The following is a 42208-nucleotide window of genomic DNA, read 5'->3' as shown; positions in this document are numbered from 1 at the left end:
TACCACAACCGCCATTGTCGAAGGCCGCCCGGTCCAGACTTATCTTGGCATCGTAACCGGCGAAGTTATCGTCGGGGCCAACCTGTTTCGCGATCTGTTCGCTTCGGTTCGTGACATAGTCGGCGGTCGGTCGGGCAGCTATGAGGACGTGTTGGCCCGGGCGCGCAAGCAGGCGCTGGGCGAAATGGAAGCAAAAGCAGCCGAACTGGGCGGCAATGCGGTCATCGGGGTCGATATCGACTATGAGGTGCTGGGCGCCAATGGATCGATGTTGATGGTCAGCACGTCCGGCACGGCCGTCGTTCTTTAGGACCCGATCGAGCCTGAAGCCAAAGCCAGGCCGATGCTGCAGGCATTGGCCGCGACATGGGTTAGAATTGCCTGCGCCAGCCCCAGCCGCTGGCGCAAGTAGCCCAGCACCAGCGCGGCCCAAAGTTGCGGCAGGACCAGCGGCACCATCAACAGGCTGAAACGCGGGTAATTGGACAGGTGGAACAAGGCAAAGCCTGCCGCCACCGCATAAAAAATCCACGGAAAAATCCGGGCGAACCACGGCATTGGCGCAGGCCTCTTGCGCAGCAGGACCCAGCCCGCGATGCCGGCGATCAGCAGCGCAAGCAGGACTCCCGCGGCGATCAAAGCCTGGCTGGCATCAGTCATCACGCCCACGGTTACGCCGGCCAGGATCGCGCATAACATCAGCCACAGCGATGAAGCGCTGCCGCGCTGCCATCCGCGGAACAGCAGTTCTTCTGCAATCGGCGCGAAAATGACGGTTACCGGCACCAGCCAGCGCTTGTCGAAATTGTCGAAAGCAGTAGGCGAGGGCAGGCTGAACAGCTTTTGCCAGGCACCCAGGAACGGCAGCAGCACGCCGATCAGGCCAACGATGAGCAAGGCCGTCAACACAGCCCAGTGTTTGCCGCCGCCCGCTGACCACCCTTGCGGGTCGAGCACGGCCGGACGGCGCAGAAAGTCACGAAAATCGCACAGCACGGTGCGCAGGGTCAGGCGAGGGGACAGTTCGGTCATGTCCGCGCTGATATCCTGCAAAGCTTACCCCCTGATTGCCAGCCTACCATTGCCCAACCGGCCTTGCCCGGTGTAAGGGCGCCCGCACACTTCTTCCAGTCGAAAACAGGACGCCATGGCAGGCCATTCCAAATTCAAGAACATCATGCACCGCAAGGGCGCGCAGGACAAAAAGCGCGCGGGGCTGTTTTCCAAGCTCAGCCGTGAAATCACCGTCGCAGCCAAGATGGGCATGCCCGATCCTGATTTTAATCCACGGCTGCGCGCCGCGGTCAACGCCGCCAAGGCGCAATCGGTGCCCAAGGACAACATCCAGCGCGCGATCGACAAGGCCAGCAAGGGCGATGGCGAGAACTACGAGGAGATCCGCTATGAAGGCTACGGTCCGGGCGGGGTTGCCCTGATTGTCGAGGCGCTGACCGATAACCGCAACCGCACCGCCACCAACGTGCGCACGGCCTTTGCCAAAAATGGCGGAAACCTTGGCGCGAGCGGCGCGGTCAGCCACGGTTTTGAACGGCTTGGCCTGATCGAATACGGCGCGGCCGCCGGGGACGAGGACACCGTACTTGAAGCCGCAATCGAAGCCGGCGCCGATGATGTCGAAAGTGACGAGGACGGCCACGCCATCTGGGTCGCGATGGAAAACCTGCATCCTGTTGCCCGTGAACTGGAAAAGACGCTGGGCGAAGCTGAAGGCGTCAAGCTGGCATGGAAGCCCAGCCTGAAGGCCGAAGTGGGCGAGGCGGACGCCGCCACCCTGCTAAAGCTGATCGACGTGCTGGACGATGACGACGATGTCCAGACCGTATGGGGCAATTATGAAATCCCTGACGCGGTGATGGAGAAGCTGGGCTGATCATTATCGGCCTGGACCCCAGCCTGACCTGCACCGGCTGGGGAATTGTCGCCAAAAGCGGCAGTCGGCTGACCCACGTTGCCAACGGCCAGGTCAAGACCGATGCCAAGGCTTCGCTCCCCGAGCGGCTGGTCACGCTCGACCGCGAACTTTCCGACGTGATTGCGCGCTACCAACCCAGCGACAGCGCGGTGGAGGAAGTGTTCGTCAACAAGAACCCGCAGTCCACGCTCAAGCTGGGCCAGGCGCGCGGGGTGTGCCTTTTGGCCTTGGCGCGCGCCGGATTGCCGGTCAGCGAATACGCCGCGCGGCTAATCAAGAAGGCCATAGTCGGCACCGGGACGGCCGAAAAGGCGCAGATTCAGGCTATGCTCCGTGTGCTGCTGCCCGGTGTACAACTGGCGGGGGCCGATGCCGCCGATGCACTGGCCGTGGCGATTGCTCATGCCAACCTGTCGGGAACGCGCAGCATCTTCATCCGTTGATCAGCGGATGGACATGCACAACCCAACCGATGACGAATGGATCGCGCGCGCAATCGCGCTGGCCGTGGCTGAAAAAGGTACCGATCCGGCCAACACGCCGATCGCCGCTCTGATAGTGCGCGATGGAAAACTGATCGCACAGGGCGTCAACCGCACGACTGAACAGTGCGACGCGACTGCCCATGCCGAGGTTGAGGCCCTGCGCGCTGCCGGAAAGGCCGTGGGGGACATGCAGATCAAGGACGCAACGCTGTATTCCACGCTCCAGCCCTGCGGCATGTGCACCATGGCTTCGATCTGGGCGGGCGTTGGCAGGATCGTCTTCGGTGCGGGGCGCGATGACGTCCACAAGATGTATTTCGAAGACCGCCATCTCGATACTGTCGACTTCATCCGTGATGCTTTCAAGGACGACCTTTCGCTTGAAGGCGGGGTCAAGGCGCATGACTGTGCCCAGCTTTACTATGGCCCCGATGACAACGTCCCGCAGGACAAGCAGGCCAACACCTGATCCTCGCCTTGCTGCAGCCTTAACCCGGGGTCCATTCGGCATTCACACGCCGGCAGTTAGTCGCGCCGCTCCAGTTTGATACGGGAGCAACCCATGCGTTTTGCCAAGTCCCTTACCCTTGCCGCGCTGGCCGGCCTGTCCGTGTCTGCCTGCACGGCCAGCCGCTACCAGATCTCCGATGCGCTGATGCGCTATGGGATGAGCGAGAACAAGGCGAGCTGCGCGGCTGAGTTCCTGCGCGGTCATCTGTCGACCGGTCAGGTGGACCGGCTGGCCAAGGCTGCCCGGTATTACAACACTGACGGGCCGATGACCTTCGGCGATCTTGTCCGCGTTGCGGGCACCATGCGCGACGGCGAAACCACGATGCAGGTTGCCGGGGCGGCACTGGCCTGCGGACTAGCCGCGGACATCAAGCTGCCGCGTATCTGACCGATTGCGGCCCGGGGACGCTGGTTTCCGGGCCGCATCAACGCCTACTTCAACTTATAAACCAGCCGCGCGCCCAGGAAATCCATCCCGGGGTTCTGGCCGCCCAGCAAGGTGGCGTGGCTGATGTGGACCCAGCTCAGCTCGGCCGCCACGGTGTCATTCAGCCGCGCGCCCAAGGCCAGTTCCGGCTCAAACGTAATGCGTGATCCCAGGTCTATCCGCAGGTTGCCGCGATAATCCGGCATCCGGTCAGAGTTGACCGCCAGCCCGATCCCCGGACGCAGGTAGACCTTGCCGCCCAGCTTCCAGCTTATCCCCGCCGCGGCGATGCTGGTGGTGCGGTCCAGCGCCACCTGCCCGTGGACATAGACAGACGGCTTGCCAATGAAGGCCAGACCCTCCACGGGCGCGGTGCGAAAGCCGAACTGCACATCGCGTCCGCCTTCCTCTCCGTTTTCCAGGCTGGTGGGCAGATCGACCGCGTGGAAACTGGCGCCCAGATAGACTTCCTGCGCCGCAGCCGGGGCGGCAGACAGGGCAAAGGCAAGCGGAACAATCAGGCGGCGAACGGGCATCGTAAAGTTCCCTTTGTGCGGTATTTCTGCGCGCCCTAGCTTTTCACGCTTGCGCGGTGCTGAACAGAAAAATGTTCGCGCCTTGTTCCCGACCCTTGCCCCGGGAAGGCGGGCGCGATAACCACGGGCCATGATTGCCCGTCTATCCGGCCTGCTTGACGATTTCGGTCCCGACTGGGCTGTAATCGACGTGAACGGCGTCGGTTACCTCGTCCATTGCAGCGCCAAGACGCTTGATGCGCTGGGCGGGCGCGGGGATCGGGTGACACTCCACACCGAACTGCAGGTATCGGAAAACGACATGCGCCTGATCGGCTTTGCCAGCGGCGAAGAACGCGCCTGGTTCCGCCTGCTGACCGGCGTGCAAGGGGTCGGTAGCAAAATGGCGCTGGCCGTGCTCTCTGCGCTTAGCATCGATGACCTGCAACGCGCCTGTTCCGCAGGCGACGCGGCGATGGTCGCCCGCGCCCAGGGTGTCGGTCCCAAGCTGGCGGGGCGGATCGTCAACGAACTCAAGGACAAGGCTGGCGGCCTGCCTGGCGGACCCGGCGCGGCAATGGCGGCGCTGCCAGCCGGATCGGCCAGCGCCGATGCGGTTTCGGCGCTCCAAAACCTGGGTTTCAAGCCCAACATCGCGACGATAGCAGTTTCGCGGGCGCTTGAGGAACTGGGCGAAGGAGCAGCGCTCAATGACCTCATCCGCGTCGGTTTGAAGAGGGCAGCGGGGTGACCGATAACCCCCTCCTCACGCCGGCATCTCAGCCAGATGACGCCGATGCGGCGCTGCGGCCCAAGACGCTGGCGGAGTTTGTCGGGCAGGCCGGGGCCAAGGACAATCTCAAAGTGTTCATCGACAGCGCGCGTTCGCGGCGCGAGGCGATGGACCATGTCCTGTTCTTTGGCCCGCCGGGGCTGGGCAAGACCACGCTGGCGCAGATCGTTGCGCGCGAACTGGGCGTGGGCTTCCGTGCTACTTCTGGCCCGGTCATCGCAAAGTCGGGTGATCTGGCGGCGCTTCTGACCAACCTGGAAGCCGGCGATGTCCTGTTTATCGATGAAATACATCGGCTTAACCCGGTTGTGGAAGAGGTACTCTATCCCGCGATGGAGGACCGGGCGCTGGATCTTATCATCGGCGAGGGCCCCTCGGCCCGCTCGGTGCGGATTGATCTGCCGCCCTTCACTCTGATCGGGGCGACGACGCGGCAGGGCCTGCTAACCACGCCGCTGCGCGACCGGTTCGGCATTCCGGTGCGGCTCAACTTCTATTCCGTGCCTGAACTGGAACGCGTGGTGACGCGCGGCGCCGGGCTGCTGGGGATTGGCATCGATCCGGGCGGGGCGCAGGAGATTGCGCGGCGGGCGCGCGGCACGCCGCGGGTGGCCGGGCGGCTGCTGCGCCGGGTGCGGGATTTTGCGCATGTCGGCGGCGATGCGGCGATAACGCAGCGCCTTGCCGATGCATCCCTGACCAGGCTTGAAGTTGATGCCTTGGGACTAGATGCCCAGGACCGGCGTTATCTTCTCATGATTGCCGATATTTACAAAGGCGGACCGGTAGGGGTCGAAACACTTGCCGCGGGGCTGAGCGAGCCGCGCGACACGGTTGAGGATGTGATTGAACCGTACCTGATCCAGCTTGGCCTTGTTGCCCGCACCGCGCGCGGGCGCTGTCTTAATGATCGCGGCTGGCAGCACTTGGGACTTGCCCCGCCCAGCGGGGTGCAGACCGGACTGTTTGATTCGGGTGATCCCGACGCGAAGCAGCCGGGCGCGTAACTAACGGGTCAGCTAACGGTTTCAGAATGGGACACAACTGTTTGAGCCCGTCAAATCCAGAGCTTTTTTACCCATCAGGGCAGGCAAAAGACGGTTAATCCCATTGCCCGCTTAACCTCTCTCTGTCCTTTTGCCGCTACAGGGGCATGACGGCTACGCAGTTGGCCGGTCCATTTCCGCCTCGTGGGACAAAGAGAGCAAAGCGTATGTCGGTAAGGATGGCCATTGCGAAACTTGCGGTGTTTGCCGCTGGCGGTGCGGTAATTGGCGGCGGTGCCGTTCATGTTGCCGAAGCTCCGGCCAAGCGCGTGCAATACGTCAAGCACGCCAAAGCGGCGCCGACCAAAGCCAAGCGCAAGATTGTTCGCCAGGCCAAAGCCGAACCACGCAAGATGAAGCGCATCCGCCGCGTGGTAACCCGTAATTACACCTGCGCCGCGCCCGATCCTGCACCGCAGGTGGCCATGGCCATGCCCTATCTTCCCCCGCTTCCCCCCCAGCCCATGCCGGAAGGTGGCGGCGGCGGCAGCACAGTCGTTATTGGTGGTTCGGGCGGTCTGGGCTTTGGCGGCGGCTTCTTCGGCGGCTTCTTCGGCGGTAGCGGCGGATCAGGCGGCAGCGTTGTGATCACCTCGACCACCACTGGATCAACTTCAAGCTCAAGCTCGGGCGGCTCGACATCGGGTGGCTCGACCTCGACCTCGGGCGGGTCAACCTCGACCAGCAGCGGCGGAATCACCAGTTCGACCACAACCGGCGGGGTAACCTCCAGCTCGACCACATCGACCGGCGGCGTTTCGACGTCTACGGGCGGCGTGTCGACTTCGACCGGCGGCGTAACCAGCAGCACTTCGACCTCTACGTCTACGTCTTCTGGCAATGTGACATCCAGCACGTCAACGTCGTCCTCGACCTCGACCAGCTCGTCCAGCTCAACCAGCTCTTCGACTTCGACCAGCTCGGGCGGGACCACCAGCGGGGATGTTACGCCTCCGCCCCCGCCGACGTCGAGCGGCGACAATCCTCCGCCCCCGCCGACCTCAAGCGGCGACAATCCCCCGCCGCCTCCGACATCAAGCGGTGACAATCCTCCGCCTCCGCCGCCGACCAGCAGCGGAACCGAGGTTCCGGAGCCCCCGATGATGCTGCTGTTCGGTGCTGCTACCGCAACGGTGCTGGGACGGCGGCTGCGCCGCAAGAAGGCCAAAGCGGCCTGAAGTTGCCCGCATCGCGCTAACAATGCGGCCCGCGGTGACGCGGGCCGTTTTTTTATAAACAGCTCAGGTGTTGAGCAGACGCCAGGGCCCCAGCCGGTACCACTTGGTTATTACGTGCTTTACCCCGCCGATTACCGGCTTGGCGGCATGGAGCGTTTTCATGTTCGGCGTTCCATCGAGCGCCATGTTGTTCCATACTACCAGGGTGCCGGTACGCGGGCGGATCGCAACGTCAAGCAGCGGAAACTCGGTTTCTCCGCCTTCCTTGGGCTCGTTCAGGTAAACCATCGCGGTCCAGGTGCGCTGCCCGCCGCGTGGTGCCTCGCGCAGCCAGTAATCATGGCCGGCGTGGAAGAAATCGTGGTGGGCTTTGTACTGTTCGCCGGGACGATAGCGCTGGCCCTGCGCGGTTTCGGCATAAGCGTTGTGAATGCCCAGCAGATCGCTGATGTATTCTTCAAGACTTTCGACGAGCGGCTCGGTCGATGGCAGATGACAGGTCCAGCTGGTGCGGAAATCAGGCCGCTCGGTCCCCTTGAACAGGGTCGATGGCTGCGCGCCGGCATCAATCAGGCGCGCCAGGTCCCGGCAATCGCGCTTGTCGAGAAAGCCTGGCGCCAGGAACATGTCCGCGTGCGACGTATCGATGCGCTCCACCCCCGGAATCGAGCCAAGACGCTGGCGCACCTGCGCGCCAAGCCAGGCCAGCTTGGCCGGATCGTGATAGGCCTTGTCGGGGGCCGGCAGTATCTTGGCAGCGCTGTCCATCGGCGCAGCCCTAACAAATCCGGTTTAAGATACTTTGAAAATGGCAATGCCCGGCAGCGCAGAGGCACACCGCCGGGAAACCAGGCCGATCAGCTCGCCAGTTTGCGCAGCACGTAGTGCAGGATGCCGCCGTTATTGAAGTATTCAACCTCGTTGGCGGTATCAATGCGACACAGCGCGGTAAACGTGAAGGTCGATCCGTCCTTGCGGGTCACTTCCACGTCAACGTCCTGGCGCGGGGCAAGGCTGGCGACGCCGTGGATGGTGAAGGTGCAATCGCCGTCCAGGCCAAGGCTCTGTCGGGTCTGCCCATCCTTGAACTGCAGCGGCAGCACGCCCATGCCCACCAAGTTTGAGCGGTGGATGCGTTCAAAGCTTTCGACGATCACTGCGCGCACGCCCAGCAGGTTGGTGCCCTTGGCTGCCCAGTCACGACTTGAACCGGTGCCGTATTCCTTGCCGGCAATCACGACCATCGGCACGCCGGCGGCCTTGTTCTTCATAGCCGCGTCATAAACCGGCATGACCTCTCCGTTAAAGCGGCTCATCCCGCCTTCAATGCCGGGGACCATCTCGTTCTTGATGCGGATATTGGCAAAGGTGCCGCGCATCATCACTTCGTGGTGGCCGCGCCGCGCGCCGTAAGAGTTGAAGTCGGCCTTGGCGACCTGGTGTTCCATCAGCCATTGGCCTGCCGGGCTGTCAGCCTTGATGTTGCCGGCCGGGCTGATGTGATCGGTTGTGATCGAATCGCCAAGGATCAGCAGGGGTTTGGCATCAACGATGTCCAGCACCGGGGCCGGGGTCATGGTCATGCCTTCGAAGTACGGCGGGTTGGCGACATAGGTGCTGCCTGCGCGCCATTGATAGGTTTCGCTGCCGGTGACATCGATTGCCTGCCAATGGCGATCACCCTTGTAGACATCGGCATAGCGGGCCTGGAACATGTCGCGCGTAACGCAGGCGGCCATGGTGCTGGCGACTTCCTGATTGGTCGGCCAGATATCACGCAGGAAAACGTCCCGGCCGTCCTTACCCTGCCCGATCGGGGTGGCGATGAAATCGTCTACCACCGTGCCCTTCAGCGCATAGGCCACCACCAGCGGCGGGCTGGCGAGGAAGTTGGCGCGCACATCTGGAGAAACCCGGCCTTCAAAATTGCGGTTCCCGCTGATAACCGCAGCGGCGACCAGGCCGTTGTCGTTGATCGCCTTGCTGATCGGTTCGGCCAAGGGGCCCGAATTGCCGATGCAGGTGGTACAGCCATAGCCGACCAGGTTGAAGCCGATGTTGTCGAGATGGCTCTGCAGCCCGGCCTTGACCAGATAGTCAGTGACAACCTGCGATCCCGGGGCCAGGCTGGTCTTGACCCAAGGCTTGGGCTTCAGGCCCAATTCGTCGGCCTTCTTGGCAACCAGGCCGGCAGCGACAAGTACGCTGGGGTTTGACGTGTTGGTGCAGCTGGTGATCGCGGCGATCATCACGTCGCCGTCGCCCAGGTCAAAGTCCCTTCCTTCAACCGGCACGCGCTGGTTGGTCTTCTTGTAAACCTCGGCCATGTCCTTGGCAAAAACATCATCCACTGCCGTCAGATCGACCCGGTCCTGCGGGCGTTTGGGCCCGGCGAGCGATGGCACGACGGTGCCCATGTCGAGTGACAGGGTCGAGGAGAACACCGGTTCGATTGCCGGATCGATCCAGAAACCCTGTTCCCTGGCATAGGCTTCGACCAGCGCGATCTGCGCTTCCTCGCGTCCGGTCAGGCGCAGATAATCCAGCGTCTTGTCGTCGATCCCGAAGAAGCCGCAGGTCGCGCCGTATTCGGGTGCCATGTTCGCCAGGGTCGCACGGTCAGCCAGGCTAAGCGAGGCAAGCCCCGGTCCGTAATATTCGACAAAGCGGCCAACTACGCCGTGCGAACGCAGCATATTGGTGCAGGTCAGCACCAGATCGGTGGCCGTGACGCCTTCCATCAGTTCGCCGGTCAGCTTGAAGCCGACAACTTCCGGGATCAGCATCGATATTGGCTGGCCCAGCATCGCGGCCTCGGCCTCAATCCCGCCGACGCCCCAGCCCAGCACACCCAGGCCGTTGATCATGGTGGTGTGACTGTCGGTACCGACGCAGGTGTCGGGATAGGCCACGGTGACGCCGTTCTGGTCCGTCGAAGTCCAAACTGTCCGAGCGATATTTTCCAGATTGACCTGATGGCAGATGCCGGTGCCCGGCGGCACGGCATAGAAGTTGTCGAGCGACTTCGAGCCCCACTTGAGAAAATCGTACCGCTCCATGTTGCGGTGGTATTCAATCTCGACGTTTTCTTCGAAAGCCTTGGGATGGCCGAATTCGTCCACCATGACCGAATGGTCAATCACCAGGTTGACCGGCACCAGCGGGTTGATCCGGCTGGTATCGCCGCCAAGCGTGGCAATGGCATCGCGCATCGCGGCCAGATCGACCACGCAGGGCACGCCGGTGAAATCCTGCAGCAGCACGCGGGCCGGCCTGTACTGGATCTCCTCACTCGATTCGGTGGGGTTGTTCTGCCAGTCGATCACCGCTTTGACATGGTCGGTCGATACGGTGAACCCGCCATCCTCAAAGCGCAGCAGGTTTTCCAGCAGGACTTTCATCGAGAAAGGCAGACGGCTTATGTCACCCAGCTTGGCCGCGGCCTTGTTGAGCGAATAATACGCGAAGTCCTTACCACCGACGGTAAGCGTGCTGCGCGTGCCGAGTGTATCCTGTCCGACCTGGGTCATCCCGCGTGATCTCCTGTAAGTGTGGAACCTGCGCGCCGCGCGCCCTGTTTCGCGCATTTAGCAGGGCCGGTTTGTCGGCGCAGCCGTTGCGCGGGATTGCAGCTCCAGTCAAGGGCAGCGGGCCAAGTTTTTGGCTAGAGTGCGGTCTGTTCGGTGTGTCCGCGTGCCGCGATCCAGCAGCCGATGACGATCAGAACCGCCCCGATCACGGTCGCGCCGCTGACGCGTTCGCCGAACATGATCCAGCCCATCAGTGCGGCCCAGATGAAGGCCGTATATTCCAGCGGCAGAAGAACCTGGGTTTCAGCGCGGGCATAGCCCCAGGCGATGACCATCAACGATAGCATGGCGAGTGCGGCCGACAGGGCTACCGCCAGCCATTGTGGCGAGGGTAACCAGGTGGCAAACCAGGGCGCGAACAGGACCAGGGTCAATCCGGTGAACACGGCCTGAAACAGGGCGATTTCAATGGGATCGGCGATCTGTGCCTGGCGCCGCTGCAAGATTAGGTTCCAGGCATAAAGCACGGCCGAAAACAGGATTGCGGCAATTCCCAACGCCGCCGCACGCTCATAACCGCCATCGCCGAGGCGGGCGGCACAAATTACAACGACACCCGTCAGGCCCAGCAGCGACGCTGCAATGGCCTTTCGGCTGATCCGCTCGCCCAGCATGATCGCAGCAAGATACAGCGCAATTAGCGGAGCGATGAAGGAAATGGCGATGCCTTCCGCCAACGGCAACTTGGTGATGCCATAAAAAAAACTGACGGCCATGCCCGCCGTGTTGGCTCCGCGCAGCGCGTGAAGGCGCAGCAAGGCGGCAGGCGGGATGGTCCCGCCGCGCAGTTTCCAGATGGGCGTCATCAACACCACCCCGGCGCCCGATCGCCACAGCATCGCGCTATAGGCGCCGACCGCCAGGCTGACGCCTTTCATCAGGCCGTCCATAACGGAAAAGCTGGCGATCCCGGCGGCGACCGCCAGGAAAGGCATCAGGTGATGGTGCGACTGCTGACCCCCGGACACGGCGCGTCTCCCTTGACGCGGCGGTAGGGGAGCGGTGTGTTCAGGGCAAGGTCACAGCGTGTTGATGATGCCTGAGAAGTCAGTGCCGCCATGGTCAGCCGCGCAGAATGCTTGGTACAGTTCCTCAGCCCGCGCGCCCATCGGCACTTTGGCCCCAACGCTCTGCGCTGCTTCCATCGCCAGCTTAAGGTCCTTAAGCATCAGCGCTGCCGCGAACCCGCCTTGATAGCCGTTATCCGCCGGGCTTTGCGGGCCGACGCCGGGGACCGGGCAGTAGCTGGTCATCGACCACGACTGGCCGGAAGCCTTGGACGAAATGTCATAGAAGGTCTGTAGGTCGAGCCCAAGCTTTTCGGCCATAGCAAAGGCCTCGCAGGTTGCGATCATCGTCGCGCCAAGGATCATGTTGTTGCAGATCTTGGCTGCCTGCCCGGCGCCTGATCCGCCGGCATGGATCACCGCTTTGCCCATTGTCGAAAGGATGGGTTCGGCCTTGGCAAATGCAGCGTCTGACCCGCCGACCATGAAAGTCAGTGTGCCGCCGTTGGCTGCCGCGATCCCGCCTGAAACCGGTGCATCAACCATTTCGTAGCCCGCCGATCTTGCCGTGCTTTCGACACTGCGCGCTGTGTCGACATCGATGGTCGAGCAATCAAGCAGCAGTGCCGATTGCGGCGCATGACCGACTACGTCGGCGGCAAATACGTCTTGCACGATCGCGCCGTTGGGCAGCATCGAGACGACCGCGTCGGCTCCGCTCACTGCTTCGCGGACCGAGGTGTAGGTAGCGCAGCCGTTTTCTGCTGCGCGGGCCAGCGCCTCTTCGTTGAGGTCGAACGCGTGGACCGCATGCCCGGCCTTGACCAGATTGGCAGCCATCCCGCCGCCCATGTTGCCAAGACCGATGAACGCTACTTTCATGTTACTGGCCCTTCCATACCCCGGGCCGCTTTTCGATGAAGGCGGCCATGCCTTCGGCCTTGTCTTGAGTTGCGGTGAGGACCTGGAAGATCCGGCGCTCCATCAGCAGACCCTGGTCGAGTGTTGTTTCGAACGCGGCATTGACCGCTTCCTTGTTGGCGATCGCCGCCAGTGGCGGCATCGCGGCAATCTCTTCCGCCAGCTTGATCGCTTCGTCGATAAGGCCGGCCAACGGCACGACGCGCGAAACAAGGCCCGAACGCTCGGCTTCTTCGGCTCCCATCATCCGGCCGGTCAGGCACATTTCCATGGACTTGGATTTGCCTATTGCGCGGGTCAGTCGCTGACTGCCGCCCATGCCTGGGCCGACCCCCAGCTTGATTTCGGGCTGGCCGAACCGGGCATTTTCCGATGCGATGATGATGTCGGCCATCATCGCCAGTTCGCACCCGCCGCCAAGAGCAAAACCGTTGACTGCGGCGATCCAAGGCTTGCGTGTGGTCTTGACCAGGTGGCTGGTCCAGCGGCTGAAAAAGTCATGGCTGAAGAACTCTGCCGCTGGTTTGTCGGCCATTTCCTTTATATCTGCGCCTGCCGCAAAGGCTTTCTCGCCTGCCCCTGTCAGCACAGCACAGCCTTGCGATGGTTCGGCTTCAAACGCGGCAAAGGCGCTGATCAGCTCTTCCAGCACCGAGGAATTGAGCGCGTTGAGAGCTTGTGGCCGGTTGAGCGTGATCAGCGTGACCGCGCCGCGCCGTTCGGTGAGGATCGTTTCAAAGGTCATAAAGGCTTCCATTCTTCATCCGCCGGCAGCGGAGCGAAAATGCTGTCGATCAATGCGTCGGACACACCTTCAGGCGTGGCCGGGTTCCATGCGGGCGCGTTGTCCTTGTCGATAATTACCGCGCGCACCCCTTCGGCAAAATCTGGCAAGGTCAGCACGCGCGATCCGATCCGGTATTCCATCGTCATGTTGGCGGCAAAGTCGGCGCACAGCAGACTGTCGTGCAACTGGCGCAGCGCGACCTTGCAGGTCTGGGGCGATTTGGTGCGCAGGGTCGCCAGCTCCTTGGCCGCCCACTCGCTGTCGTCGTCCGCCAGACTGGCCAGGATGTCCTCAAACCGGTCGGAAGCGAAGTGCTTGGCAATTTTAGCCGCATTAGCTTCGATCCGGGCTTCAGGCGGTGTTGCAGCAAGCGCCGCCAGGACCTGAGCGGGATCATGGCCGTGGGTCAGACGCACCTTTGCTTCGGCGAGGGCATCGTGGAGCAGGTAATGCGTGGCAAGGCCTGCCCACTTGCATTCCGCCCCATCAAGCCGGGCCCCGGTCAACGCCAGAAATTGCCCGATCCGCCCGGGCAGGCGCGACAGGTGCCAACCACCGCCGACGTCCGGAAACAGGCCAATTCCAGTTTCGGGCATAGCAAAGCGGGTGTTCTCAGTTGCGATCCGGAACCTGGCCGGCTGGCTGATTCCAACCCCGCCGCCCATTGTGATCCCGTCCATGAAGGCCAGGACCGGCTTGGGATAGGTCATCAGCAAGTGGTTGAGCTGATATTCTTCATAGAAGAAGCGCCTGCCGGAAACGCCCCCGTCATTCAGCGCCGAATCGCGCAAAAAGGCGATATCACCGCCCGCACAAAAGCCCCGACCCTCCGCATGATCGATGATTACGGCCTTGATTGTGGGATCATCGCGCCATTCAAGCAATGCTGCGGTCATGGCGTGATCCATCGCCTGGGTCAGCGCGTGAATGGCTTTGGGGCGGTTCAGCGAGAGAAAGGCGGCAGCGCCTTCGCGGCGGATCAGGACATCATCCGTCATTGGCGCAGCAGGTCCCGGCCGACAATCATGCGCATCACCTGGTTGGTCCCTTCAAGGATCGAATGAACGCGCAGGTCGCGCCAGAATCTTTCGATCGGATAGTCACGCAGATAGCCATAGCCGCCAAACAGCTGCAGCGCATCGTTGACAATCTTGCTGCCGCTGTCGGTTGCCAGCCGCTTGGCCATTGCGGAAAAGCGCGATTTGTCCGGCGCATTGGCATTTACCTTGGCCGCGGCAAGATAAAGCAGCGCGCGGGCGGCTTCCAGGTCGGTTGCCATGTCGGCCAGCATGAACTGGGTGTTCTGGAAGTCCGCAATCGGCTGGCCAAATTGCTGGCGCTCCTTGGTGTAGGCGACCGCCTCGTCCAAGCAGCGCTGCGCCCCGCCCAGAGAGCAGGCACCGATGTTCAGTCGCCCGCCGTCAAGCCCGGCCATGGCGAAGCGGAACCCTTCACCTTCTGCGCCGACCCGGTTGGCCACCGGCACGCGGCAATCCTCAAACACCACTTGCGCCGTCGGACTGGCGTTCCAGCCCAGCTTTTTCTCCGGTGCACCGAATGACAGGCCTGGTGTGCCCTTTTCGACCACCACACAGGTGATCCCCTTTGACTTGTCTTCGCTTGTGCGGACCATGCAGACGTAAATATCGTTGACCCCGCCTCCCGATATGAACTGCTTGGTACCATTAATGACATAGTGATCACCGTCGAGCCGTGCGCTGGTCTTGAGCGCAGCGGCGTCCGACCCTGAGCCGGGTTCGGTCAGGCAGTAGCTGGCGATCTGCTCCATGCTTACCAGACCGGGCAAGAACCGCGCCTTCACTTCGGCCGCACCGAAACTGTCGATCATCCAGGCGGCCATGTTGTGGATCGAGATATAGGCCGAAGTCGCCGGGCAACCATAGGCCATCGCCTCCATGATCAGCGCTGCGTCGAGCCGGCCCAGGCCAATCCCGCCGCTTTCTTCTGATACATATATAGCGCCAAACCCCAACTCGCCGGCGGCTTTCCACACGTCCATGGGGTAGTGGCTCTGTTCGTCCCACTCAGCCGCGAATGGAGTAATCCGGTCGGCTGTAAACTTGCGTGCCATATCCTGGATCGCGAGTTGATCGTCGGTAAGGGTAAACTGGTCGCTCATTGCCGTGCATTTTCTTTCAGTACTTGGCGCTCAAACAAATGTGTCGCAACAGACTCTCCGATCCACAGCGGGCTCAGCGGCGGATCAAGGTTTCGTTCCCATGCTAACGCGCCGATCAAGGTTCCGCCAGCATATGGGACATCGGGAAAGGCCTTTGCCAGCGGGTCGCGATAGGCCTTGTCAGCGGTTATGATAGTCCAGCCGCCGCGCCGCAACTCAGCTACCAGATCGACAAGGAACAGCGCTGCCAGATCGGTTTCGTGCAGCAGCATGACATGTGCGGGAGAGCGGCCAAGCGCTCGGCGGGCCATCGCCTCATGATAGTCGATCGCGCCCAGCTGCATTTGCAGGTAAAGTCTACGCAGGGCCTTCATGTCCATCGTTTTGCCTGCGGTGGCGGCATTGATAGTCAGTTGCTCCAAGTGCCAATCGGCGCCATCGGCAGTGACATAGCCATTGCGCAGCCCTCGTTCGGCAAGACCAACCCGGACCGCGTCGCGCTTGGCTTTATCGGTGCCGCCTTCGAACAGATAGGGAAAGCGAAACCACGGCCGGTATCCCTTCCGGCCCTTCAGCCAGGTTTCGCCGCGGTCGATGTCCGCCAGATAATCTGCGGCGCTCAGTTTGGCGAGGCTGGGATGGGAGAATGAGTGGTTCGCGATCACGTGCCCAGCGCGGACATAGGCAGCGATCCGGTCCTCTCCGCCCGCTCCGTCAGGAAGCGTCAGGCGGCCAGGATTGACGAAGAACAGCGCCTGCCGGACATTTGCTTCTTGCAATGCCGCGATCAAGCGGCGGCTGCGCTCTTCGGGTGTGAAGAAAGCTCCGCGCTGACGCGGCACATCGTCGAATGACAATGCAATGCGCTTGCCAGCCAAAGCCGCAGTCGGCGCCAGCAGCAAGGCAAGACAAAGCAGCAGGCGCAGCATCGGCGTGCCTTTACCCCATCGTCGGAATGACGAACGCATTACTGCCATCGCCGCCGCCGTCGGGCCAGCGCGCCGTGACCTTCTTGACCTTGGTCCAGAACTTCAGGCCTTCCATGCCGTACTGGTCGGTGTCGCCAAAGCCCGAGCGTTTCCACCCGCCGAAGCTGTGATAGGCGACCGGCACCGGGATCGGGACGTTGATGCCGACCATGCCGACGTTCACCCGCGCGGCAAACTCTCGCGCAGCGTGGCCGTTGCGCGTGAAGATCGCCACGCCGTTGCCGTACTGGTGCTGACTGGCGAGCGCCAGCGCCTCTTCAAAGTCGCCCGCCCGGACGATTTGCAGGACAGGTCCAAAAATCTCGTTGTGATAACTGCTCATCGCCGGGGTTACCCGGTCAAGCAGCGTAGGACCGACGAAATAGCCTTCTTCATGGCCTTGCAATGAAAACCCGCGTCCGTCGATTACCAGTTCGCTGCCTTCATCGACCGCGGTCTGAATCCAGCGCTCGATGCTAGCCTTGTGCTGCGCGGTGACGACCGGGCCGTATTGTGCCTCGGGATCAGTCGAAATCCCGATTTTCAAGGCGTGGATCGCCGGGATCAGCTTGGCGCGCAGGCGCTCGGCAGTATCCTCGCCCACCGGGACGACCACCGGCAGCGCCATGCAGCGTTCTCCAGCCGAGCCGAAGGCCGCGCCGCAAAGGTCGCCGACCACCTGGTCAAGGTCAGCGTCGGGCATGACAACGCCGTGATTCTTGGCACCGCCCATTGCCTGAACCCGCTTGCCCGCGGCAACCCCTCGTGAATAGACATACTGGGCGATATCGGACGAACCGACAAAGCTGACCGCGCCGATGGCCGGGTGATCGAGAATCGCGTCTACCATTTCCTTGTCGCCGTGAACAACCTGGAAGATCCCTTCCGGTAGGCCCGCCTCGACAAACAACGCTGCGATCCGCACCGGGACAGAGGGGTCGCGTTCGCTCGGCTTGAGGATAAAGGCGTTGCCCGCCGATACCGCCATGGCGCCCATCCACAGCGGGATCATCGCCGGGAAGTTGAACGGGGTAATGCCGGCGCCAATGCCGATCGGCTGGCGCATCGAATAGACGTCGATGCCCGGGCCGGCGCCTTGAGTATGTTCACCCTTCAGGACGTGCGGCAATCCGCAACAGAACTCGACCACTTCCAGCCCGCGCTGGATATCGCCCTTGCTGTCGGCAAGCACTTTGCCATGTTCAGCCGAAAGCAGCGCGGCCAGTTCATCCATATCGCGGTCGATCAGCGTTTTGAACGCGAACATTACGCGGGCACGGCGCTGCGGATTCCATGCCGCCCAGCCCGGCTGCGCGGCCTGCGCCGCGGCCACCGCTCGGTCCAGCGCATCGTTGCTGCCCAGCGCAACCTCGGCCTGCTGGCCACCGTTGTTTGGGTCCATCACCGCGGCCGTGCGCGCCTTTGCCAACCCGCCCGTGCCGCCGGCAATGAAATGGTCGATCGTGCGCATGGCCTCAGGTCCTCTCGATTTCGCTTCGGAATGGTCCTGCACCCCATGACCTTTGCAGACAAGGCGCAATTTTGCGTCTATGACCTGCAAATATGCAGCCATTAGACTGGAGCGACTATCAGGCATTCCTTGCGATTGCGCGGGCCGGACAGCTAGCCCGCGCTGCGCAGGCGCTGGGTGTAGATGCGACCACGATGGGTCGGCGTCTGCGGCGACTGGAAACGCGGCTGGGCGCGGCGCTGTTCGAACAGACCCGCGAAGGCCAGGTGCCGACCGAGGCTGGGGAGGCCTTGCTGATCCAGGTTGAGGCAATGGCTCGCGCAGCCGCAGCGGTCCCGGAAGGGGCATCCGACACTGCCGAACTGGCCGGATCGCTTCGTATCAGTGTTCCCGAAGGAATGGGCGGCTGGTTCCTGCCGCGCCACGTTGCCACCTTTGCCGATCGCTTTCCGCGCCTGACGCTGGACCTGGTGGCAAACAGCGGACTGCTGAGCCTGTCAAAGCGCGAGGCGGATATTGCCGTTACCCTTTCGCGGCCAAAAGCAGGGCCGGTCATCGCCCGCAAGCTGGTCGATTACGCTTTGCGGCTTTACGCCAGTCCGGCCTATCTGGACCGGCATGGTGCACCGGCGCGCGGCGCGGACCTGGCCGAAAGACACCGGCTGATCGGATATATTCCCGACCTGCTGTACGACCCGGCGCTTAACTATCTGGACGAAATCCACCCTGGATTGACGGTGCGGCTGCGATCGTCAAGCATCAACGCCCAGCACCGGTTGATTGCTGCGCAGGCCGGCATCGGGGTGCTGCCTTGCTTTATTGGCGATGCCGACCCGGCGCTCATTGCCGTGCTGCCTGAACGGCGGATCGTGCGCAGTTTCTGGCTGGTGACCCACAAGGACACACACAACCTGGCCCGTGTGCGCGCGGGCAAGGACTGGCTGGCCGATGCGGTCCAGCGTGGGCGCGAGCAGCTTTTGCCGGCCCCGTAACCAAACGCATGTTAGGTCCGAACCTGGTGATGGTGTATTAGGGGATATTGATCGGTGGAGGGTTGGATGAACGACACTGCAGAAGCATCTCAACCCCCCGAAGCCCCGCGACCACGCGGCGGCGATCTGGTCCGGCGTCACCATTTGGCTACGCGCCTGTGGCACTGGATCAACGTGATCGCGGTGACCATTATGCTGATGAGCGGGCTGATGATCTTTAATGCCCATCCCCGGCTGTACTGGGGCCAATACGGCGCCAACCCACGCCAGGCACCCGATCCTGCATGGCTGGACTTGTCCCACATCAACGGCGGCGTGCCATTCCCCGGCTGGATTACCATCCCTTCACATTACAGCCTGGCCGATGCGCGACTGTGGCACCTGGCTTTTGCCTGGATTTTGGCCGTAGCTTTTGCGCTTTATCTGCTGTGGGCCCTGATCGGCGGTCACGCCCGGCGTGACATCGCGCCCACGCGGGGCGAACTGGCTCCCGCCCATTTGCTGCACGATATAAAGGAGCACGCCCGCCTGCGCTTTCCGACCGGCGCCGCGGCGCTGCAATACAACGTCCTGCAGAAACTGGCCTATGGCGCGGTGCTGTTCGTGCTGCTGCCCGGTGTGATCTTGACCGGGATGACCATGTCCCCGGGGCTTAATGCAGCACTGCCTTGGCTGCTGGACCTGTTCGGCGGGCGGCAATCGGCACGCTCGATCCACTTCCTGTGTGCGGCAGGATTGGTGGCCTTCTTTGTTGCGCACATCATCATGGTCGTGCTGGCGGGCCCGATCAACGAAGTGCGATCAATGCTGACCGGCTGGTACCGGCTGCCACGCGAACGAGAGGATCAGGCATGAACGAGCGTTCGAATGAGATTTCGCGCCGCCGCCTGCTGGGCTTTGCCGCGGCCGGGACCAGCGGCCTTCTGCTGGGCGGCTGCGACAGGCTGAATGGATCGGAAGGATTCCGCAGCGTACTGGAAGACACTGAAAATCTGACGATGCGCAGCCAACGATTCCTGATGGGTGACCGTCTGGCGCGCGAGTTTGGCGAAAGCGACATCTCGCCTGTGTTCAAGGCCAATGGCAGCCTGGGAGTTACCGATCCCGTCTATCGCGGGCATTTCACGCAGCAATTTGCGGCCTGGGCCTTGCATGTCGACGGACTGGTGCGCCAGCCGCTGACATTGCCGCTGACGGCGCTCAAGGGATTTCCCCAGCGCACCCAGATCACCCGGCACGACTGCGTTGAGGGGTGGAGCGCGATTGGCAAGTGGCAAGGGCCGCAATTGTCCGCTGTGCTGGCTCAGGCCGGGCTTCTTCCCGAAGCGCGTTATGCGGTGTTCCACTGCGCCGATGTGCTGGCGGGATCTCCCTATTACGAATCAATCGACCTTATCGATGCCTTTCATCCCCAAACCATCCTTGCCTGGCAGATGAACGATCAGCCCCTGACCGAACAGCATGGCGCGCCGATCCGCCTGCGCGTTGAACGTCAGCTGGGTTACAAACAGGCCAAATACATCATGCGGATCGAACTGCGCTCGACCCTGGCCGGGCTTTACAAGGGTAAGGGCGGGCTGTGGGAAGACCGCAGCGACTATGCATGGTACGCCGGGATCTGATCAGCACCACGGGCGGCGCGAACCGCTTTCATAACGGCGAACCAGGCCGCTCGCGATCAAGTCATCGGCCAGCGATTGCACCGACTTGTCGGCACGCAGCCGCACCAGATTGAACAGTTCGCGCCCGTATTCATCGCGCGCGCCAGATCCGGTCAGGAAGAACGGTCCCTGATTGGCCAGCGTCACCAGCTTGTCGCGTGCGGCCAAGCCCTGTTGCGCTTCCTGCACGCAGCGCGGCGGGTGCAGTTCGGGCGCATCGATGCCAATGATCCGGATCGACCGTGCGTCGATCTTGATCGTATCGCCGTCGACCACGCAAACGGTGCTGCGGCCAGCCCCGCACGCCGTCACCGGTGGATCGACACGCAGGCTTGATGCGTCGGGCGCGGTAGCTTGCTCAGGCAGCGCGGAATAATACGTCCAGGCAAAGATGAATACGAACAGCACCGGCAGGATCCATCGCTGCAGCCACTGGCGGCGGGATCGTGGCGGCTTGCCTTGCCAAGTACTGGCGGGCAGCACCTTGCCATAATCACCGGGCCGGGTCCACTTTTTGGTCTTGCGGCGGCGGAAAGGAATAAGGTCGCCCATCGCTGCCACTATGGCCGGATCATTCCTGCCGGGCAAGCAGCACGCACCAGTCTGAACGCCTACCCCGCCATGGTTCAGCCAGACCTTCGCTGACCAGCTGTTGGCCTAGCGAGCGATTGCCCCGCAGGACAACTCGCAGTTGCCGGCCATACCGATCTGTCGCCTTTATGCCGCCGGCCAGATCGAACGGACCGGCGTTGAGCAGTGCGATCAGGCGCTGGGTTGCCCGATCGCCAAGATCCTGCTCGGCAGCGCAAGCTGCGCCATGGGTTTCGGGCGCATTGATATCGGCGATGCGGATCTTCGCACCGTGCAGCCAAAAGGTATCGCCATCGACAACACAGGTTTCGCGTGGGCCGGCGGTGCATAGGGCAAAGACGGCAGCAGCAAGGGTGATCGGTTCCATGCCTGCGCAGTTGCCGCAGGCGGGTGCTTGGACTATCCGGGCAAACCCCTGGTTTCGCTCCGTTTTGGCGGTTCAGGCGATGGTGTTATGCGCCCGCAAGGGTCAAGAACATACCGGCCAGGGCCGCGCTCATCAGGTTGGATAGGCTGCCCGCGGCCAGCGCTTTAAGTCCGAGCCGCGCGATGACCGGGCGTTGATTGGGCGCAAGACCGCCGGCGACTGCCATCTGGATCGCGATCGAGCTGAAATTGGCAAAGCCGCAAAGCGCAAAAGTGATGATCGCCTGGGTGTGCGGTGAGAGGTCCGTGGCGCCGCCCAGATCTATGAAGGCGACAAACTCGTTCAGCACCACTTTGGTGCCGAAAAAGCCGCCTGCCCGAAGCGCTTCGGCCCAATCCGGAGCGCCAAGTAGGTAAAAGATTGGCGCAAAGACATAGCCGATGACTTGCTGGAACGACAGATCGGGATAGCCGAACAACCCGCCGATTCCGCCGACAATGCCGTTGGCCAGCGCAACCAGCGCGACGAAGGCCAGAACCATCGCGCCCACTGCCACGGCCAGTTTGACCCCGGTTTGCGCGCCTTGGGCCGCGGCCATGATGATGTTGGCCGGGCGCTCTTCGTCGTGGTCCATGGCCACGGGATCGTCGATGTGCACGCCGGGCTGGGCCGAAATGTCTTCACGGTTGAGCGCGGCAGCGGTCATCCCTGCGGGTGGCGGGGCGACCTCGACCGCATCGTTCGCTCCGGCTGCAATAGCGACGGGGCGCGCATCGGGCATGATGATCTTGGCCATAACGATCCCGCCCGGAGCCGACATGAAAGCGGCCGCGACCAGATAGTCGATGCGGATCCCCATGCTGGCGTAGGCAGCCAGAATTGTGCCTGCCACGCCGGCCATTCCTACGCTCATCAGGCAGAACAGCTGTGACGGGGTCAAAGCAGCCAGATAGGGGCGGATCACCAGGGGACTTTCGGATTGCCCGACAAAGATGTTTGCCGCTGCCGACAGGCTTTCCACCCGCGAAATGCCCGTAATTTTTTCCAGCCCGCCGCCGATCCATTTGATGATCAGTTGCATGACGCCCAGATAATAGAGGATCGAGATTAGCGCAGCGAAGAAGATGATCACCGGCAGTGCAGCAATGGCAAAGCTGTTGCCGCCAATCTCAGGCTTTGCCAGCGGCCCGAACACAAACTCGGTTCCGGCGTGCGCATAGCTGAGCAGTGCCGAAACACCCGCTGCCACCGCCTGCAGCGCACGGTTGCCCCAAGGCACATAGAGTACCAGCGCGGCGAACCCGGCTTGAAGGGCAAAGGCGGCACCAACCACGCGGGGCCGGATGCCGCGCCGATCAGACGACAACAGGACGGCCAGGCCCAGGATAAGCAGCATTCCGGCAAAGCTGAGAAGAATCTTCATGATTATTACGTGGTCCCGCAATTGTCCCTTTGCGCCAGGTTGGTAGCGGCTTTGCCGATGCAGTCAAATCAGGCCGATCGCAGGATTGGGGAACATTTGTTTGCCGCTGCTTCCCCCGCCGCGCCCGTCTCGCTAAGCCTGACCGATGGACACGCCCAGCCAGGCCCCGGGAGCCTTGATCCCGAAATCGCTGTTCGCCTTTTCGCTCCTTTATGGCGGCTTGTGCGTGCTGGCCGGGGTGCTGGGTACCAAGCTTGCTACGCTGGGCCATTGGCCCGTTCTGGGCGACCTTGCAGTGGAAAGCGGGATTTTCGCGTTTCTGCTGCTGGTGGTGATGAGCAGCGCGGTGGCCGAACTGTTCGGGCAAGTCATGGCAAACCGGCTGGTGCGCTATGGTTTTGTGCCGCTTATCGTGTCGATGGTTCTGCTGACCGTCGTGATCCGCCTTGTTCCGCCCGCACCGTTCTGGAACGATCAGGATGCTTTTGCCCGGCTGCTGGGTCAGGGCGCCCGCATGCAGTTTGCCGGGCTGATCAGTTATGGCACTTCGCAAACGCTGAACGTCTATCTGTTTTCACGGCTGCTGGGCGGTCAGGGCAAGCAGCTGATGGTCAGGGCCTGGGTTGCCAGCCTGCTATCGCAGACGATCGACACTATCCTGTTCATCACGATCAGTTTTTACGGTCAGGACATGCCGCTGATGCAGATCATGGAAGGGCAGATCATTTCCAAGTTGGTGCTTTCAACGATCATGGTCCCGCCGCTGATAGTCGTGTTCGTCCGTTTGGGTCGCTGGCTTGATGGGCAAAAGGCCTAAAACAGGTTCATTTCCCGGCAAAGCGGGTTAAAGGCGCATCCCTATGCCGCATACCATGGACCCCTCCGCCGAGCGCACGCTGAACCTGACCAAGGCCGAAACGCTGATCGAAGCGCTGCCTTATCTGCAGCGTTATGCAGGCCGCACTTTCGTGGTGAAATACGGCGGCCACGCAATGGGCGATCCTGAACTGGCGCGCGATTTTGCTGAAGATGTGGTGCTGCTCAAAGCTGTCGGGATCAACCCCGTTGTGGTCCACGGCGGAGGTCCGCAGATCGGTGCGATGCTTAAAAAGCTGGGCGTCGAAAGCCGGTTTGTCGATGGCCTCAGGGTGACCGACAAGGAAACCGCCGACGTTGCCGAAATGGTCCTGTCGGGCGCGATCAACAAGGAACTGGTCGGCTGGATTGCCGGGGCCGGCGGCAAAGCGATCGGCATCTCGGGCAAGGACGGCGGGCTGGTTACCGCCAGCAAGGTGCGGCGCACTACCAAGGACCCGGACAGCAATATCGAACAGGTGGTCGACCTGGGCTTTGTAGGTGAGCCAGAAACGGTCGATACCGCAATTATCGAAACTTGCTGCGCGGCGGGCATGATCCCGGTGATCGCCCCGATTGCCGCAGGATCTGATGGTGCCACCTACAACATAAACGCAGATACGATGGCCGGTGCAATCGCCGCAGCATTGGGCGCCGCGCGGCTGTTCCTGCTCACCGATGTCGCCGGCGTGCTCGACAAGGACAAGCAGCTGCTGACGGACCTGACCCCTTCGGATATTGCCAGATTGCAGGCAGACGGCATTATCAGCGGCGGAATGATCCCCAAACTTGAAACCTGTGTCCACGCGGTCGAGGCTGGGTGTGAAGCGGCAGTCGTGCTCGACGGGCGGGTGCCGCACGCGATGCTGCTCGAAATCTTTACCTCGCGCGGCGCAGGTACGCTCATCCGGGCCTGATTGCCGGGCGTGCATTCCGAAAGGCTGACCCATGCGTCTTGTTGCCGAAGTGCCTCGAACCCTAGCTCTGGCCGCCATTTCGGGCCTGTTGCTGGCTGTGTCGGCTTGTGATCGCTCCGCTTCAACCAGCGGCGATGCGGCCGGTGTGCCAACGTCCTCCACCGCGATTCTGCCCAAGGCGGTTCCGCCATCGACTTCGCCTGATCCGCAGGAAGTTTTGCTTTCCTGGGCAAAGGCGATCAGCCTGAAGGATTGGGCCACGGCTTATGGCTATTGGGGCGACGGCGGCAAGGCTAGCGGCATGACGCTGGATCAGTTCACGGCTGCATGGAGCAAGCTTGGCCAGCCCGACCTTGAAATCGGCAAGGGTGTCCAAGAAGGCGCAGCGGGTTCGTTATACTATTCAGTTCCGGTCACGGTGATTGACGGCGGACGCCGCATCGCGGGTACGGTAGTGCTGCGCCGGGTAAACGATGTCGAAGGTGCGACGCCAGAACAGCTGCGCTGGCATATTGAAAGTAGCACGATCACGCCTTAGGGCGCCGCGATGAAGGGAATACCGTTTTGCTTCTGATGTCGATCCTCTCGGCGCTGCAGTACCTGATCTGGATCGTCCGGATGGTGCTGATTTGCCAGTTCATTTTGTACCTGCTGATTGCGTTCAACGTGATCGACCTGCGCAACCGCTTCATATCGGGCCTATGGGAGGCACTGAACGCGATCCTTGAACCGATGTTGGGGCCAATCCGTCGGCGAATGCCCGCGGTTGGAGGAATGGACTTTTCTTACATGGTCCTGCTGTTCGGTCTGTGGATCCTGTCACAGATATTGAGCGCAGTCGCGATGTCGGTGGTCGCATGAGCGCGCAAATTATCGATGGAAAGGCTTACGCCGCCGAGCTCCGGTCACGAGTGGCGGAGTATGCCGCTACTTTCACCCAGGCAGCCGGACGCAAGGCGGGTCTGGCCGTGGTACTGGTGGGCAGTGATCCCGCCAGTCAGGTTTATGTGGCTTCCAAGGCCAAGCAGACTGTCGAATGCGGCATGGCCAGTTTTGAACATCGCTTGCCCGAAGATACGGTTCAGGCCGATCTGCTGACGCTTGTCGATGCGCTGAATGCCGATCCGGCAGTTGACGGCATCCTGGTCCAGCTGCCGCTGCCAAAGCACCTTGACGAGCAACAGGTGGTTGCCCGGATCAGCCCCGATAAGGATGTCGACGGCTTGACGCCGCTCAGCTCAGGCCGCCTGGCGCTCGGGCAGGACGGGCTCGTGCCCTGCACCCCGCTGGGCAGCCTGATGCTGCTGAAGGACCGGCTGGGTGATCTGTCGGGGCTCGATGCGGTTGTCATCGGCCGCTCAATTCTTGTCGGCAAGCCGATGGCCCAGCTTTTGCTAGCCGAAAACTGTACCGTTACCGTGGCTCACAGCCGCACGCGCGATTTGCCCGCCGTCGTCCGCCGCGCTGACATTGTCGTGGCCGCAGTCGGCCGCCCGCAAATGGTCCGGGGGGACTGGATCAAACCGGGTGCGACGGTAATCGATGTGGGCATCAATCGCCTGTCCCCCGAACCCGGCCAGACTAAGGGGCGGCTTGTCGGCGATGTCGATTTTGCAGAGGCTGTCGAGGTTGCCAGCGCGATAACTCCCGTACCCGGCGGGGTCGGACCGATGACAATTGCCGTATTGCTGCGCAATGCCCTGGTCGCGGCGCACCGCAATGCCGGGGTGGCGCTGACTGAAGGAGCACTGTAGGATCGCCACCATGACGCGCGCGCTCCTTGGGCTTGCAGCCCTTTCGTTGACCATGTCCCCGACACTGGCTTCCGCCCGAGAACCGGCGCGAGGCTATGCAAATCCGAGCGCGGTGGTCGCGGCGGAAATCGCATTTGCCAAGATGGCCCAGGAAAAGGGTCAGTGGACCGCTTTCCGCGCCACCGCGAGCAAGGATGCGGTAATGTTCGTGCCGCAGATCGTCGCCACACAGGATTGGCTCAAGGGTAAAGCCGACCCGGCCAAGGCGGTCGCCTGGCAAGTGCACCAGGTCTGGTCCAGCTGCGACGGCAGCCTGGCGGTGACACGCGGGGCTTGGCAGGGCGAGGGCGGCACTTCGGGCTATTTCACTACTGTCTGGCAGCGCCAGAAAGACGGCAAATACAAGTGGATTGCCGATCAAGGTGAACCGCTGCCAATGGCGCTTGATGCACCGGAAATGATCGTGGCCAAGGTTGCAGATTGCCCTCCCGGCTATCGCGGCAAACCCCCCAGGCAAGCAAAAATGGTCGCGGCTCCGCTCGACCCGGCGCGGCGCGGCGGCAAGTCGCTTGACGGCACGTTGACGTGGGATGCCGCTGTTGCAACCGATGGCGCGCGCCGCTTTGTCGTGACTATGGCCAGCGGCGGCCAGCCGGTGACAGTGCAGGATTTGCAGGTCGAGGCCCCCACCAAGTAATGCTCGACCTGTTTATGTCTGCTTTCGTCACCCTGTTCGTGGTGATCGACCCGCCTGGCTGCGCGCCCATCTATGCCGGGCTGGTATCCGGCGCGACGACTCGCCAGGCCAATGCCATGGCGCTGCGGGCTTGCCTGATTGCTGCTGCAATCCTGATCGTCTTTGCCTTGTTCGGCGAAAACCTGCTGCGCGCGCTGCATATCGAGCTCAACTCGTTCCGCCTTGCAGGCGGGATCATGCTGTTCCTGATCGCGCTCGACATGGTGTTCGAAAAACGCACCCAGCGGCGCGAGGAACGCGCTGAAAAGATCAAGGCAACGCCTGAGGTGGAAGACGTATCGGTCTTTCCGATGGCAATGCCGATGATAGCCGGACCGGGGTCGATCGCAACGATCATGCTGCTGATGGGCCGCACTCAAGGCACCGAACAGACGCTCATCATTCTGGCTGCGCTCAGTGCAGTTCTGGTGCTGACCTTGCTGGCCTTGATAGCCGCAAAGCCGTTGATGCGCATGCTGGGATCGCAGGTCGAAGCCGTGATCACCCGGCTGCTAGGCGTCCTGCTCGCAGCACTGGCAGCCCAGTATGTGATCGACGGGCTCAAGGCCGTGCTGGAGTAGGTTCTATTGGAGGGTAACGCGCCCGTCGTCGCTGTCGCGGCGGCCGAAAAACTGCATAAGCTGGACCAAAAGTTCACAGCGTGATGCCAGACCCTCGGCCTCAAGCAAGGCTTGCTTGGCCGCTGCATCGAATGGCGCGATCTGGCTCACCCCGTCGATCAGCGATCGATCATCCAGCCGGGTGACCGCTTCCCAATCAACCGAATAGCCTTGCGCATCGGCAAATCGCCGCGCTTCCCGTTCGAACCCGGCGCGCTCCACCGGGGACAGAGCGGCGCCTTCATCGTCTTCCAGCAGTTCGCCCTCGACCTGACGAAACGGGGTCGCTGCGTCGATTTCGCGGACAAGACGAAAGCGCGATTCGCCTTCAAGCAGAATGTTGAAACCGCCGTCGTCCAATGCCTCTACCTCGCCGATCCGGCCAAGACATCCGACCGAATAAAGCGGTGCACCCTCAGCGCTGCGTTGGGGCTGGATCATGCCGATCCGACGATCGCGGGCCAGCGCATCCTTGATCATCGCTCGGTAGCGCGGCTCAAAAATATGGAGCGGCAACTGCAGACCCGGGAAGAGGATTGCATTGGTCAGGGGGAAGATCGAAATACGCACGCGGCGGCCTTATCCAAACAGGATCAACGACAGGCGCCGGCGCATTGCCGCCACCCACGGATCCTCCAGTCCGACCGCCTCGAACATCTTCAGCAGCTTGGCCTTTGCTGCGCCATCGCTCCATTCTCGGTCGGCTTCGATCGCTGCCAGCAGGCGGGTCGCCGCTGCATCACGGTCACCTGCCGCAAAGGCCGCTTCGGCAAAGGCCAGCTGCGCCGCCATGTCGGCCGGCGCTGCGTCGGCTGCGGCCTTGAGTGCGGCCAGCTCATTGTCTTCAGGGCGGTTGCGCGCCAATTCGAGCGCGGCTAGCGCGCGGGTCACGTCGCTGTCACCGCGAAGTGCCTCCGGCAGTGCGGCCAGCACCTGTTCGGCAGTGTCGAGATCGCCAGACAGGACCAGAGCCCGTACCTGTCCGCCCAGGGCGGCGCCGCTTTCGGGTGCTATCTCGGCTATCTGTGAAAAAATGCTAGCGGCACGGGGGCCGTCCCCTTCGGCCAGCGCGGCCTCTCCCATTGCCAGCAACGGTTCGATATCTTGCTGCGGTTCGCCGCTATTAATCGGTAACTGAGCCAGGAGCTGGTCAAGTGTCGCCTTGAGCTGGCTCTCGCTGCGGGCATTGGTCAGGTCGGCCACCGGCTGACCCTGGAACATGGCATAGACCGTGGGTATCGAGCGAACCTGGAATTGTGCAGCAATGAACTGCTCTTCGTCTACGTTGACCTTGGCCAGGATCACACCTTTGTCGGCATAATCGGCCGCAACTTTTTCAAGGAGCGGGGTCAGCGCCTTGCACGGCCCGCACCATTCGGCCCAGAAATCAAGAATCACCAGCGCGTGCATAGACGGCTCGACCACATCCTTGCGGAACCGATCGACGGCTTTTTGTTCTTCCAGGTTAAGGCCCATGCTCGCCAAGAGGGGAAACTCCATATCGTGATCGTAACAAACCGCCAATGTGGGGTTTTGGGCGCGTTTGTGAAGGGAGAAAGCGCACTGGCGGACAATTGGCGCTTTTTGCGCTTGGCAATGCCATGGGGCGATGCTAACGGCGCGCCTCACCCCAAACCCACCGCCGTTTCGGTACCGGGTTGCAGGCGTTCGAGCGGGCGTAGCTCAGGGGTAGAGCACAACCTTGCCAAGGTTGGGGTCGAGGGTTCGAATCCCTTCGCCCGCTCCAGTTTTCAAGATCCGATCCTTACGTTTTACGGCGTCACGCCGATGGCGATGCTGTCGTAAGCGGCGTTGTAACTGACGTCGAATCCTGCACTGCGCAGCGTTGCAAAGCTGACATATTCGCCTGCACTACTGGCAAGGGAAAAGCGCGCCATGGTGTCGGGATCCAAGCGGCCCGATACCAGGCCCAGCAGGTCTGCCACCTTTACGGAAGGCTTTGCATCAGGGCCTATGCGTACTGTAATCTCGCCTCCGGATTGCCCAGCAATCGAAACTGGGGTCTGGCGGAATATGATATCGTCGACCAGGCGGGATTTAAGCGACGTTTTGGCAGCAAGAACAGCGCCTTTGCGGCTGCCGGCAAGCGCTCCTGGCTTGACCGCAGGTTTGCGAAAAGCGGCCAGATCGAAATGGCGCAGTTCGGGCGATGATACGATCTTGAGCGGCGCTGGCGTAGCGACCAGGGCCGGCGGCGGCACATACGCTGCGATAGCCGGGGCTGACCCAACCGCAGACGTGGATACGGGATTGACGAGGTCCGCGATCGGAACCGCAACTTCCGCGATTGGCGCGGCAGGATTGGCAATCACTGCCGCGGTGACAGCTGGCTCGGCCGATATTGCCAAATCGCTGCCAAGCCCGGCTGGGACAGAGGGTGCGGACGCAACCAGGGGATTTATCGTAGCCGATGTGATGGCAAGGGGCTGAAAGCCAACCGGATCACGGACGACACGCTGGATGCGAGCGCGCAAATCAGGCTTGGGAGCAACCGAGGCGAGCCTGGCAACCGGCGCAATGCTTGGCGCCATTGTCAATTGCTGGCGCAGGACATCGACGGCGACAACCGGCGCGCGAGATGCGCCATACTGCCAGCCCTTTGCGTAGGTTGCATTATCGACCGGGCGCGGCGTGCCTGCCATGTTCTGGGTTGACGTTCCGCCTGCAAGACAAGCAGCAAAGGCCACCGCACCCAACGTCGGCCGGCCGGAAAACAACAAAACCGATGGACTAATCGTAGGCATGATCGGGTCCCCCATGGCCGAGTCCGGCCTCCCGAATTGTCCGCTGATTCGGCAAATAGAGTCAAATGCGAAAGATGGCAGCGCCGAATATCATCGAAAGCTATTGAATTACAGAGATAAAGAACCGCCTATGGTTTCCATAGCTGGTAGCGCGGCGGCACCAATATACTCATTTTGGATCAGGTTGGCACGTGTTGAAGCAACAGCTTGCGATTCGTGGTTAAAGCTCTGAATGGTCCGGGTTGATCGTTTATCCCATTGAACATGTGCGTAATTTTGTCGGTATAGCGGATATGCTTGGGCGCCCGCCCCACAATTGACGATGTTGCAAAGCGTGGAGTCGCAGTCACACTAGCGGTGGCGTGGTTCCCAAACTGGGTTAACAATGTTGCAAGGATTGAGTGCGGGTGATCTAAACGTGCTCAAGGCGAAGGGCGCGCCACCGATTCGGATAATGAAATCCGGTAGATAAGCGCCACACGCCCCCTACAGGTCGCAGAACGTCTTGGGTTGGCTTTGGCCAGCGGCAAAAGCGCTGCGTCCGTACCTGTCGTTCTGCGTCCTTCACCGGCTTCCGGTTCAATCCGGCAGCGTGAAGAGAGTGAATGACGGCCATGGACTACGAAGGCACGCGAAACACCGCCAACGAAACCGCGCTGGACAGCGCCGCTTTGGCGCAGGCGCTTCCCGAACTGGCAGCCGCGGCAACCGCCGCCGTGCGCAGTGGCGGAATCCCTCTGATCGCAGATGCCAACAATACGGTTGTGTTGCCGGATGGTGTGTCGCTTGACGATATCACTGTGCGAGGGCGCGACCTGATCATCCAGACCAGCGACGGGCGAACCTACGTGATTGTCGACGGGGCAGTTTTCGTGCCCCAGATCGTAGCCCAAGGCGTTGCCGTTCCTCCGCTGAACCTCGCTGCCTTGCTTATCGGTAACGAGCCTGAGCCCGCGGCAGGCGCCATTCGCAGTTCAGGGGGCAATTTTGCCGTACCGGTCGGTTCGATCCAGGATGCCTACAAGATCGGCAATCTGCTGCCGTATACCGAACTCAATTTCCCTCAGCCGCGTGTCCGCGAGATTTTTCCTGCCGCCGATCGCAAGCCGATTACCGGCCCCAATGCTGATGTGCAACTGGATGACGATGCCCTGGCCGGCGGCAATCCCGGCGGAACCGGCGATGATGCCGATGGCGTCAATACTGCCGGCACGCTGTCCGCTTCGAGCGGTGACGGCGCGCTTACCTGGTCGCTGTCGACCAGCGGCGCGCCGACTGGTTTCAGCTATGTCGCCAATGGCACGGGCATCGACATCTTCCAGGGTGAAACCAAAATCCTGGTGGTGACCCTGAACGCAGCGACCGGGGCTTACAACGTTACCCAGATCGCACCGATCGCGCATGGAGCGGGCGGGGATGAGAACAACCAAGCGTTTACGCTTACCTATGCTGTCACCGACATCGACGGCGATACCGCTTCAGGTACTCTCGGCATCAATGTCGATGATGATACCCCGGTTGCAAACCCGGACACTGACACTATCGCGGCAGGCGAGTTTGGCCCGGCTACTGGCAACATCCTGACCGACGCCAGTGCCGGCGATGCTGGTGATAGTGATAATGGCAAGGATTCAGTCGGTGCAGACGGCGGTCTGGTGCTCGCTTCGATCAGCGGTTTCGGCGGAGCCGGAACCGTCGGCGGGACTACGCAAGGTCATTATGGTGTATTGTCGCTCGATTCGGCCGGCAACTACACCTATCTTCGCAGTGCGGGCACGCCAGGTGGAGTAACCGATACTTTCACCTATTCCATCCGCGATGCCGATGGTGACGTGGCAACATCGACGCTGACCATAACCATCGCCGACGCTGTGCCGCGCTCTGGCGAAAACGCCGTGGTTCTGCTCGACGATGACGCATTGGCGGGCGGAAATCCGGGCGGTACGGGCGATGACAGCCCCGACAACGCAAACCTGACCGGAACGCTTGGCGGATCGGGCGGCGACGGCGCGCTGACCTGGGCGCTGGTCACTAGCGGGGCACCGGCGGGCTTCAGCTATGTCGCAACGGCGAACGGGCTTAACGTGTTGCAGGGTTCGACACTAGTCATGACCGTGACGCTCAACCCTTCAACTGGTACCTATACCGTCGCGCAGATTGCCCCGATTGCGCACCCCGCTGGCGGTGATGAAAATAATCAGGTCTTCGCGATCAGCTACACTGTCACAGACGTCGACGGTGATCCGGCGACCGGAACGCTGACGATCAACGTCGACGACGATACGCCGACGGTTGCCGCCAATGGCGAGGCCGCCGCGCTGGTCGTTGATGAGAGCAATTTTGCAGTCAATTCGGTCCAGAATCTCAGTACACTGTTCGCGCACAGCTTTGGCGCCGATGGCGCGGCTGCGGGCGGCGGCATCACTTACGCCCTCGGCGTGGCCGCAGGGCCTAGCGGGCTGGTCGATACATTGTCGGGGCAAACAGTCGTTCTGTCGTTGAACGGTGCTGTCGTCGAAGGACGCACCACCGGCGGGTTACTTGTCTTTACGGTTGCGGTTGATGCGGGCGGCAACGTGACGCTCGACCAGAGCCGCGCCGTTGTCCACATTCCCGATCTTGGTCCTGACGATATCACCTCGATCGGTGCGAACCTGGTGACTCTGACGCAGACGGTGACCGATGGTGATGGCGACAGCGCCGCCGCCTCAGCCGGCATTGGCTCACTTCTGCAATTCGTCGATGATGCTCCGTCGGCCGCCGCTGATACCGATGCCCTGCTGGCCGGAGCGATTGGACCTGCTACCGGCAACGTTCTGACCGACGCTGCGCCCGGCGATGCGGGTGACACCGACAACGGCAAGGATTTCCCGGGCGCGGATGGCGGCAGCGTTACAGCGGTTAGCAGCAACAACGTGCCCGCCAACAGTGACAACATGCAGGACGCCAACGGCGATCTGTTGGTCGTCGGCGAGTTCGGCACCCTGACGCTCAATGTGGACGGCAGCTACAGCTATGTCCGCAACGGCACCGGGCCGATCGATGCGACCGATAGCTTCACCTATACCCTGACCGATGGCGACGGTGACACCGCAACCGCCACGCTGACGATAACCGTGCAGGATGCTGCGCCGATTACCGGCCGCAACGCGATTGTTTTGCTCGATGACGATGCGCGCGATAATGGCAATCCTGGCGGCATCGGCGATGTGGATCCCGACACCGCTAACACGGCAGGCACCCTGGCCGGATCGGGCGGCGACGGTGCGCTGACCTGGGCCTTAACCGGTGTAGGCCTGCCTGCTGGCTTCACTTCGACCGTGGTCAATGCGGGGCTGGTCGAAGTGCGTCAAGGTACAACCCTGGTCCTGACCGTTACTCTCGACAGTACGACGGGCGCTTATGCTGTTTCACAAAACGCACCGATCAGTCATCCTGCGGGACTTGATGAAAACAGCTTGGGCTTTGCGCTGAGCTACACCGTCACTGACGCCGACGGCGACAGTGCGCCAGGCTCACTGACGATCAATGTAAACGATGATACCCCGATTGCCGCCGATGACACCGATGCGCTGCTGACCGGAGCCACTACCGCGTCGGGCAACGTCCTGACCGGCGCCGGCAGCGATGGCGATCCGGCGGGAGCCGACATGGTCGGTGCTGACGGTCCGGCAACCGGGGGCGCAGTGACGGCGATTACCGGGTTTAGCGGTGCGGGTTCGATTGGCGGGGTCACCCAGGGCCAGTTTGGCGAACTGACGCTGGATGCGGACGGCAACTATACGTATACCCGCTATTCCGGCGCTCCGGGCAATTCGCAGGATGTATTTACGTATACCCTGACGGATGGCGACGGCGATACCACGACTGCAACGCTGACAATCCTGATCGAAGACGCGCGTCCGATCACCGGCCCCAATGCGCTCATTCAGCTTGATGACGATGCTCTTGGGGGCGGCAATCCGGGCGGCATCGGCGATGTTGATCCTGATACCGCCAACACGGCCGGCACACTGGCCGGATCAGGCGGCGACGGTGCGCTGACCTGGGCTTTGGCGACGACCGGTGCACCCGCCGGCTTCAGCTATGTTGCCAACGGCACCGGGATCGATGTTTTCCAGGGCGCGGTCAAGGTAGTGGCGATTACTCTGGCAGAAGGGACGGGCGCCTATACCGTTACCCAGCTTGCGCCGATCATGCATGCCAGCGGTGCCGACGAAAACGGTACGGTCTTCACGCTGGCCTACAGCGTAACCGACGCCGATCTCGACAGTGCGGCCGGCGTACTGACGATCAACGTCAACGATGACACGCCAATTGCTGCCGATGATACCGATGCGCTTCTGGCCGGGGCTACCGGTCCGGCTACCGGCAATGTCCTGACCGACGATGCGCCCGGAGATGCTGGTGACAGCGACAACGGCAAGGATTTCCCGGGCGCAGATGGCGGCGCGGTTGCAGGCGTGGCGAGCAACAACGTGCCCGCCAACAGCGACACCGCGTTTGACACCAATGGTGATTTTGTGGTCGCTGGCGAGTTTGGCACTCTGACGCTCAACATTGATGGATCATATTCTTACGTCCGCTCCGGCACTGGCCCGATCAATGCACAGGATGTGTTTACCTACACTCTCAAAGACGGCGACGGCGATGCCGCAACCGCCACGTTGAAGATCACGTTGCAGGATGCGGCGCCGATCACCGGCCCCAATGCGCTGATTCAGCTTGATGACGATGCTCTTGGGGGCGGCAATCCGGGCGGCATCGGCGATGTTGATCCTGATACCGCCAACACGGCCGGCACACTGGCCGGATCAGGCGGCGACGGTGCGCTGACCTGGGCTTTGGCGACGACCGGTGCACCCGCCGGCTTCAGCTATGTTGCCAACGGCACCGGGATCGATGTTTTCCAGGGCGCGGTCAAGGTAGTGGCGATTACTCTGGCAGAAGGGACGGGCGCCTATACCGTTACCCAGCTTGCGCCGATCATGCATGCCAGCGGTGCCGACGAAAACGGTACGGTCTTCACGCTGGCCTACAGCGTAACCGACGCCGATCTCGACAGTGCGGCCGGCGTACTGACGATCAACGTCAACGACGACACTCCGGCACCGACAGCAACAGGCGTTATTCCCACGCTCACAGTCGATGAAACGGCTCTGGGCACCAATGACACGGCTGATTTCAGCACAGTTTTTACACCGCACTTCGGTGCAGACGGTGCTGCTGTTGGCGGCGGCATCGCTTATGCGCTGTCGGTTGTTTCGGGTCCCAGCGGCTTGATCGATACGCTGTCAGGTCAAGCTGTCACGCTGTCTCTGGTCGGCGGGGTAGTGGAAGGCCGGACTGCCAGCAACGATCTGGTCTTCCAGGTTTCGGTCAATTCCACCGGCGCGGTAACGTTAGACCAGCTGCGCGCAGTTTATCACGATCCAAACACAGGGCCGAATGATGTCGAAACCCTTGCGGCAGACCTGATCAGTCTGACCCAGACAGTCACCGACCGCGACGGTGACAGCGTTCCCGCGACAATCGGCATCGGCGATCACCTGCAGTTTGTGGACGATGCGCCAAGTGCCGGCAGCAACCTGACCGTGTTCCTCAACGACGATGCGCTGGCAAACGGAAATCCAGGCGGTGACGGCGATACCGGCGCAGTGCAGTTCACCGCCGGCACGCTTTCGCACACTTATGGCAATGACGGCGGCACGCTCGCTTTCCTGACCACTGGCGCACCGGCCGGCTTCCAGTACGTGGCAGCGGGTTCAAACATTCTGGTCCAGCAGAACCAAGGCGGCAGCTTCGTGACCGTTGCGACGGTTACGCTTAACGCTGTTAGCGGGGCTTACACCGTCACCCAGAATGCGCCGGTGTTGCATCCGACCATCGGCACAATTGAAGAAAATCTGTCTTTTACGCTCAACTATGTTGTGACCGACGGCGATCTCGACAAAGCGCCAGGTCAGTTGCTCATCGTTGTCAACGACGACACGCCGCTTGCCTTTGATGATACCGACACCGTCACGGAAGATGGACCCAGTGTGGCGGACGGAAATGTCTTCACGGGCAGCGGCGGTAGTGACTTGAACGCTACTGACGGGGTCAAGGATTCGATCGGCGCCGATGGCGAACCGCTCACCGGCCCTGTGACGGGCATAGCGTTCGGCGCTACTTCCGGCACCGTCGGTGTGTCGCTTGCAGGCACCTACGGCTCGCTGATCCTGGGATCCGATGGCCAGTATACCTACACGCTTGATAACACCAAGGCGGCGGTCCAGGCACTTGATACAGGCGAATTCCTGACAGAGATATTTACCTATCAGATCACCGACCGCGATGGTGACAAGACCACCGCGACCCTGACGATCCGGATAGATGGCACCAATGATGCACCGAGCGTAAACCCCGGAACAACCGCCGTCTCCGAAGAAGGCCTGCCGCTGGGCAACCCGGATGATGTCGGCAACACCGATACGACCAACAGCACAGTTGGCACGGGTGTGATCATCGCTACCGATGTCGATGGCGATACACTGTTCTACACGCTGGGAACGCCCACGCCGGGCCTTACGTCGGGCGGCGTTGCGGTTGTCTGGACTGGCAGCGGCACAGGTTCGCTTACAGGTACGGCAGGCGGCATCCCGGTTATCACCGTCACCATTGATGGTTCAGGTAACTACACCGTGACGCTGCTGGGCCACATCGATCATCCCAATAACGCGGTCGAGGACAGCCTGGCGCTGACCGTGCCGGTAAATGTTTCCGACGGCACCGTTTCCAGCCCGACAACCATTACCGTTTCGATCGAAGACGACAGCCCGATTGCTACCACAGGCACAACGTCGGGTTCGGTTGACGAAGATGGCGGCCTTTCCGGCGGAATCGCGGGCGGTACCGGTGACATTGCGGCAACCACCGTTGCAACAGGGTCGGTCGTAGGGTTGTTCTCTGGCGGGGCGGACACCGCGCCGCAGTATCTGCTAACCACCACCACGGGCCTGCCCGCGCTCTCTTCAGGCGGCGTGGCGATCACCTATGCGATCGCGGGCAACGTGCTGACTGCAACGGCAGGTGCTTCGCCGGTATTCACTCTCAGTCTCAATTCCTCCACCGGCGGATGGACCTTCACCCTGCTGGGCCCGATTGATCATGCCCAGGGGCTGGACGAAAACAACCTTGTCCTGAGCTTCACCGGTATCGTTCAAGCAGTGGACGCCGATGGTGACCGCGCTTCGGCGACCGGGACCTTCAGTGTCACCATCAACGATGACACCCCATCGGCGCATGATGACAGCGCCATTCAGGGGCTTGAGAATGCACCTGTGACAATCAACGTCTTCACCAACGACGAGCGCGGCGCCGATGGAACCCTGGCGACCAGCGTGGCTCTCGTGCCGGGATCGCTGCACAACGGCCTTGGCGCTGCGAGTGGCACTCTGATCAATAATGGCAACGGCACCTTTACCTACACTCCCGGTGCAGGCGAAACCGGAACGATCACGTTCCAGTACACGATCACTGACCGAGACGGCGATCCGTCGATGGCTACTGCGACCATCACGCTACTGGCGGATTCGGTACCCAACCCGCCCGCCGTCGGCGCTGCGGTTGACGATGATGGTCTTGCCAGCAGCAATCCAGCATCCGGCACCGGGGACATCGATGCCAACTCGGGCGATTTGGATGGCCCGCTGTCCAGCGAAGCCAGTTTCCGCGGCCAGATCAACGTCAATTTTGGCAACGATACCGGCACGGTCAGCTTCGCCAATCTCAACGGTACGCTGGGCACGATTGGCACTGAAACCGTCAACTACAGTTGGAACACACTGACCAACACGCTGACTGCAACTGGTCCGCGCGGGGTGCTGTTTACGGTTTCCCTGACTCCTTCCGGCGCCTACACGGTCACCTTGGTCGATAATGTCCTGCACACAGCAGGCGGCAATGAAACCAGCACATCGACTTTGCTGAATTACCTCTCCACCGATAGTGATGGTGACAGCACCACGTCTGGACAGATGGTCATCGTGTTCAACGATGACATGCCAGCTCCTACGGCATCGACAACCCAGCCGCAGTTGACTGTCGATGAAACGATCCTTGCGACCAACGCCACAGCCAGTTTCGCGTCGGTCTTTACTGCCAACTTCGGTGCGGATGGCGCAGCTATCGGTGGCGGTACGGCTTATACCCTTGGGCTGAACGCTGGTGCCAGCGGCCTGACGGATACGCTCAGCGGCCAGGCGGTAAATCTGGTCATGAACGGCGGGGTCGTCGAAGGCCGCACGGCTGGCAGCAACCTGTTGGTATTTACGGTCAGCGTCAACGGTTCCGGCGATGTCACTCTCGACCAGCTGCGAGCGATAGTCCATTCGCCCAATACCGGGCCGAACCAGGCGATCACTCTGGCCGCAGACAACCTGATCACACTTACCGGCACTTTCACCGATGGCGACGGCGATGCTGCCACGGCAACAGCCAACATCGGCCAGAACCTGACCTTCCTGGATGATGCGCCGATGCTTGGCACCGTGCAGAACCAGCAGACCGACAACAATCCGGCCACTGCTCCGGCGGTTGGTACACTGCACTTCACGCCTGGCGCCGATGGCGCGGGCAGCACGATGACGATAACGGCAAATGTCACCGGGTTGACCTCGGGCGGGCACGCGCTCGTCACCAATCAGGTCGGCAGTGTTCTGACCGCCTATGCCGACAACGACAACAGCGGGACGTTCAACGCCGGAGATACCGCGGTATTTACCCTGTCGGTCAGTCCTAATGCCGGCACTTCGGGCCAATACACCTTCGATCTGATCACCGCGCTCGATCCGACCGTCACCAATGTGTCGATCCTGTCGAACGGCGCTTTCGGTTCGGGGCCAAGCAACGGCATTGAAGTGACCAACTCGGCCACGGCTGAAAAGCTAACTTTGGTGACCGGTTGGGCTGCTACCGGCGGCTTCACTGGCGGCGAGGAAGGTGCCTGGCTTGCGGGCGGAACGCCTGACATGACTCAGCGCACCGACGTCAACGGGTCCACCAGCGGGTGGGGGCTGGCCAACAATAATTTCGACGCGGGTGAGTTCATTCGCTTCGATTTCGGTGCGCTAAATGATTATGACGGACCGGGTGGTTACACTCCGCCAGTTGCCGGGCCCTATGCCAACGTCAGCTATGCTTCGTTCTCGTTCTTCAACTTTGGGGGCGGCGACAAGATTGAGTTTGTTGCGCATTATACCAACGGAACCACGCAGAACTGGGTGCTTGATGGCGCAACCGCCGCGTCAACCCTGACCGTAAATTCGCCCGCGGGAACGCAGATCGCTTGGATTGACGTTTATGAAGCAACCGGATCGATCAAACTAAATCTGACCGACATCGGTGTGACTTCGACTACCATCGACAAAACCCTGCCCTTCACGGTAACCTTGACAGACGGGGATGGCGATCCGACCTCGACCGGCAGCTTCTCTGTGCATGTCGCAACCGGCCTTACGCCGCTTGCCCCGGCTGCACCGATCGCGATTGACCTCAATGGTGATGGCATCCACTATCTGGCGGCCGATGCGGGCGTCAGCTTTGACTATGACGGTTCCGGCACCAAGGTCGGCACCGCCTGGGTCGATGCACACGACGGTCTGCTGGCGATCGACGCCAACGGATCGGGCAGTGTCGACAACGGACGCGAGATTGTCTTTGGCGGCAATGGCCTGACCGATTTGCAAGGCGTTGCAGCGATCTACGACAGCAACCATGATGGCATGTTGGATGCGCAGGATGCGTCCTTTGCCCAATTCGGGGTGTGGCAGGATTCCAACAGCAACGGGGTGAGCGAAGCAGGTGAGTTCAAGACCCTGACCGAACTTGGCATTGTCAGCCTCAATCTGACCAGCGATGGTCAGGGTGCAACAGCGGCAAATGGCGACGTAACCATTTTTGGGACGACGACATACATCCGCGTCGATGGCACATCGGGGAATGCAGCCGACGTGGCCTTTGCCACAACATCGCTTCAGCGGCAGGCTCAACCTGCCGAACTGGCTGCGATGAACGCAGCGGCAACCGGCCTGCTGGCAGCAATGGCGCTGGACCACGCCAATGCTGCTGCTGATACAGGCTTGCGAACGGCAGCTGCGCATACTGCCGATTTGCCAGCCGTTACTGCCATTGCGGCGATCGACGTGTCCGACTCTGCACCACAGTCTGCCTCCGTGCAGCTCGCCGCGCTGGCCTCTGGCAAGATTGCGGCGATGGCTGACACGCATGGGAGCGCAGACCGCGGCGATGCCGGCCTTGGTCATGCCAGCCAGGACAAGCCGGCTGATCACGGTAGCGACGGGGCGAATTTGGCTGCAGACAGCGGGAAAAGTGCGCTGTTCGCTGCGCACGATGCCGGTCAGTCAGCGATGGACGCACTGCTGACAGTTGCCGCTCCGGCTGCGGTGAAGGGTGAAATGGCAGCGCCCGCCGTTGCCGAGGCGATGGCCGATGCCGCCGGCAATCACGCGGTCGACCACTTGGTCGATCATTTCGCGGCGGGGGCCGCAACCGGTACGGAAGCTTCGCATAAGGCGGGTGACTTTGCACTCCAGGGACTGCTTGACAGCAGTGTGCAGGGATCCGGCCACGACGCAGGAGCGCCGCATCTCAGCTTGATGCAGGTGCTCGATCACGAACAGGCCGCTGCCTTGGCGTGATGAAGGGGATTTATGAGACTGCAGCGAAATTGGGGAATATCGCGATGCGTAATACGACTAAACTGACAATGGCATTGGTTGCCTCTGCCGTAGCCTCACCGGCTGCCGCTCAGGAACAGCCGGTGGCGGGAAACTTGGTGACCTCGGTCGACATGATGTCGATGTCAGTATCCGAACTGAAGGGGGAAATCGGCCAGCGCTATGATGCGGCGCTGGCTTTGACGCGTGACGGGGGCACGGTCGGAGCGAATGATCCGCGCTATCTGTGGGCGATTCAGGCCAAGGCGCAGTGCGGCATCGCGCTGGGTTTTCTGAAAAGCAGCACCAAGGATCCCGTGTCGATTGGCAAATGCATCGACGCCGCCATGCGGATGAACGCCCAGCCCATGCCGGTTGCGGTCCAGGCGCCGGCTGTTCCGGTCGACAATCCGGCCTGCCGCGAAAGTATTGCCGGGATCGTGTTCTTCGAATGGGACAGCGCTGTTCCGCCTGAAAGTGCCATGCCGATAATCCAGGCTGCCGCGCAGAACCTCAAAGCCTGCGGCTGGAAAGGATTGACCGTGACCGGTCATACCGATCGGTCGGGCAGCGATGCGTACAACAACGGCCTGTCGGTGCATCGCGCGCAGGCGGTCTCGCAGATGCTGGGGTCGCAGGGTGCAGATCCGGGCGCACTGATGGTATCGGGCCAAGGCGAAAGCTCGCCCAAGGTGCCGACCGCTGACGGAGAGCGTAACCCGCAGAACCGCCGCGTCGAAATCACCGTCCAGAATTGACTGCAGGGGGCAGGACCATGACCATAAAGAAATCGCTTGCCGCCAGCCTTGTAACGCTGCTGGCGTCTGTCGCTACGCCCGCGCTCGCGCAATCGGCGCCTGTTTCCATGCCGGACGTTATCGCTGTCGCGGTGAACTCGAATCCCGAGATTGCCCAGGCGCAGTACAACAAGGAAGCCATCCAGTTCGAACGCAAGCAGGCTCAGGGGCTCTATGCACCGCGCGTCGACGTTGAAGGATCGGCTGGCATCCGTCATCTCGACAACCCTACCCGGCG

Annotated in this window: 38 protein-coding genes and 1 tRNA gene (1 of these 39 cut by a window edge); 21 read left to right on the top strand and 18 right to left on the bottom strand. The window is 61.7% G+C overall.

Features of this window, described 5'->3' with window-relative positions; all coding sequences use genetic code 11:
* Positions 1-310, top strand: a 310-nt coding sequence (locus tag Q0L62_RS06515; protein WP_296678071.1) for a heavy metal-binding domain-containing protein, incomplete at its 5' end; no start/stop codon positions are given.
* Here the strand turns inward: Q0L62_RS06515 and Q0L62_RS06510 are convergent.
* Positions 307-1032 (bottom strand): CPBP family glutamic-type intramembrane protease, encoded by a 726-nt coding sequence (locus Q0L62_RS06510; protein ID WP_296678068.1) that lies wholly within the window; start codon positions 1030-1032, stop codon positions 307-309. The two genes, Q0L62_RS06515 and Q0L62_RS06510, sit on opposite strands and share 4 nt — an antisense overlap.
* A gap of 115 nt (positions 1033-1147) precedes the next feature.
* On the opposite strand from Q0L62_RS06510, the gene Q0L62_RS06505 reads away from it, so the two are divergent.
* From Q0L62_RS06505 to Q0L62_RS06490, 4 genes are all read left to right on the top strand, one after another.
* The gene (locus Q0L62_RS06505) at positions 1148-1891 is read left to right on the top strand and encodes a YebC/PmpR family DNA-binding transcriptional regulator (protein ID WP_296678065.1); all 744 of its coding nucleotides are present in this window, start codon (positions 1148-1150) and stop codon (positions 1889-1891) included.
* Entirely contained in the window at positions 1888-2376 is a 489-nt protein-coding gene (gene ruvC, locus Q0L62_RS06500; RefSeq protein WP_296678090.1) for a crossover junction endodeoxyribonuclease RuvC, read from the top strand. The genes Q0L62_RS06505 and ruvC overlap by 4 nt, the downstream gene beginning before the upstream one ends.
* Before the next feature lie 13 nt (positions 2377-2389).
* On the top strand, positions 2390-2887 hold the full coding sequence (locus Q0L62_RS06495) for a nucleoside deaminase (protein WP_296678062.1): 498 nt from the start codon (positions 2390-2392) through the stop codon (positions 2885-2887).
* A gap of 93 nt (positions 2888-2980) precedes the next feature.
* Positions 2981-3319 carry a hypothetical protein gene (locus tag Q0L62_RS06490; protein WP_296678060.1) on the top strand — a complete coding sequence of 113 codons (339 nt, stop codon included), beginning with the start codon at positions 2981-2983 and terminating at the stop codon, positions 3317-3319.
* Between the two features lie 44 nt (positions 3320-3363).
* Here the strand turns inward: Q0L62_RS06490 and Q0L62_RS06485 are convergent, their stop codons facing one another.
* On the bottom strand, positions 3364-3894 hold the full coding sequence (locus Q0L62_RS06485; protein ID WP_296678057.1) for an acyloxyacyl hydrolase: 531 nt from the start codon (positions 3892-3894) through the stop codon (positions 3364-3366).
* 130 nt (positions 3895-4024) lie between these two features.
* On the opposite strand from Q0L62_RS06485, the gene ruvA reads away from it, so the two are divergent.
* The gene (ruvA, locus tag Q0L62_RS06480; protein WP_296678054.1) at positions 4025-4624 is read left to right on the top strand and encodes a Holliday junction branch migration protein RuvA; all 600 of its coding nucleotides are present in this window, start codon (positions 4025-4027) and stop codon (positions 4622-4624) included.
* On the top strand, positions 4621-5673 hold the full coding sequence (ruvB, locus tag Q0L62_RS06475; RefSeq protein ID WP_296678051.1) for a Holliday junction branch migration DNA helicase RuvB: 1053 nt from the start codon (positions 4621-4623) through the stop codon (positions 5671-5673). Before ruvA ends, ruvB begins: the two co-directional genes overlap by 4 nt.
* 475 nt (positions 5674-6148) lie before the next feature.
* On the opposite strand, the gene Q0L62_RS06470 is transcribed toward ruvB, so the two are convergent.
* The 10 genes from Q0L62_RS06470 to Q0L62_RS06425 form a co-directional block, all read right to left on the bottom strand.
* Entirely contained in the window at positions 6149-6760 is a 612-nt protein-coding gene (locus tag Q0L62_RS06470; protein WP_296678049.1) for a hypothetical protein, read from the bottom strand.
* Between the two features lie 193 nt (positions 6761-6953).
* The gene (locus Q0L62_RS06465) at positions 6954-7658 is read right to left on the bottom strand and encodes a 2OG-Fe(II) oxygenase (protein ID WP_296678046.1); all 705 of its coding nucleotides are present in this window, start codon (positions 7656-7658) and stop codon (positions 6954-6956) included.
* Positions 7659-7747: 89 nt separating this feature from the next.
* Positions 7748-10420: an aconitate hydratase AcnA gene (gene acnA, locus Q0L62_RS06460; protein ID WP_296678043.1), complete on the bottom strand. Its 2673-nt coding sequence runs from the start codon at positions 10418-10420 to the stop codon at positions 7748-7750.
* A gap of 134 nt (positions 10421-10554) precedes the next feature.
* The gene (locus tag Q0L62_RS06455) at positions 10555-11448 is read right to left on the bottom strand and encodes a DMT family transporter (protein WP_367183265.1); all 894 of its coding nucleotides are present in this window, start codon (positions 11446-11448) and stop codon (positions 10555-10557) included.
* Between the two features lie 51 nt (positions 11449-11499).
* On the bottom strand, positions 11500-12369 hold the full coding sequence (mmsB, locus tag Q0L62_RS06450) for a 3-hydroxyisobutyrate dehydrogenase (RefSeq protein ID WP_367183264.1): 870 nt from the start codon (positions 12367-12369) through the stop codon (positions 11500-11502).
* Position 12370: 1 nt separating this feature from the next.
* On the bottom strand, positions 12371-13153 hold the full coding sequence (locus Q0L62_RS06445) for an enoyl-CoA hydratase-related protein (RefSeq protein ID WP_296678041.1): 783 nt from the start codon (positions 13151-13153) through the stop codon (positions 12371-12373).
* The gene (locus tag Q0L62_RS06440) at positions 13150-14193 is read right to left on the bottom strand and encodes an enoyl-CoA hydratase/isomerase family protein (protein ID WP_296678039.1); all 1044 of its coding nucleotides are present in this window, start codon (positions 14191-14193) and stop codon (positions 13150-13152) included. The genes Q0L62_RS06445 and Q0L62_RS06440 overlap by 4 nt, the downstream gene beginning before the upstream one ends.
* The gene (locus tag Q0L62_RS06435; protein WP_296678036.1) at positions 14190-15335 is read right to left on the bottom strand and encodes an acyl-CoA dehydrogenase family protein; all 1146 of its coding nucleotides are present in this window, start codon (positions 15333-15335) and stop codon (positions 14190-14192) included. Before Q0L62_RS06435 ends, Q0L62_RS06440 begins: the two co-directional genes overlap by 4 nt.
* Entirely contained in the window at positions 15332-16264 is a 933-nt protein-coding gene (locus Q0L62_RS06430) for a polysaccharide deacetylase family protein (protein WP_296678033.1), read from the bottom strand. The genes Q0L62_RS06435 and Q0L62_RS06430 overlap by 4 nt, the downstream gene beginning before the upstream one ends.
* Before the next feature lie 10 nt (positions 16265-16274).
* Positions 16275-17774, bottom strand: a complete 1500-nt coding sequence (locus Q0L62_RS06425) for a CoA-acylating methylmalonate-semialdehyde dehydrogenase (protein ID WP_296678030.1) — start codon at positions 17772-17774, stop codon at positions 16275-16277.
* Between the two features lie 92 nt (positions 17775-17866).
* Here Q0L62_RS06425 and Q0L62_RS06420 point away from each other — a divergent pair, with 92 nt between their 5' ends.
* The 3 genes from Q0L62_RS06420 to Q0L62_RS06410 all read left to right on the top strand — a co-directional run bounded on the left by Q0L62_RS06420 (position 17867) and on the right by Q0L62_RS06410 (position 20388).
* Entirely contained in the window at positions 17867-18766 is a 900-nt protein-coding gene (locus Q0L62_RS06420) for a LysR family transcriptional regulator (protein WP_296678028.1), read from the top strand.
* Positions 18767-18832: 66 nt separating this feature from the next.
* Positions 18833-19621: a cytochrome b/b6 domain-containing protein gene (locus Q0L62_RS06415; protein WP_296678025.1), complete on the top strand. Its 789-nt coding sequence runs from the start codon at positions 18833-18835 to the stop codon at positions 19619-19621.
* On the top strand, positions 19618-20388 hold the full coding sequence (locus Q0L62_RS06410; RefSeq protein WP_296678022.1) for a molybdopterin-dependent oxidoreductase: 771 nt from the start codon (positions 19618-19620) through the stop codon (positions 20386-20388). Before Q0L62_RS06415 ends, Q0L62_RS06410 begins: the two co-directional genes overlap by 4 nt.
* Here Q0L62_RS06410 and Q0L62_RS06405 read toward each other — a convergent pair whose 3' ends face one another.
* The 3 genes from Q0L62_RS06405 to Q0L62_RS06395 all read right to left on the bottom strand — a co-directional run bounded on the left by Q0L62_RS06405 (position 20389) and on the right by Q0L62_RS06395 (position 22808).
* A complete protein-coding gene (locus Q0L62_RS06405) occupies positions 20389-20979 on the bottom strand; it encodes a thermonuclease family protein (protein WP_296678019.1) in 591 nt (196 codons plus the stop codon). It abuts the gene before it with no gap.
* Between the two features lie 19 nt (positions 20980-20998).
* Positions 20999-21385: a thermonuclease family protein gene (locus Q0L62_RS06400; protein WP_296678016.1), complete on the bottom strand. Its 387-nt coding sequence runs from the start codon at positions 21383-21385 to the stop codon at positions 20999-21001.
* A gap of 85 nt (positions 21386-21470) precedes the next feature.
* The gene (locus Q0L62_RS06395) at positions 21471-22808 is read right to left on the bottom strand and encodes a nucleoside transporter C-terminal domain-containing protein (RefSeq protein ID WP_296678014.1); all 1338 of its coding nucleotides are present in this window, start codon (positions 22806-22808) and stop codon (positions 21471-21473) included.
* 145 nt (positions 22809-22953) lie between these two features.
* Here Q0L62_RS06395 and Q0L62_RS06390 point away from each other — a divergent pair, with 145 nt between their 5' ends.
* Genes Q0L62_RS06390 through Q0L62_RS06360 form a run of 7 tightly spaced genes read left to right on the top strand, consistent with a single transcriptional unit; the run spans position 22954 to position 27651 of the window.
* Positions 22954-23625, top strand: a complete 672-nt coding sequence (locus Q0L62_RS06390) for a queuosine precursor transporter (RefSeq protein ID WP_296678010.1) — start codon at positions 22954-22956, stop codon at positions 23623-23625.
* Positions 23626-23668: 43 nt separating this feature from the next.
* Complete coding sequence (gene argB / locus Q0L62_RS06385) at positions 23669-24580, top strand: acetylglutamate kinase (protein WP_296678007.1); 912 nt, start codon at positions 23669-23671, stop codon at positions 24578-24580.
* A 31-nt stretch (positions 24581-24611) separates the two neighbouring features.
* A complete protein-coding gene (locus Q0L62_RS06380; RefSeq protein ID WP_296678005.1) occupies positions 24612-25118 on the top strand; it encodes a hypothetical protein in 507 nt (168 codons plus the stop codon).
* 35 nt (positions 25119-25153) lie between these two features.
* Positions 25154-25441: a YggT family protein gene (locus Q0L62_RS06375; RefSeq protein ID WP_367183263.1), complete on the top strand. Its 288-nt coding sequence runs from the start codon at positions 25154-25156 to the stop codon at positions 25439-25441.
* Entirely contained in the window at positions 25438-26334 is an 897-nt protein-coding gene (folD, locus tag Q0L62_RS06370) for a bifunctional methylenetetrahydrofolate dehydrogenase/methenyltetrahydrofolate cyclohydrolase FolD (protein ID WP_296677999.1), read from the top strand. The genes Q0L62_RS06375 and folD overlap by 4 nt, the downstream gene beginning before the upstream one ends.
* A 10-nt stretch (positions 26335-26344) precedes the next feature.
* Positions 26345-27031, top strand: coding sequence for a hypothetical protein (locus tag Q0L62_RS06365; protein WP_296677996.1), 687 nt, complete (start codon positions 26345-26347; stop codon positions 27029-27031).
* Positions 27031-27651: a MarC family protein gene (locus Q0L62_RS06360; RefSeq protein WP_296677993.1), complete on the top strand. Its 621-nt coding sequence runs from the start codon at positions 27031-27033 to the stop codon at positions 27649-27651. The genes Q0L62_RS06365 and Q0L62_RS06360 overlap by 1 nt, the downstream gene beginning before the upstream one ends.
* A gap of 3 nt (positions 27652-27654) precedes the next feature.
* Here the strand turns inward: Q0L62_RS06360 and Q0L62_RS06355 are convergent, their stop codons facing one another.
* On the bottom strand, positions 27655-28260 hold the full coding sequence (locus tag Q0L62_RS06355; protein ID WP_296677990.1) for an LON peptidase substrate-binding domain-containing protein: 606 nt from the start codon (positions 28258-28260) through the stop codon (positions 27655-27657).
* Between the two features lie 9 nt (positions 28261-28269).
* Complete coding sequence (locus tag Q0L62_RS06350) at positions 28270-29166, bottom strand: tetratricopeptide repeat protein (RefSeq protein ID WP_296678086.1); 897 nt, start codon at positions 29164-29166, stop codon at positions 28270-28272.
* A gap of 196 nt (positions 29167-29362) precedes the next feature.
* Here Q0L62_RS06350 and Q0L62_RS06345 point away from each other — a divergent pair.
* Positions 29363-29437 (top strand) — tRNA-Gly (locus tag Q0L62_RS06345).
* 25 nt (positions 29438-29462) lie between these two features.
* On the opposite strand, the gene Q0L62_RS06340 is transcribed toward Q0L62_RS06345, so the two are convergent.
* On the bottom strand, positions 29463-30455 hold the full coding sequence (locus tag Q0L62_RS06340) for a hypothetical protein (RefSeq protein ID WP_296677988.1): 993 nt from the start codon (positions 30453-30455) through the stop codon (positions 29463-29465).
* A gap of 605 nt (positions 30456-31060) precedes the next feature.
* On the opposite strand from Q0L62_RS06340, the gene Q0L62_RS06335 reads away from it, so the two are divergent.
* The 3 genes in view from Q0L62_RS06335 to Q0L62_RS06325 are tightly spaced (at most 44 nt apart) and all read left to right on the top strand, a layout consistent with a single transcriptional unit that may run on beyond the window.
* Positions 31061-41155 carry a DUF5801 repeats-in-toxin domain-containing protein gene (locus tag Q0L62_RS06335; RefSeq protein WP_296677985.1) on the top strand — a complete coding sequence of 3365 codons (10095 nt, stop codon included), beginning with the start codon at positions 31061-31063 and terminating at the stop codon, positions 41153-41155.
* A 44-nt stretch (positions 41156-41199) separates the two neighbouring features.
* Positions 41200-41931, top strand: a complete 732-nt coding sequence (locus tag Q0L62_RS06330; RefSeq protein WP_296677984.1) for an OmpA family protein — start codon at positions 41200-41202, stop codon at positions 41929-41931.
* 17 nt (positions 41932-41948) lie between these two features.
* A protein-coding gene (locus tag Q0L62_RS06325; protein WP_296677978.1) for a TolC family protein crosses the window boundary here: on the top strand, positions 41949-42208 show its 5' end (the start). 1138 nt of this gene lie beyond the right edge of the window; only the first 260 of its 1398 coding nucleotides appear in the window; it begins with the start codon at positions 41949-41951; its stop codon lies beyond the right edge, outside the window.

The organism is Novosphingobium sp., assembly GCF_024642085.1.
Classification (GTDB): domain Bacteria; phylum Pseudomonadota; class Alphaproteobacteria; order Sphingomonadales; family Sphingomonadaceae; genus Novosphingobium.
The sequence above is the reverse complement of the archived record's forward strand: the minus strand, read 5'-3'. Positions and strand labels throughout refer to the sequence as shown.

Coding starts and splice junctions, on each gene's coding strand:
- folD (WP_296677999.1), top strand. CDS start 25,438: ATGAGCGCGCAAATTATCGATGGAAAGGCTTACGCCGCCGAGCTCCGG.
- ruvA (WP_296678054.1), top strand. CDS start 4,025: ATGATTGCCCGTCTATCCGGCCTGCTTGACGATTTCGGTCCCGACTGG.
- Q0L62_RS06435 (WP_296678036.1), bottom strand. CDS start 15,335: ATGAGCGACCAGTTTACCCTTACCGACGATCAACTCGCGATCCAGGAT.
- Q0L62_RS06420 (WP_296678028.1), top strand. CDS start 17,867: ATGCAGCCATTAGACTGGAGCGACTATCAGGCATTCCTTGCGATTGCG.
- Q0L62_RS06330 (WP_296677984.1), top strand. CDS start 41,200: ATGCGTAATACGACTAAACTGACAATGGCATTGGTTGCCTCTGCCGTA.
- Q0L62_RS06485 (WP_296678057.1), bottom strand. CDS start 3,894: ATGCCCGTTCGCCGCCTGATTGTTCCGCTTGCCTTTGCCCTGTCTGCC.
- mmsB (WP_367183264.1), bottom strand. CDS start 12,369: ATGAAAGTAGCGTTCATCGGTCTTGGCAACATGGGCGGCGGGATGGCT.
- Q0L62_RS06400 (WP_296678016.1), bottom strand. CDS start 21,385: ATGGAACCGATCACCCTTGCTGCTGCCGTCTTTGCCCTATGCACCGCC.
- Q0L62_RS06425 (WP_296678030.1), bottom strand. CDS start 17,774: ATGCGCACGATCGACCATTTCATTGCCGGCGGCACGGGCGGGTTGGCA.
- Q0L62_RS06340 (WP_296677988.1), bottom strand. CDS start 30,455: ATGCCTACGATTAGTCCATCGGTTTTGTTGTTTTCCGGCCGGCCGACG.
- Q0L62_RS06445 (WP_296678041.1), bottom strand. CDS start 13,153: ATGACCTTTGAAACGATCCTCACCGAACGGCGCGGCGCGGTCACGCTG.
- Q0L62_RS06395 (WP_296678014.1), bottom strand. CDS start 22,808: ATGAAGATTCTTCTCAGCTTTGCCGGAATGCTGCTTATCCTGGGCCTG.
- Q0L62_RS06335 (WP_296677985.1), top strand. CDS start 31,061: ATGACGGCCATGGACTACGAAGGCACGCGAAACACCGCCAACGAAACC.
- Q0L62_RS06430 (WP_296678033.1), bottom strand. CDS start 16,264: ATGCTGCGCCTGCTGCTTTGTCTTGCCTTGCTGCTGGCGCCGACTGCG.
- Q0L62_RS06510 (WP_296678068.1), bottom strand. CDS start 1,032: ATGACCGAACTGTCCCCTCGCCTGACCCTGCGCACCGTGCTGTGCGAT.
- Q0L62_RS06415 (WP_296678025.1), top strand. CDS start 18,833: ATGAACGACACTGCAGAAGCATCTCAACCCCCCGAAGCCCCGCGACCA.
- Q0L62_RS06495 (WP_296678062.1), top strand. CDS start 2,390: ATGCACAACCCAACCGATGACGAATGGATCGCGCGCGCAATCGCGCTG.
- Q0L62_RS06465 (WP_296678046.1), bottom strand. CDS start 7,658: ATGGACAGCGCTGCCAAGATACTGCCGGCCCCCGACAAGGCCTATCAC.
- Q0L62_RS06360 (WP_296677993.1), top strand. CDS start 27,031: ATGCTCGACCTGTTTATGTCTGCTTTCGTCACCCTGTTCGTGGTGATC.
- Q0L62_RS06365 (WP_296677996.1), top strand. CDS start 26,345: ATGACGCGCGCGCTCCTTGGGCTTGCAGCCCTTTCGTTGACCATGTCC.
- argB (WP_296678007.1), top strand. CDS start 23,669: ATGCCGCATACCATGGACCCCTCCGCCGAGCGCACGCTGAACCTGACC.
- acnA (WP_296678043.1), bottom strand. CDS start 10,420: ATGACCCAGGTCGGACAGGATACACTCGGCACGCGCAGCACGCTTACC.
- Q0L62_RS06505 (WP_296678065.1), top strand. CDS start 1,148: ATGGCAGGCCATTCCAAATTCAAGAACATCATGCACCGCAAGGGCGCG.
- Q0L62_RS06490 (WP_296678060.1), top strand. CDS start 2,981: ATGCGTTTTGCCAAGTCCCTTACCCTTGCCGCGCTGGCCGGCCTGTCC.
- Q0L62_RS06410 (WP_296678022.1), top strand. CDS start 19,618: ATGAACGAGCGTTCGAATGAGATTTCGCGCCGCCGCCTGCTGGGCTTT.
- Q0L62_RS06380 (WP_296678005.1), top strand. CDS start 24,612: ATGCGTCTTGTTGCCGAAGTGCCTCGAACCCTAGCTCTGGCCGCCATT.
- Q0L62_RS06405 (WP_296678019.1), bottom strand. CDS start 20,979: ATGGGCGACCTTATTCCTTTCCGCCGCCGCAAGACCAAAAAGTGGACC.
- Q0L62_RS06350 (WP_296678086.1), bottom strand. CDS start 29,166: ATGGGCCTTAACCTGGAAGAACAAAAAGCCGTCGATCGGTTCCGCAAG.
- Q0L62_RS06375 (WP_367183263.1), top strand. CDS start 25,154: ATGTCGATCCTCTCGGCGCTGCAGTACCTGATCTGGATCGTCCGGATG.
- Q0L62_RS06390 (WP_296678010.1), top strand. CDS start 22,954: ATGGACACGCCCAGCCAGGCCCCGGGAGCCTTGATCCCGAAATCGCTG.
- Q0L62_RS06440 (WP_296678039.1), bottom strand. CDS start 14,193: ATGACGGATGATGTCCTGATCCGCCGCGAAGGCGCTGCCGCCTTTCTC.